The organism is Corynebacterium sp. 13CS0277, from assembly GCF_002994655.1.
Taxonomy (GTDB): Bacteria; Actinomycetota; Actinomycetes; order Mycobacteriales; family Mycobacteriaceae; genus Corynebacterium.
The window spans coordinates 1-57,671 of sequence record NZ_PPDL01000003.1 but is presented as its reverse complement, the minus strand read 5'-3'; the positions used below and the strand labels follow the sequence as shown (position 1 = coordinate 57,671).

The window sequence follows — 57,671 nt, the reverse complement described above, 5'->3', positions numbered from 1 at the left end:
CGCCGAAGCCATTGACGAATTCGGCTTGGATGCGCAGCACCCGCCAGGGGTCTTCGTGCAACCAGTCGGTGGAGTGCTGGGCGTCGAGCAGGCGCTGGTCGGCGGTGGATCCTTGGGTGCCGCCGTGGCGGTGCATGACGGGGCCGCGGAGCCACATTTTCATGGCGTTGGGCTGCGAGTTATCCATAAGCTTCCTCGTGTCTCCTCCTACCCGCACAGCCGTGCGGGCAGTTGTCGTGATGGGTGTCGGTAGGTGTTGTACTTCTAGCTGCTGAGGTAGGTCCGCAGGGTGGCGGCGACGTCCTCGATCATGGTCACCGGGCAGCGCTCGTCACGCTTGTGGCACAGGGCCGGGTCGCCGGGCCCGAAGTTGACCGCCGGGATCCCGAGCGCGCTGAAGCGGCTGACATCCGTCCAGCCGTACTTGGCGCGGAAATTCCCGCCGGTGGCGGCCACCAGTTCCGCGGCGGCCGGTTGCGCGAGCCCCGGCAGGGCCCCGCCGACGGCGTCGTCGACCTCCACGGAGAAGTCAGCGCCGTGGCGTTGCGTGTCCCCGAGGTCCAGGACCTCCAGCAGGTGGGCCATGGCGTCCTCCACGGACTTGTTGGGGGCGAAGCGATAGTTGACGAACAGCCACGCCTCGTCGGGGATGGTGTTGGTGGCGACGAAGGACTCGCACTTGACGATGTTGATGCCTTCCCGGTACTCGCAGCCATCGATGGTGATGCGCTGGGGCTCGTAGGCCGCAATGCGGGCAATGACCGGGGAGAGCACGTGCATGGCGTTGCGGCCCATCCAGGCCCGCGCCGAGTGGGCGCGCACCCCGTGGGCCGTGACTTTGAGCCGAATGGTGCCCTGGCAGCCGGCCTCGATGACGCCGCCAGAAGGTTCGCCGAGGATCGCCACGTCGCCGCGCAGCCACTCGGGGTGGTGTTCGCTGATGTGGCCGAGCCCGTTGTACTGGGAGGCCACCTCCTCCCCCTCGTACATGATGAGGGTGACGTCCCGCGTCAGCTGCCCGCGGTCGAGCAATTCGACGACCGTGGACAGGAACACCGCATCGCCGCTTTTCATGTCGACGGTGCCGCAGCCGTGCAGCACCCGCTGCCCGTCCTCCTCCATCCAGGTCGAGGGCACATTGTCGGCGATCGGCACCGTGTCGAGGTGGCCGGCGAGAATCACCCGCGAGTCCAGCCCCAGGGTGGTGCGGGCGAGAACGTTGTTGTTGAAGCGCAGCACCTCCAGCTGGGGTGCCTGCTGGCGCAGGGCGGCCTCCACGGCGTCGGCGATGGCGGCCTCGTGGTGGGAGGGGCTGGGGATGTCGACTAGCTGGCGGGTGAGTTCCACGGGCGTGGCCCGCAGGTCGAGGGCTACGTCCTGGGCGGCGGTGTCGTCGGTGCTCATAATGCCCCACAGCCTAGTGGAGTCCCCGGATCCCCGGGAGGGTGTGCCTGATGAGACGCGCGCAGGTGTCCACACTCCGCGCCCGCCAGGCAGAGTTGTCCACAGGTGCTCAGGTGGCTGCTCCCCCACGCCACCCACGCCCCGACGCAGTTCTGCCCCCGACGCAGCCGTCGCCGGGGCACAGATGCGGGTGCCACTGCGAGGGCACTGCTGCGCGCAGGCGCATGGCTGCCGCCGCACCGCGCCGGTGTGCGCGCAGACGTCTCCAGGGGCCTGGCCCACAGGGCCACATGGCCTGCGGCACACCGCAGCGCATCGCCCCAGCACAGCTGCGGCACGTGGCCTGCCGCGGTTCCCTGCCCGGCGGGGCGGCCTAATAGACTGAACAACCATGATGACTATGGGTGCGAGCGCTATCGGTATTGCCAACATTGCGATGGACGGGACGGTGCTGGACACCTGGTACCCGCAGCCCACCCTGTACCCCGAGGGGGAGATCACCACCACCGGCTCCACGCGGCTGGGTGCCCAGCACCTGGCGCCGAAGATGCTGTCGCTGGTGAAGCTGGACGAGGACCGCATGGTTGAGCAGGTGGCCGTCCGCACCGACATCGCCTCCCTGGCGCACCCGCCGGTGGATGCGCACGACGTGTACCTGCGCCTGCACTTGCTGTCGCATCGTTTGGTGCAGCCGTTGGAAATCAACATGCAGGGCGCCTTGGAGCTCCTGGAGACCGTGGTGTGGACCAACAAGGGTCCCTGCCTGCCGGATAACTTCGAATCCGTGCGCACGGCGCTGCGCTCCCGGGGGCTCATCCACGTCTACGCCGTCGACCGGCTGCCCCGCATGGTCGACTACGTGGTGCCGTCCGGGGTGCGCATCGCGGAGGCCGAACGCGTCCGCCTCGGGGCGTACCTGGCGCCCGGCACCCGGGTGCTGCGGGAAGGCTTCGTATCACTGAACTCCGGTTCGCTCGGGCCGGCGAAGATCGAAGGCCGGTTGTCTTTCGGCGTCGTCCTCGGGGAGGGCACCCAGGTCGGCCTGTCGGCAACGATCATGACGCGCGCCGATGAGGCGGGCGGCCGGCGGATGCTGCCCATTGGCCGCAACTGCCGCTTCGGGGTGTCCTCCGGGGTCATTGATTTGCCGCTGGGCGACAACTGCTCGGTCGACAACAACGTCATCGTCGACCCGACGTCCATGCTGTTCTTCCCCGACACGGTCACCCTGGCGCCGGCCCACACGATCGCAGGCCAAGACAACTGGCACCTGGCGGTCGAGCCCGGCCGCGCCGAGGTCGTCGCCCGCCGCGAGGCCCCCACGCTGTAGGTCTGCGTCTCCCCGCGCCCCGCACCGCCACCGGCTGCGGGGCGCGCTGCGTTGTCGGGAGGTGCCTGCCGGGGGCGCGCTGCAGCACAGGTGGGTGGGTAGCTGAGGGACTGCCTGCGCCCAGGACTCGGGCCCTCGGGTTCTCGGGCTCTCGAGCTGTTGTGTGCAGTTTCTTCACCCGCGCGCTGGGGTCTGCGCGCCGGGTGCCACCTCCACCGCACGCGCGTGGGGTGGGGGTGTCGCCGCAGCTGGGCAGCAGCGGATGAAGACATTCTTCAGGCACCCAAGTTTTTCTTACCCCCGTGGGGGTGGGCTGCGGCGAGTCGTTGACAGGAAAAATTCACGTCTCCCACAGCTACCGGCTAACCTGACCACATGACTGCAAGCAAGCAACACAACACCAAGTTGGGTTCGGGCCTGAAAACCCGCCACCTGACGATGATGGGCCTGGGCTCGGCGATCGGCGCCGGCCTGTTCCTCGGCACCGGTGTCGGCATCCAGATCGCCGGCCCCGCCGTCCTCCTGGCCTACATCTTCGCGGGCGCCATTGTCGTGTTCGTCATGCAGATGCTTGGCGAGATGGCTGCCGCCCGCCCCGCCCCGGGCTCGTTCTCCACGTACGGGCAGATGGCATTCGGCCACTGGGCCGGCTTCACCCTGGGCTGGCTGTACTGGTTCATGCTCACCATGGTGATGGGCGCGGAAATGACCGGCGCCTCGGCCATCATGGGCCACTGGTTCGGCGTCGAACCGTGGATCCCGGCCCTGGTGTGCGTGGTGTTCTTCTCCATCGTCAACCTGTCTGCGGTGCGCGGCTTCGGCGAATTCGAGTTCTGGTTCGCGTTCATCAAGATCGCCGTCATCGCCATCTTCCTCGTCGTCGGCGTCGCCCTCATCTTCGGCGTCCTGCCCGACACGGAACCCGTCGGCCTGTCGAACTTCATCGGTGACCACGGCTTCATGCCGAACGGCATCGCCGGCGTCGCCGGCGGCCTGCTGGCCGTCGCCTTCGCCTTCGGCGGCATCGAGCTGGTGACGATCGCGGCCGCGGAGTCCGATAAGCCGTCCGAGTCCATCAAGACCGCGGTGCGGTCCACCATCTGGCGTATCTCCCTGTTCTACCTGGGCGCGGTGCTGGTCATCTGCTTCCTGCTGCCCTACGACCAGATCGGTGGCGCCTCCGACGCCTCCGAGTCGCCGTTCACCCTCATCCTGGAGATGGCGCACATCCCCGGCGTCGTCGGCCTCATGGAGGGTGTCATCGTCCTGTCGCTGCTGTCGGCATTCAACGCCCAGTTCTACGGCACCTCCCGCTTCGTGTTCTCCCTGGCCAAGCGCGGCGACGCCCCGCAGTTCTTCGCCCGCACCACCAAGGATGGTGTGCCGCTCTACGCGGTCATGCTGTCGGTGTTCTTCGCGTTCGTGTCCGTGGCGCTGCAGTTCTCCGACCAGAAGACCCTCATCGGCCTGCTGTTCAACGCGGTCGGCGGCTGCCTCATCGTCATCTGGTTCATGACCTGCCTGTCGGAGATCAAGCTCCGCCCCGAGCTCGAAGCTGAGGCCGCGGCCGCGGGCCGCCCGATGAAGGTCCGCATGTGGGCGTACCCGGTGCTGCCGTGGATTACCGTCGCGATGCTCATCGCGCTCACCGTGCTCATGCTCTTCGATGCGGCCAGCCGCAGCCAGGTGATCGCCGTCGTCGTCCTCGCCGTGGTGCTCGCCGCCTTGAGCTTCCTCGCCCCGGGCCGCAACAACGACAAGTACACCCACGACGTCGTCGAGCTGGAGGACGCCACCGCCTAAACGGCGCACGGCCCACCTCCCGCCCTTAAAAGGGGAGCCGTCCCCGTGAGACGAGTCCTCCCCCACTGCCTCTCCCACCGCCGGCACACTCCGTGTCCCGTGTGCCCCGCACGCGCCGACACTGTGGATTGCCGGCGGTGGTTTTTTCATTCCCCACACCCGCCCCCTGGGCGCACGCCACGGGGCAGGCACAGCGTGGCTGACACGCTCCTGCGGCGGTGGCCGCGTCAGGCACCTGCCGGTGCTGGGCGGAGCATGCGCGGGCCTGCGGGGGCCTGCGAGAGCCTGCGAGGGCCCGCGGGTGGGTTGGTGCGCCGGCCGCACGCGGAGGCTGCGGGAGTGCTGCCGCGGGGGCGGATGGGTGGTGGGTTCCGGCCCGCCGGCCGTGCGGTAGAGTGTCGCGCATGACTACCGCACACGCATACGGCCTGGCCACCCTCACGGCCGACGATACTGTTCTCGACTGCTGGTTCCCCGCCCCCGAACTCGACAAGGGCCCCGGGGTCACCGGCACCGAATTCCTCGACTCCTTCCCCGCCGAGGCGCCTGCCGGGCTTGCGGCACTGGTCGGCGAGGACGCTGACCGCGGTACCCGCCGCGTGGCCATCCACACGAGCATCGCCTCCCTCGAGGACGCCCCCGTCGACGCGTGCGACGCCTACCTGCGCCTCCACCTGCTGTCCCACCGGCTGGTGCGCCCCCACGGCCAGAACCTCGACGGCGTGTTTGGGCTGTTGACGAACGTCGTGTGGACCAACTTCGGCCCCTGCGCCGTCGACGGATTTGAGCTCACCCGCGCCAAGCTCAGCGCCCGCGGCCCCGTCACCGTCTACTCCGTCGACAAGTTCCCCCGCATGGTCGACTACGTCATGCCCTCCGGGGTGCGCATTGGCGACGCCGACCGCGTCCGCCTCGGCGCCCACCTGGCCCCCGGCACCACCGTCATGCACGAAGGCTTCGTCAACTTCAACGCCGGCACTCTCGGCAACTCCATGGTCGAGGGCCGGATCTCCGCGGGCGTGGTCGTCGATGACGGCTCCGACATCGGCGGCGGCGCCTCCATCATGGGCACCCTGTCCGGCGGCGGCAAGCAGGTCATCTCCCTGGGCAAGCGCTGCCTGCTCGGCGCGAACTCCGGCTGCGGTATCTCCCTGGGCGACGACTGCGTCGTCGAAGCTGGCCTCTACGTCACCGCCGGCTCCAAGGTGATCGCCACCGGTGCCGTCGCCGAGGCCCTCGGCGTGGCCGCCGGCGACGCCGTCAAGGCCGCCGAACTCTCCGGCGCCTCCAACATCCTCTACCGCCGCAACTCCCTGAGCGGCGCGATTGAGGCCGTGCCGTGGAAGTCCGCCGCAGTCGAGCTCAACGAGGCCCTGCACGCCAACTAAGACGCGCCCCTGCGGCACGCGCGGCCGAACACACAAGGACGCGCAGAGACGACAACCTCCGCACAACCCCCTTCTCCCCTTGCTTCCCCCACCAGCCGTCCCTGTGCGGGCTGTGCGGGGATGAGGAGAAGGTGGGTGCGTGCGGAGGTTGTCGTGTGTGCGGCAGCGCCCAGCTACATCCCCAGCAGGCTCGCCACCGTCATGAGGAAGGTGAGCTCGAGGGGGATACAACTCAACACCGCCAGGGTGATCGTGACCCCCCGGTGGTCGCGGCAGACGGCCACGAACTCCCGCATCATCGCGCTCGGCCAGTAGTAGCGCGCCACCGGCGCGCCCACCGTATAGCCGGGGATGCCCATGCGCCGCATGAGCAGCGCCGCGCGGAACGCGTGGTAATTCGAGCTCACCACCGCGATCCCCCGGGGGCGGGTGCCGGGGACGGGTGCGTTCGCAGGATCGCTGGCGCGCCGGCGCGCGAGTTCCTCGTTGAGGACATCGGCGGTGAACCGCAGGTTTTCCTCCGTGGTCGTCGACCGGTCCTCGAGCAGGATCCGCTCCCGGGGGAAGCCGTGGTCTGCGGCCCAGTCCGCCATGGCGGCCGCCTCACTCGTCGGCTCGTCCGGCCCCTGCCCCCCGGAACACACCAACACCGCCTGGTGCTTATCGGCCACCGCCATGGCTGTGCGGATGCGGCTCGCGAGCAGCGGGCGCACCCCGTGGGCCACACCGGCGCCGAGGACCACCACGAACTCGGGAGATTTCGACATCCACGGCACAAGCCGGCCGTAGAGCCACGCCCACAGGATGTAGGCGACCAGGGAGAACGCGAAGCAATAGATCGGGAAGATCATCATGAGCAGCCACAGGGCGACCTGCAGGAAGCCTGCCCACACGGCGAGCATGCCCGCCACCAGGTAGCCGGCCAGCCCCACCCCCAGCCCCAAGGAGAGCACGTGCGCCGGGGCGAAGGATTCCCGCCGGATCATCATCACCCCATTAGCGATGAGAATCCCGATGAACACCACGATGATGAGCGCCCCGATAGCCAGCATCGCCAGCAGCCCCACCACGGAGACTGTCTCCGGGTCGTCGACGAAAGACTCCACCGCCTGCAGCGTCCACCCGGCGGTGCGCAGCAGCACCATCGGCACCAGCAGTGTCAGGCCGAACAGCAGCACAAAACCGATGCGCACCCGGCGCGGCTCCCGGAGGATCATCACGGCGACAAGCGCAAGCAGTAGCGCCTCGAAGAGGAAAACACCCATGGGGATTTACTCTAGGCCATCGCCCCTGCCGCCCACGCACCCCGCGGTGCCGCCCCACACGACCACACCCCATGACCCCCACCACCACACGCACCACCACAGACAGCACAGACAGCACCGCGACCCCACGCGCACAGGGCGTGGGGTCGCGGGTGACAGAAGTGGGCTGCGGTTAGCGGGGGTCGGACTCGACGACGATGACGGGGCCGGTGCCCTTGAACGTCCACAGGCGGTTGACGATGTAGTTCACCGGCATCGCCACCACAATGCTGATGAGTGTCGCCCAGTAGAACATCGTCCGCAGCCCCGTGGAATCATCCAGGATGTGCGCCGGCAGGTGCAGCGGGGACGTCGGGTTCATCAGCAGGGTGATGACCACCTGGCTGAGCAGGAAGCTACCAATGCCGGTGGCGAGGAAGGGGAAGAATTCCCGCAGCCAGCTCTTCCGGTTATCCGCCTTAAACGTCCACATGCGATTGAGCTGGTAGTTCCAGGTGTTTGCCGCGAGGAACGCGATGGTGACGATCACGTGGTACCAGCGGACGTGGAACTGGCTGCCCAGCAGGTTGAAGAAGGGGTCCTTCGGGCTGAGCGCCGCCGTCCACAGCAGAATCTTGGTGGCGATCACCGTGACAATCATGTTGACGATGACTCCGGATCCGCCAACCAACCCAAATTTGATGAATTGCACGACTCCCGCGCGGCGGGTGTGTGGGGTGGGAGCGGTCATGGGATACAGCCGATTTTCTGTGAAACGAGGGGGATGGACAGGGAACAACGCAGCGCGCGGCGGACACAGCGGTGTGCCACCACCGCGCAGCGGTCACGGCGCGCGTGCTGTGTTAGCGGGTGAGGCGCTCAGCCGCGGCGGCGATGCGCTCGTCGCTGGCCGTCAGCGCGATCCGCACGTGCTGGGTGCCCTTCGGGCCGTAGAAGTCACCCGGGGCAACCAGGATGCCGCGCTCGGCGAACCAGGCGACCGTGTCGCGGCAGTTCTCCCCACGGGTGGCCCACAGGTACAGGCCGGCGTCGGAGTAGTCCACCTGAAAACCTGCCTCCACCACGGCCCGCAGCAGCACCTCGCGGCGCCGCGCGTAGCGCAGCCGCTGCATGTCTTCCTGCATGTCGTCCTCCAGGGCGGCAACCGTCGCCGCCTGGATGGGGCCGGGCATCATCAGGCCCGTGTGCTTGCGCACCTCGAGCAGTTCGCGGATGAGCGCCTGGTCGCCGGCGAGGAATCCGGAGCGGTAGCTCGCCAGGTTCGACGTCTTCGACAGGGAGTGGATCGCAATGAGTCCCGTGTGGTCGCCGTCGCAGACCTCCGGGGCGAGGATCGAGTACGCCTTCTCCTCCGCCCAGTTCAGCCCGAGGTAGCACTCGTCGGACAGGATGATGGTGCCGCGCTGCCGGGCGAAGTCCACGACCTTCCGCAGGTGCTCCTTGCCGAGCACCTTGCCGGTCGGGTTCGACGGCGAGTTGATAAACATCAATGTCGGGGAGGCGGGCCCCAGCTGGGTGAGCGAATCAGCGCGCTGCGGGGTCGCTCCCGCCACCAGGGCCGCCACCTCGTAGGTGGGGTAGGCGACCTCCGGGATGACGACCGTGTGGCCGGGGCCCGCGCCGAGCAGGGTCGGCAGCCAGGCGATGGCTTCCTTCGTGCCGATGACCGGCAGGATGGAATCCACCGTCAACCCGGTCATGTTGTAGCGCCGCGCACAGGCCGCCACGATCGCCTCCCGCAGGGCGGGCGTGCCGATGGTTTGCGGGTAGCCGGGGGCGGCGGCCGCCTCCGACAGGGCCAGCTGGATGGAGGGGGCCACCTCGTCGACGGGGGTGCCGACGGACAGGTTCACGATCCCATCCGGGTGGGCGGCGGCGGTGGCGGTGGCCTCAGCCAAAGAATCCCACGGGAAGTCGGGGAGCCTCTCCCCCAACGGAATGCGGTTCGTCACGACAGTGCACACCCGGCTTTCTTCAACAACGTCTTCTTCAAGCTCTTTGTCAAGCTTCTTCTTGAACAACTTCGTGTGTCACACGAGGACCGCACACCCCCACGACGGATCCGGTGGTGACACCTGTGTCGCAGTGAAGGTGTGCGGCATGTGCTCTTCTCGAGTCTAGTCCGCCCGCCTGCCGGCACACGAGACGCTTCCGAGCGGTGTGCCGGGTGCGGGCACGCAAACACCCGCCGGGAAGAAGGATGTGCCCGGGGGCACACCAACCACGGCGGGTGTTGCCACCCCTTGTGTCGAGCAGGGGCGGGGGTTAGGCCTGCGGGGGAAGCTGGGCGACCAGCGGCGGGTCGAAGTCCTGCGGGCCCAGCTTCGCCGCACCGCCCGGGGAACCGAGCTCCTCGAAGAAGGCGGCGTTGGCGTCGTTGTAGTCGACCCACTCGTCCGGAACATCATCCTCGTAGAAGATCGCCTCCACGGGGCAGACCGGCTCACACGCACCACAGTCCACGCACTCATCGGGGTGGATGTAGAGGGAGCGCTTGCCTTCGTAGATGCAATCGACGGGGCATTCCTCGACGCATGCCTTGTCCATGACATCAACGCAGGGCTGTGCGATTGTGTACGTCATTTTTTAGTGTTTCGTCTCAGTCTGTTCGTGCTGTGGGGTGAAATCAATGATGGACGTCACCAGCGGCCAACCGCCGCCAGCGAGCCCGGCCAGAAGCAGCAGAATACTCCGCACATCGGCCGGAATTAAAATATCGCCTGTGACCGGCCGGAAGAAAGTAAGGGATAGATACCCTGCCAACCACACCCAGAGTGGAATTCCGGCCACCACGCGATTTTTCGTCCACAACAAGCCGGTGCGGGTGAGCACCATCGTGAAACCGAACGCGATGAGAATCGTCACCGGCGCCGGCACCCGGGTCCCACCCGGCAGGGTCCACCACATGCCGAGGTAGATCACTTCCAGCAGCACAGAGATGCTACTTCCCAGCCCCAGCCACACAAACGCGGTGATGAGCTCCCCGCGGGAGTACAACCCCGCCCCGGCAGCACTTCCCCGGTCCGGGTGGTGGGCGCGCTCCTGGGAGGCACCCTCGGCGCTGTCGGTGGATGCGGCGGTGGTGCTGGCTCCGGTTTCATCCGGTTGGCTGCCCACAGCCGCATGCTCGCTTCTGCCCTGGGCAATCGCCGCAGTGTCGCGCCGACGGCGGGCGCGTTTCGACGAAGACATGGTTACCGTCCCTCCCCACCGGGGGCAGCGCTGGCAGCGCTGACAGCGGCGGCAGACGTCTCAGCGGCAGTCACCGTCGGCACGACCTGGCCGCCGGCGACGAGCCCCGCGGCCACATCGACCGCGCCCTGTGGCAGCGGCAGCCCTGCGCCGACAGCGTAGTGCTCCACGGGGTAGGCGGGCTGCACCACCAGGTTCGACAACGCCCACACCACCGGCGGCTCCCCCAGGGCACTGTCCGTGGCGGCGGTGGTCCGCGCCCGCGCCACCCCCGCACCCAGCGGGTGCGGCCGACCGTCGGCCACCCACACCTGGGTGGCGTGCGCCCGCATCGCCTGCACCTTCGCATCACACGCCGCCGGCGACAGCGGATACGCGCAATCCCACTCGCGGGTACTGGCAATCTCCTCCGGGGTGTTCACCCAGGTCTTTGGCCAGGAGGTGATCTGCCGGCACCCGTCGACAATGGTGTCGGTGTCGGTGACCGCCCACAGGGTGCGCTGCGGGGTGAAGCTCGCCGCGGCGACCAGGTTGTGGGCCTGGATGTGATCCGGGTGACCGTAGCCGCCATCGGGACCGTAGGTGACGATGAGGTCGGGCTGGAGTTCTGCCAGCAGCTCATTGAGCGCATCGAGGGCCGCCACCCCGTTGTTGACGAAGGCGCGCATGTCGGCATGCGCCGGGGAGCCCACCATCCCGGAATCCCGGAAGCGGCCCGCCCCGCCAAGGTAGCGGTGCTCCACACTCAGGGTGCGGATCGCGGCCGCGAGCTCCGCCATGCGGTAGCCGCCCAACTGGTCGGCCTCCGCCTGCACCAGGTGCTCGAGCGCTGGGCCGATCGTTTCGCCCTCCTCCCCCAGCGTGCAGGTCACCACGGTGACGGTCGCGCCCCGGGCTGCCAAGTCGGCGAGCAGCCCGCCGGTCCAGATCGCTTCGTCATCAGGGTGGGCGTGCACCGCCACAACCCGCAGCCCCACGAGGGGCGGCAGCTGGGGATACCCGGCCACGGGGGCCGTGGTGGGATACGTCGAGGACGACACGCTCATCGAAAAAAACTCCACGTCACGGGCGCACCCCTCACAGGGCGCGACGGCTTGCAAGACAACCAAGACAACGACAACAACAGCACAGCACACACCCCCGCGCAGCGCTTCAGGCAGGTGCGACTCCACGGGCACGGGCACTGACCTCACGGGAACAAGGACCCAGGGGCTACCTGCGGCGACCATCCCCGGGGAGTGTCTCGGTGTACAGGCTACCCGCCGCAGCCGCATCCGCCCGCGCGTGGCCTCGCGGCGCACCTCGTGCGGGTACCTCCCCCACCACCAACGCCACCGGCGCCGGGGGAGGTTTAAGAACTCTGTGACGGCGTGGTCGACGCGGGTGCGGTCGACTCAGGTGCGGTGGTGGCAGGTGCCGCTGGCGTGACACCCCAGCTTGCAACACCCGCCAGGGGGCCGGCGGGCAGCAGCAAAGGCCACTCGTTGACGTCGGCCGGGGCGCCGGGGATCTCCCGGGAGGTCACCAGCAGGCGACGCTCCACAAACAACGGCACGGAGAGCACTTCCCTACCGGCCACCTCGCTGAGCTGTGCTTGGGCCTGCGGCAGGGTGACGTCCCCGGCAAGCAGATCCGCGACAACCTGGTCGACCTGGGGGTCGCAGAACCCACTCGGTGTCCGCCGCAGCGTACGCGCAGTCTCAGCGGTGTTGATGTCGGTGGCGACCGCCGATTCACTGGGGTCGATGGTGTCGTCCCCGGCCGCACCCTGCGGGTCGGTGAGCTCCCGGGCGGGGGTCGCCGCCGGCGCGCCCGCGCCGTCCACCCCCGCGCCACCCTCGGCGGTGTCGGCGCTGGCGTCCGTGCGCCCGGCCGCGCCGCGGGGCTCCGTGGGCAGGTCGGCGTGCATGCGGCGCGGGGTGAGCTGCTCACACTGGAATTCGCTCGCCAGCGCCAGCGGCGTGGGCGTGGTGCGATGCCACCCCACCACCGCGTCGACGGTGCCGTCCGCCAGGGCCCGCCGCAGGCTCGCCGGATCGCTGAAACTCGGGGCGGCCTGCACCCCGGCCGCGGCCAGCACATCCGCGATCGTTAATGCGGCGGCGACCGCCTGAGTATCGGCCGCATCGGCGGCGATGACGAGTTTGCGGTTCGTGGTGACCGCCCGCAGGTTCTCTACGGCGGTGGTGGGCTGCCCCGGGGTGGAATCCGCCTGGGCGGCGGCATCCACGTCCGGCACCCCGGTGGCGGTCACCAGGCCCGGCCAGGGGGCTGCGGGCTGAATATCGCGGGTGCGCCCCGCCGCCAGCCGCGCCACCAGGGGCACATCAATGAGGCTGGCGACGGCGGCCCGCAGATCCCGGGAGGACAACACATCACTCGTGGTGGAGAAGTCCACGTCCAGGCGGGCCTGCTGCTCGTAGCTGCGGACCTGGCTGCCGGGCACCAGGGCATACGATTCGGCGGAGGTTTCCTGGGGCCGAAGGTCCGCGGCCGCCAACTGCCCGCTGCGGAGCATCTCCGAGCCTTCGACGGTGGCGCGCACCGCCACAAAGTCCACTGTCTCAATGCCGGCAGTCGCCGCCCCCCAGAAGCGATCGTTGCGCGACAGCGTCACCCGCCCGCGCGCCCGGTCCACCGTGGTGACCTGGTAGAGGTTGCCGCTGGCGGGGATGGTCTCCGCGAGGACTTGATCAAAGGGGGCGTCGAGGACGCGCACCAGGTGGCTGGGCAGCAGGTTGGCAAACAGCCCCGTCCAGTCCTTCACCGGGGTGGAAAAATCCACCTCCACCGTCTTGCCACCCCGGGAGGTCCGGATCTCGGAGATCGCCCGATAGCCGGCCGCATCCACCACCCCCGGCTGCGTGGAGGCCTGGGTGGCCAGGTAGGCGAAGTCCGTGCCCGTGATCGGGGTGCCGTCCGACCACTGGGCCGTCGGCGCAATGACGTAGCGCACCGTCATCGCCGCCCCCGGGGCCGCCGGCACCACCGCCGCCCCCTTCAACAAATCCCGGTTGAGCACCCCGTCGTAGAAGGCGCTCGGCAACACCAGGCGGGCAACCGTGCGGGTCAAAGTATCGTCATCGGCCGCCAGGTGCGGATTAAACCCCCCATGCAGCTGGTCAATACCGACCACGATGTGGCGGCTGGGCGCGGGCACAGGCGTCGGCGTCGCCTCCGCCTCGGCGCGGGCGGGGCGGGTCATCTGCCCCGGGTCGACCACCGGGGCCGGTCCCGGGCGGGCGGCACACCCGGCCGCAAGCGACACACACAGCACCACTGCCGCCACGGGCAGGGCACGCCTGCGGGTGCTTCTGCGGCCGGTGGTCGCCCGATTCACAGCGCTGCTCATTGCTCTACTACTACCAAACCGGCAACGGCACCCCGCCGCACCACGCGCCACGCGGGTGCGCGCACAGCAACCCCACAGGATGCGCGCCCCACCACACCCCTTCACACCCCCTGACACACAGCACACGCGCCCACGATGCCAATGCACCGTCGTGCATGGACCGTGGACGCGTGTGTCGGGCAGATGTGCCAGCTAGAGGCCGCCACCTAAAGTGATGCCGAGGCCCGGCACCGAGTTGATGAGGTTCTCGGTGTACGGGTCCGCCGGGTGATCAAAGACCTGATCAATATCACCGGATTCCACCACCTTGCCCTGCTGCATGACGACCACCTGGTCGGCGGTCTGCCGCACGACCGCCAGGTCGTGGGTGATGAACAGGTAGCTCAACCCCAGCTGGTGCTGCAGGTCGGTGAGCAGGTGCAGGATCTGGTTCTGCACCAACACGTCCAGGGCACTGACCGCCTCGTCGAGGACGATGACCTCCGGGTTGAGTGCCAGCGCGCGGGCAATCGCGATGCGCTGCCGCTGGCCGCCAGACAGCTCGTTGGGGAACCGCCGCATCGCGCTGCGCGGCATGGCCACCATGTCGAGCAGCTCCGCGACGCGCGCTTCGCGCTGCTTGCGGTTGCCGACCTTGTGGACCGCCAAGGGTTCCTCAATGCAGCGGTAGATGGAGTACATCGGGTCCAGGGAGCCGTAGGGGTTCTGGAAGACGACCTGGAGTTTACGGCGCATCTCGAACAGCTCCTGCCGGCCGAGTGTCGACAGGTCGGTGCCGTGGAAGAACACCTTGCCGCTGGTGGGGTCCAGCAGGTTGAGCACCATGTTCGCCACGGTCGACTTGCCGGAACCGGACTCGCCGACGAGCGCCAGCGTCTGCCCAATGGGCAGGGAGAAGCTGACGTTGTCGACCGCGCGGAAGGTCTTCTTCCCCTTCTTCGCGCCGCGGATCTCAAAATCCTTGGTGAGGTTCTCCACGCGGATGACGACACCCTTGTCGCGCTCCGGGGCGGCCGCATCGGCGGCCGTGGCTGCTGCGGCCGCGCTGCGGCCATCGACGCGCGGCACGTCGCGGGCGTGGTCGACGAGCAGGTCGGCAGCCTCCAGGCCCTTAGCGTGGGCGGAACGGATCCGCGCCGACGCCAGCGAAGGCGCAGCCTCCACGAGGCGACGGGTGTACGGGTGCTGGGGGCTGCGCAGAATCTCCACCGAGGGCCCGGACTCGACGACGCGACCCCGGTGCATGACCACGAGGTGCTCGGCGCGCTCGGCGGCCAGACCCAAATCGTGGGTGATGAACAGCACCGCGGTGCCGAGTTCCTGGGTCAGCCCCTCCAGGTGGTCGAGGATCTGCCGCTGCACCGTCACGTCGAGCGCACTGGTCGGCTCGTCGGCGATGAGCAGCCGCGGGCGGGCCGCCAACCCCATCGCGATGAGCGCGCGCTGCCGCATGCCGCCGGAGAACTCGTGCGGGAACTGCTTCGCCCGGCGCGCCGGGTCCGGCAGGCCCGCTTCGGCGAGGAGCTCTGCGACGCGTTCGTCTGCGGTTTTGCCGCCCAGGTCGATGTTGTTGGCGCGCAGCGACTCCTTAATTTGGGTGCCGATGCGCCACACCGGGTTGAGGTTACTCATCGGGTCCTGCGGCACCAGGCCGATCTCCGCGCCACGGTAGGCGCGCATCTGCGCCTCCGGGATGTGGGTGATGTCGGTGCCGTCGTACAGCACCTGCCCGGAAGTAATTTTTCCCGTGCCGGGGAGCAGCCCGATGAGCGCCATGGCGGTCGTGGACTTACCGGAGCCGGATTCGCCGACGATGGCGACGGACTGGCCGGGGTAGATGGTGAGGTTGACTTCCCGCACGGCGTCGACGACGCCGGTGGAGGAGGTGAAGGAGACGCAGAGGTCTTTGAGCTCCACCAGGGGGCGGGGCACCGCCTGCGCGGCGGAGTCGGATGCGCCCGTGGTGTCAGGAGTATCTGGGGTGTTCGTCATGGGTTATCGCTTCCTGGACTTCGGGTCGAGGGCGTCGCGCACCACGTCACCCATCATGATGAAGCTCAGCACCGTCAACGCCAGCGCGAACGCCGGGTAGAACAGCACCATCGGCTGGGTGCGCAGGGACGCCTGCGCGTTGGAGATATCCCCACCCCAGCTCACCACCGTCGGCGGCAGGCCAATACCCAGGAAGCTCAAGGTGGCCTCCGTGACGATGAACGTGCCGAGGGTCACCGTCGCGTAGACGATGATCGGCGCGGACGCGTTCGGCAGGATGTGGCTGAGCAGCATGTGCCGGCGGGAGGCCCCGACCGCGCGGGCGGCGGTGACGTATTCTTCGTTTTTCACGCTCATCACGGCACCGCGGGTAATGCGGGCGATGTTCACCCAGCTGAAGGCCGCCAGGATGATGACGACGGTGAAGATGTTGCGGTGCTCTTTGAACATCTGCATGAGCACGATCGTGGCGAGCACGAACGGCACCGCGAAGAAGATGTCGGTGATGCGGGAGAGCACGGCGTCCAACACGCCGCCCACATAGCCGGCGAGCGCGCCGATCGCGCCGCCGAGGAGCACCACCAGGATGGTGGCGAGCACGCCGACCGCGACGGAGGCGCGCGCCCCGTAGACGGTGCGGGCGTAAATGTCGCAGCCCTGTCGGTCGAAGCCGAAGGGGTGGCCGGCTTCCGCGGGCGCGAGCGACTTACTCAGTTCGCAGAACCGCGGGTCGGTGTGGGTGAACAGCCCCGGGGCGATGGCCAGCAGCACCACGAGCAGAATCATGGCGGCCGACACCCAGAACAGGGGGCGGCGGCGAACATAGCGCCAGGCTTCCGCCCACTGGGAGGCGGGGGCGGAATCGTCGGCGACGGCGTCGACCGCGCCCAGGCCCTGTTCGTCGGTCTCGGCGACGAAGCGCTCCTGGCCCGGCAACACCCGCGGCGGGGTCTTCGGCGCTGTGCGCGGCGTGGGAGTGGCATCACTAGGCATAGCGGATCCTCGGGTCGAGTACGGCGTAGAGAAGGTCAACGAGCAGGTTGGCCACGATGTAGACCAACACGAGCACCGTCACGAAACTCACGACGGTCGTCGGTTCGCCCTTGATGATGGCGCGGAACATCTGCCCGCCCACCCCGTTGATGCCGAAGATGCCTTCGGTGACGATCGCGCCACCCATGAGCGCGCCGAGATCAGCACCCAGGAAGGTCACCACCGGGATGAGCGAATTGCGCAGCACGTGCCGCACCATCACCGTCGAGCCTTTGAGCCCCTTGGCCCGGGCGGTGCGCACGAAGTCGGCGGAGAGGTTTTCGCTCACCGACTGCCGGGTCAACCGGATGACGTAGGCGGTAGACACCGCCCCCAGCACGAGTGCGGGCATGAGCAGGGTGCGCACGCTCACCGTCGCGCCGACGGTGGGCGGCAGCCAGCCCAGCTTCACTCCGACGACGAACTGGAACACGAAGCCGATGACGAAGCTCGGGACGGCGATGACGAACAGGCTGACCAGCAGGATGGTGGAGTCGAAGAAGCCACCGCGCTTCCAGCCGGCGTACACGCCGAAGAGGATGCCGAAGAACGCCTCAAACAGCAGGGCCATGACACCCAGCTTGATGGTCACGGGGAAGGCGTGCGCCATGACCTCGAGGACGGGGCGCCCGGAGAAGGTGGTGCCAAAGTTCAGGGTGAGGATGCCCTTCAGGTACAGCAGGTACTGCACGATGAACGGCTTGTCGAGGTTGTATTCGGCGCGGATGCGGGCCTCGGCACCCGCGGTGAGCCCACGGTCGCCGCCCAGGGCTTGGACCGGGTCGCCAGGCATGAGGAACACCATGGCGTAGATGAGCAGCGTCGCGCCGAAGAAGACCGGGATCATCTGCAACAGGCGGCGGGCAATATAGCGAGCCATGAGGATCAAGGCCTCCTTTCTACACAGGGAAAATCAGAAACACGTCCACCCCCGCCCCCAGGCCACCCCCGGGGCCGGCGCGACAACGCCGCACGCGACAGTAAGGAGGGGGTGACGAGAGCGGGGAGGGAAAGGGGAAAGAAAAAGAGAAGCAGTCTATGGGGGAAAGAGGAGAAAAAAGAGATGAAGAGGAGAAGACACAACACAAGCCCCGCAGGCGCCCCACCACCGGTACCTCGCGCGGGCGGGGCCGGAGGAGGTGGTGTGGTGGTGGGGGTGCGCGGGGCGTGTGTGCCGGTGACCGGCGCCGCTTAAGGGGCGCAGGTTACTTCTTGACGATGTCGTGGTATTCGGGGGTGGACTTCCAGTTGAAGACCACGCCGTCGACGGTGTCAGCCCAGCCGCCGGTGACGTTGGAGTACCACAGCGGCACGGCCGGCAGGTCGGCGAAGAGGATCTCCTGGCTGGAGTTGTAGATCTCGTTGGACTTCTCCACCGAGTCGGCGGTGGCGGCGGCCTTCAGCTTCGCGTCGAACTCGGGGTTGGAGTACTGGCCATCGTTGGAGGAGGCGCCGGTGGCGTACAGCGGGGCGAGGAAGTTGCCCAGGCCCGGGTAGTCACCCTGCCAGCCGGTGCGGAAGGCGGTGGTGATGGTGTTGTTGGTGATGTCGTCGCGGAAGGACTTGAAGTCCGGGTAGGGCTTGCCTTCGGCCTCGATGCCGAGGGTGTTGCGGATGCTGTTGGTCACGGCATCGACCCAGCCCTGGTGGTCGCCGTCGGCGTTGTAGGCGATCTGGAAGGTGCCGCTCCAGGGCTTGATGGCGTCAGCCTTGGCCCACAGTTCCTTGGCCTTGTCCGGGTTGTAGGACAGCACCTCGTTGCCGGGGATCTTGCCGTCGAAGCCGGCAATCACCGGGGAGGTGAAGTCCTCGGCGGGGGTGCGGGTGCCGTCGAAGATCTTGGAGGTGATTTCCTCGCGGTTGATCGCCATCGACAGGGCCTGGCGGCGGAGGTTGCCTTCCTCGTCCATGGCGAAGTGCTCGAGGCGCTCCGGGATGGTGAAGGACTGGAACACGGCGGCCGGCTGGTTGACGGAGCGGCCGTCCAGGTCGGACTCGAAGGAGGCGAAGGAAGAGGCCGGGATGGCGTCGAGGACGTCCAACTGCCCGGAGAGCAGGTCCGCGTAGGCGGCGTCCATCTTCGGGTAGAAGACGAACTTCACGCCGTCGTTCTTTGCCTTGCGGGGGCCGTTGTACTCGGGGTTGGCGATGATGAGGGCGTCAGCGTCGTGGTTCCACTCGGCCAGGGTGTAGGGGCCGTTGGACACCGGGTTCTCGCCGAAGGCTTCCATGTCCTCGAAGGCGACATCCGGCAGCGGGAAGAACGCGGAGTAGCCGAGTCGCAGCGGGAAGTCCGCCTCCGGCTGCGCGAGCTCCACGGTGAAGGTGTAGTCGTCGACGATCTTCAGACCTTCCATCGACTCCACGCCTTCCTCGTAGCCCTTGATCGGCTCGAAGAAGTAGGCGGACATGAGGTCGTTGGCGACGGCGTAGTTCCAGGCCTTGACGAAGTTCTCGGCCTTGACCTCAGTGCCGTCGGAGAACTTCTGCCCCTTCTTGACGGTGATGGTGAAGGTCTGGTTGTCCTCGGTCTCGATCTTCTCGGCGAGGTCCTCGTGCTGCTTGCCGTCTGCGTCGTAGTACATCAGGCCGGCGAACAGTTCGTCGACGATGCGGCCGCCGCCGGTTTCGTTGATGTCAGCGGGCACCAGGGGGCGCTGCGGCTCGGAGCCGTTGACGAGCACGTAGTTGCTGCCGCCGGCGGCGCCATCGGCGCTGGAGGAGCCGGAGTCGTTGGAGCAGGCCACCACGCTCAGGGACAGTGCCGCGATGACGGCGGGGGCAAGAATCTTGGTCTTCGACATAAGGGTTCTTCTCGTGTCTTCCTAGGATAAAGACGTTCAAGTGAAAAATTGTGTGGCACTCCCCGGCCGGGGAGCACCCCGTGGGCCATGCCCGCCGAATGTGACGGCCGCGTGCCGCACCCTGCCGGAAACGGTGGCAGGGATGGGCGGAACGTATGAGCGCCGGGTGAGGCGGCGGGCCCCACTCTGGGGCCGCGCGGGAGGTGGGGCCACCCGCGCGGTGGAGTGACTCCACTATAGATGCGATGGCGGTCACGCATCTCAATTTTTATGAGGAGTGTTACCAAATCGTTACTTTTCGCATCACCCCCAGAGCGCACACCTCCCCCACCGCCAACTGCCCGCATCACTCCCACACAGCCTCCACTGCGGCCGGGCAGACATCAGACGAATGGAGCGGACGAATCCCGCACATGCGCAACATTTCTGCACGTCAACCACACCCCACCGGACGCCAGACAGCATGGTTCAGCACCCTGCGAGCCAGCCCACAACCAGGGGTGCGCACACGGCCATCCACTACCCCCGATTGGTCAGACAACGCGCGGGCGGGTACCCCTGATGAAGAATCTTAACGTGATATTTATCTATTCTTCATCGCGTATTTATGCGCGGCCGTGTACGCATCTCCCCCGCCGGACGTATCCCCGGCGATGCATAGAGACGTGGACCCCCCGCAGCCTCCTCCCCGGCGACAGCGCACTCCCCGGGGAGCTACACCGCCTGAAAATGCAAAAAACCACGGGCCGCACCCCCAGTCGTGTGACTGTTGAGAGGGTGCGGCCCGTGGTGGGCTGTGACGTCGGCCAGTGCGCGCGCCACAGATCCGGGACCCTGTGAGGCCCCGGTGCGGGGTTTACTTGTTGCGCTGCTTCTCGCGGGCGCGGGCGCGGCCACGCTCGGTGGCGTTGAGAATCACCTTGCGGACGCGGATGGTCTCCGGGGTGACCTCGACGCACTCGTCCTGGCCACAGAACTCCATAGCCTCCTCGAGGGAGAGGTTGCGGGCCTTCGCCAGGGTGACGGTGGCGTCCGCCGTCGCGGAACGCATGTTGGTCAGCTTCTTCTCACGCGTGATGTTGATGTCCATGTCTTCATCACGGTTGTTCGCGCCGACGACCATGCCCTCGTAGGCCTCGGTGCCGGGCTCCACGAAGAAGGAACCACGGTCGGCGAGCTGCTGGAGGGCGTAGGCGGTGATCTGGCCGGAGCGGTCGGCCACCAGGGAGCCGGTGGCGCGGTCCTTGATCTCGCCGGCCCAGGGCTCGTAGCCCTCGGAGTAGTGGTTGGCGATACCGGTGCCGCGGGTTTCCGTCATGAAGGTGGTGCGGAAGCCGATGAGGCCACGGGCCGGCACCTTGTACTCCATGCGCACCCAGTCGGAGCCAGTGTTGTCCATGTGGACCATCTGGCCCTTACGGGCGGCCATGAGCTGGGTGACGTTGCCCTGGTACTCGCTGGGCACGTCGATGACCATGTGCTCGTAGGGCTCGTAGAGCTTGCCGTCGATGGTCTTCGGCACGACCTGCGGCTTACCGACGGTCAGCTCGAAGCCTTCGCGGCGCATGGTCTCCACGAGGATGGACAGCGCCATCTCGCCACGACCCTGCACCTCCCAAGCGTCGGGACGCTCGGTGGGCAGCACCTTGATGGAGACGTTACCGATGAGCTCCTGATCGAGGCGGGACTTCACCACACGGGCGGTGAGCTTGTCGCCGCCGCCACGGCCGGCCAGCGGGGAGGTGTTCACACCGATGGTCATGGAGATCGCCGGCTCGTCGACGGTGATGCGTGGCAGGGCGACGGGGTTGTCGATGTCGGCGAGGGTGTCGCCGATCATGATCTCTTCGATGCCGGAGATCGCGGCGATATCACCAGCGATGACCTCGTCGGTGGGCACGCGGGTCACGCCGACGGTGCGGAGCAGCTCGGCGATCTTCGCGGTCTTGGTGTGCTGGTTACCCTCGGAGTCGTAGTGGATCCAGGCAACCTGCTGGCCCTTCTTCAAGGTGCCGGCGTGGACGCGCACCAGGCCGATGCGGCCGAGGAAGGAGGAGGAGTCCAGGTTGGTCACGTGCGCCTGCAGCGGGGCGTCCAGCTGGGCGGTCGGCTCCGGGAGGGTCTCGTAGAGCACGTCGAAGAGCTCCTGCAGGTCCTCCGCCTCGGGGACGTTGCCGTTGCCCGGGTTGGTGGTGGAGGCCTTGCCCTCACGGCCGGAGGCGTAGAGCACCGGCAGGTCCAGCAGACCCTCGGCAGCCTCGGCGGCTTCCGGGTCCTCCAGGGTGGAGGCCAGCTCGAGCAGCAGGTCGTGGGCTTCCTCCACGACCTCGTCGATGCGGGCGTCCGGGCGGTCGGTCTTGTTCACCACGATGATGACCGGCATCTTCGCGGCCAGCGCCTTGCCCAGCACGAAGCGGGTCTGCGGCAGCGGGCCCTCGGAGGCGTCGATGAGCAGCACCACGCCGTCCACCATGGACAGGGCGCGCTCGACCTCGCCGCCGAAGTCGGCGTGGCCGGGGGTGTCGATGACGTTGATGATGAGATCCTGGCCGTCCTTGCCGGCACCGTGACGACGAATCGCGGTGTTCTTCGCAAGGATGGTGATGCCCTTTTCCTTCTCCAGGTCGCCGGAGTCCATGACCCTATCGACGAGCTCGGCGTGCGCATCGAACGCGCCGGACTGACGCAGCATCGCGTCAACGAGGGTGGTTTTGCCATGGTCAACGTGCGCGACGATGGCGACGTTACGGAACTCGGTTTGGGTCACGGGGGTTTCAGTCTCCTGGAAAATTGTGGGCACGCCGCGCCCCGGTGTCACAGGCCTTCTTCTCCCCGCACGTGACGCGCGGCCGCAGCCACCCGCCAGGGTCTTACCGCGGCAGGCGGCCAGACCAACAGAGAGGAAAGACAGACAAGGGGTCAAGCGGGTGGCGCCACGTGCGCCAGGCCCGGAAAAGGTGAGGATAGGTACCTCAGCGCAGAAAACCCCACGCGTACGGCGCGCTCCCCGGGGCTGGGAAGCGGCCGCACGCCCCAGGAGTCAAGGAACCTTGACGTCCCTGGGGAGGTGGTCGGGTGCACTGAGGCGTGAAAAAGAGATCACGTGGGGGCGCCATCCGCGCCCCGCGCACTCCGCCGTGGGCGACGCGTCCTGCGCGCCCGGCGGGTGAACCGTCTAACCAGAGTACCCCTCCTGCGGCAACAACGCACGATGAGCGCCGCCGCCACCCCGACGCACCGTCCCCGCAGACACCTGCGGAGGCCCTGTCACAGCCCCAGCAGACATCCCGCCGCCCATGCGGCAAGGCGGCCCCGGCAGGCCCGCGCACAGCGGGCGCGGCTGGGGCAGCGCAGGGCCACTGCGATGGTGCGACACCGCCTCCTGTCCCCCACCCGACGCCCCGCTACCCCGCCGGGTGCCGGGCACCAATCCCGGGAAGGTCACGAAAATGTAACGAATTGTTCTGTCCGCACGACTTCCCCCACGACAGACCCCTCACTGCCAACGGGCAGGACCCGGTGGGGCTCCTGCGATGTTCGGGCGAAACCCTGGAGAATTCGCTGCAGAACTGTTGCCCGTGAGATAAAAAGCCACTACAGTGACTGAAGTTAATAGTATGACGACTGGGTTGTGGCGTGTGCGGCACCCCGGACGCCACCTGCCTTGTCCGCGCCGCAAAAGAAAAGCGAAACCTGCTGCCTGTGAACACTGCGACCACCACCGCGACCGCCTCCACGCCCGCGCGCCCTGCCCGCGGTGTCGCCCGCCGCGCCGGCGCGGCCGCCGCGGCCTGCCTCATCACCCTCGGGCTGGGCACCCCCAGCGCGCAGGCGGTGACCAGCTCCGACATCATCGACCCCCTGGGCCGCCCGGCGCCGCACATCCTCACCCAGGTGGAATCCTTCGCCCAGACCCAACCCCTGCCGCAGAAAGCCAAGGACGCGATCCTCGCCGCCGTCGGCTTCTTCCGCGGCGACGGCGAACCCGGCGTCGACCTGCCGCCCGCGGACACCGCACCCGTCATCGCCCAGTTCGGTTGGCCCACCGTGGCCCGCCAGTGCATCGGCGGTACCAGTGACGCCACCGGCACGGCCTTCGCCGTCGCCGGCCCCGCCGCCCTCCCCCTGCCCGGGGTGCCCGCAGAGCACGCCGCCTTCGTCTTCACCGCCCTCGGCACCGGCGCCGTCGCCGAGCAGCAGACCACCGCGATGCGCGTCCACTGGGTGAACATTTCGACCGGGCGGGCCGGCGTCACCCCGCTGACCTACACCGGCATGAACCCCGAGGGCCCGTCCACGGTGGCCGGCGTGGCCGCCACCGGCCGCGGCACCATCGTCGCCGTCCTCGAGGGCGGCATCACCACCGCCTTCGAGGGCGGGACCGCCACCTGTCATTTCCTTCCCACCAGCGGCATCGTGGAGGTGCGCTAACCATGGCTGATCTGCACCCCGTGAAGCAGGAAACCTTCACCATCGATGCGATGACCAACGTCGACCCGAAGGGCTTTGTCCGCGCGGTCGACACCTACCGGCTCACCGACTTCGGCCTCTACATGGGGCGCGGCGCCGACCACCCCGCCTTCGGCTACCTGGAGAGCTGGCTGCTGCCGGGCCTGAAGCTGCGGGCGAACAAGTTCCACTGCCGCCCCGGCGTGGAGCGCACCGAGGACTACTACTTCGACATCGCCGACATTGACGTCGCGGGCGACGTGTGGACGACCCGGGACCTCTACGTCGACTTGCTGTCGACCGCCGGCCGCCCCGTCGAGGTCGACGACATTGACGAGCTGGCTGCGGCAACCTCTGCGGGGTTGATTACCGCCGAGGAAGCAGAGCGCGCCATCGAGACGACCCTCGTGGCCGTCGACGGCATCACCCGCCACGGCGACGACCCCATGGCGTGGCTGGCGTCCCTGGGCTACGAGCTCACCTGGGCGACCGACATCACCCTCACCCCCGCCGCCGCACCGAAGAATTAGCCCGCACGCCCCGGGCCGTGCTGCTGCTGGTGGCAACCGGTGGTCGGCTGCGGGCCCCTTCTACCCTGCCGCCCGCCGCCCCCGCAGCGCGCACTCCACACCCAGGCACACCGGCGCCCGTGGGAAGCCTGGGAGTTGTGGACAACCCGCGACCGTTGGTGCGGCGCGCACCTGTCACTGTTGGATGTCTTTTAAGGTGGTAACTCACCATGAGCTTCACGATCCTGCACAACCCCCGCTGTTCGAAATCCCGGGCCGCACTCGCCGCCCTTGAGGACGCGGGGGAGACCGTCACCATCCGCGCTTACCTCAGCGATCCCCTCACCGAGGACGAACTCCGCGAGACGTTACGCCGCGGTGGGCTCACCCCGGCCGAGGTTGTCCGCGCCGAGGAACCCCTCGCGGCAGAGCTGGGACTGACCGCGGACAGCCCCGCAGAGGAGCTCCTCGCCGCGATGGCGGAGCACCCGCAGCTGCTCAACCGCCCGATTGTCATTCGCGACGCCGACGGCCGTGCCGTCCTCGGCCGGCCGCTCGACACCGTGTACGCACTGATGAAAGACCACAGCTAATGCGCTCCCCTCTCTTCTTCCCCCGCAGCTCCACTCCCACTGCCACCCGCGCGGGACGGGCGGGGTCCCTGCGTGCGGCCACGGCCGCCGCAGTCCTTGCGACCACAGCCGCGTTGGGGGCGACGGCAGCGCCCGCGGAAGCGCTCGTGTTTGCCGCGCCGGTCATCGGCGGCATCGCCGCCCAGGCGACGGCGGCCGTGCAGTTGGGGAACTCGACCTGCACCGCCACGCTCATCAGCCCGGAGTGGCTGCTCACCGCCCGGCACTGCGTCGGCGAGGGGAACTTCTCCGCCATCACTGTCGGCAACACTGCCGCCGGGGAGAAGCGCTTCGCCACCGACGTCATCATCAGCCCCCACGCCGATCTGGCGGTGGTGAAGATGAACGCCCCGGTGGCGGCCCAACCGGCCCGGCTGGCGACCTTCCACCCCACGACCGGCCAGCGGGGAGTCATCGCCGGCTGGGGGAAGTCGGCGCTCGTCGCCAAGGAAACCCAAGGCATTGTCGGCAGCCGCTTCCTCGCCACCGAGGACATGGTCACCACCCCGGGGTCGTCCTACCTTGAGGTCACCACCACCGGCGGCCGGCTCGTGCACGGTGATTCCGGCGGCCCGCTGTACATGGGCGATGAGGTCGTGGCGGTCGCCAGCATGGCCAACACCTCCGCGCCTGCCCCGCAGGCGGGGCTCACGGGCTGGTACGTGCCCGTCGCAGAGCACCTGGATTGGATTCACCGCCAGACGGGCATTCCGGTCGCCGCCCCCAGCAACGGACCCATTCCGCTCCGGCCGGTGCTCACCTACACCCCGGGCCAGTTCGGCTCCTCGTTCAGCAGCTAAGCGCAGGGGGCGGATCAACCCGGGCGTGTGGAGCCTCCCGCGGCCGCGCGAGGCGGGCAGCCCCTGGCTCGGCAAGTGGCCCGGGGGATTGTTATGCGCGCGGGGCGGGCGGCTGCCAGCCCTGCTCGTGCAGGGTGCGGAACACCAGCCGGCTGAGCGGGGCGATGATATCGGCCCCCTCGTCCTCTGCGGGGGCAGGTGCGGCGAGTTCCGCTGCTGTAAAGCTGCGGACTTCCGCGATTTCGGCGCGCGGGGTGGGGTGCTCCGCCAGGCGGTGCTGCAGCGCAAACACGTCACAACTGACAAAAGTATCGGCCTCATTGGCGGCCGCCGCGGAGAACGTCCCCACGTGGACGATCTCGTCCAGCGGGATGCGCACGTCCAGTTCTTCGTCGATTTCCCGTACGGCAGTCTCCGCGGGGGTTTCACCGGCTTCGCGTTTCCCGCCGGGCATGATGAAGCTCGTCGTGTCGTGTTTACGGACGTGGATGATGCGGCCCTCAGCGTCGACGAGGATGAGGGCGGAGAGCACAAGCAGAGGCACCCGCCCATCATTCCACTCCACATCCGCGCCCGGGAAACGACGCGTGACATGCTCGTGTTCTTGCTCGGCCCACAGCCGCCAATAAGGCTCGTAGCCCTCATCGCGGGCAAAGGCCCGCGCCTGCCGGAGCTCCTGCGGGGCGTCGATGTAGACGGTGAGGACCTCGCCGCCGCGGGCGTGCGCCGCGGCAACAGTGTCGTGGGTAATGCACCCGGAGCCCTCCACCACGAGCGGCACCCCGCCCGGAATCTCGACCCACTCGCCGGGCGCGTCGCACTCCCACCGCCACCGCCGGTAGCCGGGAGACTCCACGGCCAGCACATCCCGGGCCACAATCTCCGATCCGGCCGCCAGGCCCCGCCAGCCCGGGTAGAAGTCATCGAGGTGCACCAGCTGCCGCCCCAACACCTCGGCTAGAGCCGAAGCAAACGTAGTTTTCCCGGCGCCACTCGGCCCATCGATCAAGATGGTGTGTGCCCGCCGGGCGCGGGCGAACCAGGAGTCCTCTCCCACCGCGGCGGCCACCGGGCCCGGCGCATGGGTGTTGCTCTGCGTCTCCACGGCGGCCTTAGAGACCGAAGAGCCGGAATGCACCGACACTGATCGACAGGCCCACCGCGACAACCGGGATGAGGGCGCAGACGGCCAGCACGACGGCGTCGCGGCGGTGCAGGCGGCTGGGCCGCGCCCAGCTGCGCGGGGTGGGGCCGCCGAAACCGCGGGCCTCCATCGCGGTCGCCAGCTTCGTGCCCCGCCGCAGCGCCAGCACCAACAGCGCGAACGTTTGGCTACTCATGCGGCGCACCCGCCCACCGTCGCCAAGGCCACGGGCGCGGCGGGAGCGCTCCAACTGGGACCAGTCGCGCACAAACAGGCTGGTGAGCCGGGCACCGGCGATCGCACCAATGACGAAGCGGCTGGGCAGTTTGCAGATCTGCGACAACGCGTCGCCGAGCTCCGTGGGGTCGACTTTATTCACCATGACGATGACCGGGGAGACCAGCGCCACGATGCGGGCCATGATCGCGATCGCCAAAGAAATCGAGTTATCCGAGATGGTGATAAGCCAAAAGGAGAAGTACTCCTTCCCGCCCGGGGTGCCGTAGAGCAGCATGCTCAGCCCGGCCAGCGGTGCCGCAATCCACACCGGCCACAAGGAGGTCAGCAGGCGCCGCCAGCTCACCCCGCAGACCGGTGCAAGCGCCCACACGATGACGATGGCCACCACCGCCGACACCCAGTCGACGGTGAACAGCAGCGGCGTGCCCATGATCATCACGCCCGCCAGGCGGGTCACGGGGTTCACCCCCGCCAGCGCATCCCAGCGCGGCGTGCGCGTCGTCGCGCGCCGCACCCCCTGCGCGGCAGCAGGGTCCGCCTCCACGGCGGCGGCAGCGTCGGCACCATCCGCAGCGCCAGCAGGGGTGCTGCGGCTCGCGGCCGCGAGCCGGGTACTCACAGTACTCACAGTGCTCACAGTGCTGTCGGCGGTGTGAGTGGTGTCGGCAGCGTCAACTGTATTGGCAGTTTCAGTGGCGTCGAGTTGTCGGGTCACGGGGTCACCTCCAGGCGGTGGGTGGCAAGAGCCGTCACGAAGTGCGGGTCGTGGGTAATCGCGGCGATGGTGACGCCGGAGGAGTTGAGCTCACGCAGCAGGTCGGCGAGCTCGATGAACGTATTACGGTCCTGGCCGAAGGTCGGCTCGTCGAGGAGCACCACCTGCGGGGAGGCCACCAGGGCGGTGGCCACCGACAGGCGGCGTTTCTGCCCACCGGACAGGCTAAACGGGTTGGCGGCGCTTAAGTGCTCCAGGCGCAGCCGGGCCAGGAGTTCATCCACCCGGGCCTCGATCTGGGGGTCGCGGGGCGGGCGACGGCGGAACAGACCTGTCGTGCCGGCGAGCGCGTCCACTGTGGCGAGAAGTTCCTCCCGCACAGTGCGGGCCACGAACTGGGCTTCCGGGTCTTGGAACACGTAGGACATGCGGCGCGCCAAGTCCCGGGAACGCCACGCGTGCGGGGTGGGCGGCAGACCATCCGCGATGTCGGCGGCGACGCACACCTCCCCTGCCACGGGTGCGAGTAGCCCCGCCAGGGTGAGTGCCAGGGTGGTTTTGCCGGCCCCGTTGGGGCCCGTAATCGCGGTGGTCGCCCCGCGCGGCAGCGCCAGGGTCCGCGGCGGCCCGGTGGGTTCCTCCGGCGACCAGCCGCACTGAAGCCCCTCGGCCCACAGCACCGCGTCCGGCACCGCGCCCGCCAGCACGTCATCCGTGGTGGCGGTCCGCACGGGTCCCGCGGCGGCCTGCGGCGCAGCGAGGCGCTCCGGGAGGGCCACGCCCGGCACCCACACGCCGAAGCCGGTGAGTTCCTCCGCGCAGCGCTCCAGGGTGGCGGCGGTCGGCCCGTCGACGGCGACCCCGCCGTCGGCGCTGAGGACGATCACCCGGTCGATGTGCTCCGCCCAGAGTTCCAGGCGGTGCTCCACCACGATGAGTGTCGCCCCGGTGGCCTCCACGGCGGCCATGACGGAGCGCACCACCTCCTCCGCGCCGGCCGGGTCAAGGTTCGCTGTCGGCTCATCCAGCAGGATGAGCCCCGCCCCCATCGCGAGCACGCCCGCGAGCGCCAGGCGCTGCTTCTGTCCTCCGGACAGTGCCGCCGTCGGGTGCGACAGCGGCACCTCGAGGCCCACCATCTCCAGGGCGGCTTCCACGCGCGGCCAGATCTCCTCGCGCGGCATGCCGAGGTTTTCGCAGCCAAAGGCGACGTCGTCGCCAACGCGGGTGTAGATCGTCTGGGCTTCCGGGTCCTGAAGCACCATGCCGACCTCCCCGGGCCGGCCGGCGCGGAGTTCGCCGCTGTGCTCCCCGTCCTCGGGACTGGAGCCGAGTACCCCGCCCATGGCGGCGAGCAGGGTGGACTTGCCCGCGCCCGAGGGCCCGAGCAGCAGTACCCGCTCCCCGGGGGCGATGTCGAGGTCAATGTCGCGCAGGGCGGGCAGTTTGCGGCCCGCGTGGCGGAAGCCGTAGCCGCGGGCAGTCACCCCGAGCGGTGGCGTGTGTAATGAGGAATCGTTCATACAAAGAGAAGAAGGCAAAGCCCCCATCGGGGGGCCGGTGTTGTGCTGTGCAACCAGTGGATCTGCACCCGGGTCACCGTCACGCACATGACCCCAGCCACCGCTGGTGCGAGATATAAGGTGCAGCGCGCGTTCCGCGCAGGGTGACCGACCGCTGGGGCACAGCCCCCAGAGGTACGGCCGTCAAGGGTTGCGGCGCCCAGGAGTGCGACCGTGAAGGGGTGCGGCGCCCGATGGGGCGTCAGCTCGGTGGGGTCTCGCCCGATAGCAGCGGCGCAGTCCGCGCACGGGCTGCGCGGCGGCATGCGCGGGACTGTGGAGGGGAAAGGACAGACGAAAAAGAGGGGGATGACGACGCGCGCACCGCGGCGGAGCTTCACCGGTTATTCAGCGGGATGGGTGCTGTGGGCGAGGCATCGCCACATCATATGCAAAAACTCGCATCAATGCTGTGGGTGGGTCACCCCCGGCACCACGCCGGGGACTGTGACCTTTCCACACCATCGACACGAGACGATGCACTGCGCGAAGCTGTGGGCGCTAGACGAGCTGCCCGCGTTCGCGGCCCGCCGCGAAGCGATCCAACGCACCCGTCGCCGCGAGTGCCCTCACCACGAAGTACATGAGCACGCCGGCAATCAGCGCACCAGAGACAGCCATGGTGCTGCCATAGATGGCGACGTAGGTCGCACCCTTGGCGAAGGTGCCGAGGAAGCCCTCCAGGACCAGCGCACCGAGGCCAGCGCCGATGCCAGCCAGGGCGGCGACGAGGATGTTGAAGACCTTGTAGCCGAAGAGCAGGAACACGATCTCCGCGCCGAGACCCTGGGCGATGCCCGAGTAGACGGTGGAGATCGACCACTGGCTACCGCCAGCCATGGACGTGATGGAGGCCAACACCTCCACGTAGAGGGCCGCACCCGGCTTGCGGATGATCAGTCCGCCGAGGGTGCCGCCGATGAGCCAGCCGCCGGTGGCGATGCCACCCATGCCGGGGGTCAGCGCGTTGGCGGCCTCGTACCAGGCGTAGCCGACGGAGTTCCACACGAGGAACACGACGCCGACGGCGATGCCGAGGACGGAAGCAACGAGGATGTCGACCACGCGCCACTTTCGGGCAGTGGTGGCAGACGAAGACACAGTAAGGGTGCTCAAGATGAATCTCTCTCCCTAGCGCCGGTGTGATCCGGATCAGGTTCTAGCGGTCACCGGCACGAACACACGCACTCAACGCATGCCCTGGTAGAACTCCCCAAAGGCATGCTGGGGGTGTATCACCGGTCTCTCAGCCCAGTTGCGCCTGGACTCCCGCGGGGACGCCGCTCATGTTACACATCCCACGTCGCGAATGCGCCACATTGGGGAGTTTGTTGACCACCTTTTCTACCCCCGCCCCCCACACCATACATGCGCTAATTTGAATGAATTTGCCCACGTTAACGCAGTTCAATCCGACACAGCCAACCACGTGACTCCCGGGGCGAAAAATTACCCCCACCCACCCCACTCGGAGACGCATCCACACCCTCCTGCCCGAGCGGCAACGAAGTCCACATTGGGCAAACAACCACCCCAGACTGCCCACCATCGGACGAGGCGCCCCGAGCCACACCCTCACCGCCCGCCGACACACAGGCGCGCGCAAGGTACCCCGCACACGTGGCCATTCTTCATGCGCCCGTCACGCACATCAACGTCCCCACCCCGTCACACATGTGACAGATGTGATTAGAGTGAAAGTATGTTTGCCCCGCACCGCCCCCACACGACACCCACGCCGCGCACTCCGAGCACCGCCGCCCGGCTCAAGGCCACCGGCCTTGCCGTGTGCGGTGCCGGGCTCCTCCTTGTGAGCTGCAGCACCCCCGCCGAGCACACCACCGCCCACCCGGAGGTCGCGCCCGCCGTGGATGCAACCACCACGGCCAACCCGACACAGTCCCCCGCACAGCAGCCCGCGCAGGCGGCACAACTGCCACCACTGAAGGAATCGCAGCAGCGCGCCGCCTCCCCCGCCACCCGGGAGGCCTGCCAACCGGGCCAGCTTCAGGCCCGCCTCGACGGCCCGCAGGGCACCGCCGGCCACCAGCTCTACCGACTGCAGGTGACGAACACCGGACCCCACTGCACCCTACTGGGCTACCCGGGCGTCTCCCTCGTCAACGCGGCCGGCACCCAGCTGGGCCACGCGGCCACCCGCACTGGCGCCGAGTTCACGGCAGTCCGACTCGGCCCGCAGGCCAGCGCCACGGCGACGATCCGCATCACCTCCCCCGGCACCATGGACCCCAGCGTCTGCCAGCCGGCCCAGGCAGCGGCGGCCGTGGTGTTCCCGCCGAACTCTTTCGACTCCTTCCAGGTGCCCCTCCAGGCCGAGGTCTGCGCGGGTGACGTCGACGCGATGGACGTCAGCCCCTTCCAGGCGAACTAGCCCGGCCGATACGGACCGCGTCCACGCGCCCGCCCCGACGAGGCGCACACGCCAGCCACACACTCGGCGCACTCAGTCCACACACGACACACAGCGCACACAGCGCACACAGCACACACAGCACACCGCGCGGCCAGTCGTGTTCATGACTGGCCGCGCGGTGCTGTGCGAGTGACGCTCCGTGCCGGGCGCTCTATGCCCGGGTACAGCGATGCGAGAAGGCGGGGTGTTTATTCGTGTTTATTCACCGGCGCTGCGGGCCCAGGTGTAGGCCAGCCCCTCCGAGGCGCCGAAGCGCAGCAGGTGGCGGTCAATGACCCCCTCAAAGCGGTCGAGGAGCTCTTCCGGGGCCTCCAACTGCATGGCCAGGCGCCCCTCCTCCGCGCGCATCGTCACCACGCAGGTGCCGTCGAAGGCGCGGCGGGGATCCTCACTCTCCTTGCCGGCGCCCACAAAGATGATGGTGCCAGTCTCCCCATCCCAGGAGGTCTCCATCTTGTGGGAGAAGTGAGCCGCCATCTGCTTGGCGTAGCGGGCGGGACGTTCGGTTTCAACAAGCGCGTGCGAATACGACATGCAACCACTCTATACTTTAAGGGTTGGCTTTGCTATTACTGCGCCTTTGCAGTCCGACAACTACTGTTAAACAAAGAACGCCCCTACCCTTTACTGACCCAACCACCCCAAGGACGACTTACATGGCCGGCGGATTGGCAGCCCTCCTCGACGACGTCGCACTCATCGCCAAGACAGCGGCGTCGAGTGTCGACGACGTCGCCGCAGCGACCGCGAAAACCAGCGCGAAAGCAGCTGGCGTCATCATCGACGACACCGCAGTCACCCCCCAATACTTGACGGGGGTGACACCTGCGCGCGAGATCCCCATCATTTGGCGCATCGCCCAAGGGTCCCTGTTTAACAAGATCGCGATCATTTTGCCGCTCGCGATGCTGCTGAACTGGATCTTCCCCCAGGCACTCACCCCGCTACTCATGCTGGGTGGTTTCTACCTCTGCTACGAGGGGGCGGAGAAGATCTACCACCGCTTCTCCGGGCACCGCTCCACCACCCCGGTGGCGGCGAAGGGCGCGCCCGCCGAAGACCAGTTGGTCCGGGGCGCAATCCGCACAGACCTGGTGCTCTCCGCGGAGATCATGCTCATCGCCTTCGACAATGTCCGCACCCAGGACATCGCCACCCAGGCAACCGTGCTCATCCTCGTGGGTTTCGTCATCACGGTCGCCGTCTACGGTGTGGTGGGCGTGCTGGTGAAGATGGACGACGTCGGCCTGCACATCCTGTCGCGCCGCCCCGAATCGAAACTCGGCAAGGCGCTAGTCAAGGGCATGCCCGTGATTTTGGCGATTCTGTCTTACGTGGGCACGTTCGCGATGCTGTGGGTGGGTGGCCACATTGTGCTGCAGGGCATGAGCGAGTTGGGGCTCGTCGGCCCGCTGGGCGTGGTGCACAACCTGGAGCACTCCTTCAGCCCGCGCACCTGGACCGGGCGCACCATGTCGTGGATTGTGGCCACCACCCTGTACACCATCGTCGGCATGGTCCTCGGTGCGATCCTCGTCGGCATTGCTGCGGTGCTGCCCTTCGGCAAGTCCGCCAAGGAGTCTGAGGCTGACGCCGAGACGGACACCGAGGCCGAGGACGCCGAAGCTGTCTTCGCCGCCACCCCGGCCGCTGCGAGCGCACACGTCGCGGGCGCGGATTCTTTCGACGCCCCCTACGAGCACTCCCAGGCCCAGCAGGCGGAACTTGCCGCCGCCGAGGGCGATGCGGGCATCGACGTGCCGTCCGCCCTGGTGGGCGACGAGGTCGCCGCCCTGCAGGAAACCGAGTTCGCTGCCGCCGTCGCCTCCCACGCGGAAGAAACCCGCGACCTCACCTTCTCCGGCACGGAGGCCACCGATGCGGCCCTCGACGTCGAGGCCGCCGAGGCGTCCGCCGTCTTCGCCGCTGGCGGTACCACCGCCGACGAAGCGTTCCCCGACTACCAGGAGGATGCGCTCGGCGAGGACGAGCCCAACGAGACTGCCCCTGCCGCCGAGGAGCAGCCCGCCGCGGACGAGACGAGCGCCGCCGAGCAGCAGGCCGCAGAAAAGCCCGCCAAGCGCGGCCTGTTTGGGCTGTTCGGCCGCAAGAAGAAGGCGGCCGCCGCGGCTGCCGCAGCCACCGCCGCCACCGCCGCCGAGGCCGGTGCTCCTGAGGCCAGTGCCGCAGAGGCTCCTGAGGCCGCAGAGCTGGCAGAGCAGTACGACGAAGTGGAGACCACCGCCGAAGGTGCTTACGACGAAGCCTTCGAGGAGACCTACGACGAGTTCGCCGACTACGCCCCCGCCGAGGCGGTGGGCGACAGCGCGGCCGACTACACCGACGGCGAGTTCACCGAGGGTGCCTTCGTCGAGTACGCCGAGGGGCAGTACGCGGAAACCACCGACGGCGAGTACGCCGAGGGCCAGTTCGCCGCCGCGTACTCCGAGGGCGCGTACACCGACGACGCCGAGGGTGTGGAGTACACCGACTATGCCGAGTACACGGACGAGCAGGCAATGACCGGCGAGTTCGCTGAAGGCGACTTCGCCGCGGCCGAGTTCGCCGCCGAGGACGTCACCGCTGCAGCGGAGTCCGCTGAGGCCCCGTACAGCGACGCGTCCTTCGCCTCCGCGGAGGAGACCGCCCAGTTCGGCGTCATCCCCGCCGTCACGGACGCCGACGATACGGGCGTGCTGCCCACCGTCGACGATGACGCCACCGGCGAGGAACTCAGCGACTACGACGCCCGCGTCAACAAGCTCGCCGCCGCACTCGCCGCCGACGAGGAGCGTCCCCTCGACGCACCCGCACTCGATGCGGCTGCCGACGAGACCGACACCGAGACCACCGCCACCGAGGAGGCTCCCGCCAAGCGCGGCCTGTTCGGTATCTTTGGTCGACGCAAGAAGAAGGCCGCCGCCGCTGCTGCGGCCGCCGCGGCCCAGGCCGCAGAGTCCGCGGATGCCGCCGCCGAGGCTGCAGCGGACGCAGACGCCACCGACGCGGCTGCTGCTGACGCGGCCGCCGTCGAGGCCACCTACACCGAGTTCGACGCTGCGGATGCTGCTGTGCTCGCCCAGGACGGCGAGTACGCGGAATACGCAGAGTACGCCGAATACGCCGAGTACACGGACGCTGTCGATGCGGTCGATGGGGTCGATGCTGTCGATGCGGCTGTGGTGGAGGACGCCTACGATCAGGCGATCGACGGCGGCTTCGAGCCGCTGCCCGACCAGGCGGAAGTCCTCGAGCAGGACTTTGGCCCTGCCTCCCCGATCGCCCCGGCACCGGAGTCCATGCCCGTGGACTCCGAGTACCTGCCCGAGGGCCCCTACATCCCCGCCGAGAGTGTCGCCGAGGAGCCTTCGCACGGCGCGCATGAGCTCGACGAGGATGATGTCGCAGGCGATGCCGCGGCCTTCTCGGGCGATCCTTTCACCTACTCGGATGCGGACGTGGCGGAAGCTGCCGCCGACGACTTCTTCGCCGATGACCCGGCTGCCGGCCAGGTGCTGGAGGATGTCGACGACATTGACGATGTGGTCGATTCCGTGCCGGTGCACATCGGTGGCCCGGCAGTCCTCGAGCCCGAGGCTGCCGAGGTGTTCACCTACGACGAGGCCTCCTCCCCGCAGGACGCAGCCGCCGACGCAGCCGCTGGCTCCGAGGCGCTGCCGGATGCGTTCAACCCGCAGGCCCCGGTCGACGAGCGCGCCCAGGCCGCTGTCGGCTCCTTCCCCGTCTTCGAGGACATGCCGGCCGTCATGGCTTTCGACGCCGTCCTCGACGGCACTGAGGCCGCCGCGCAGCAGGACCCGGAGGCCCTGTTCGCCGCCGAGCAGGCCGCGGCAGCCCAGGCGCCCGCCGAGGAGGCCGCAGCACCCGCGGATGCGTTCCGTTTCGACGCAGACAAGGACACCCCGGCCGCAGACGAGGAGCTCTACTCCCCCACCGCCGAGGACGTCCCGGCCGCCGACGCCGCGGCCGATGCTGCCCCGAGCACCGTCGAGTCCATCTTCGCCGCCGGCCTGGCCACCAGTGGTGGCTTCGCCGCCACGGCCGCCGCCGTGGAGGCCGCCCGCCGCCAGGCTGAGGCCGAGGCCCGCCGCCTGGCGAAGCAGGAAGCCGAAGCCCGTGCCCGCGCCGAGGAAGAAGCTCGCCGCCGTGCGGAGGAGGAAGCCCGCGCCGCCGCCGAGGCTGAGGCCCGCGCGAAGGCCGAAGAAGAGGCCCGTCGCGCCGCCGAGGAGGAAGCTCGTCGTGCCGCCGAGGCTGAGGCCAAGGCACGTGCTGAAGAGGAAGCCCGCCGCGCCGCCGAAGAGGCTGCCCGCCGGAAGGCCGAGGAAGAGGCCCGCCGGGCCGCCGAGGAGGAGCGCCGCCGCCTCGAGGAGATTGCGCGCGCCACCGCCGAAGAGGAAGCCCGCACCAAGGCCGCCGCCGAAGCCCGCCGCCTCGCCGAGGAGGAGGCGCGCCGCGCCGCCGAGGAAGCTGCCCGCCTGCGGCAGGAGGCCGAGGCCCGCGCCCGCGCCGAAGAGGAAGCCCGCCGGAAGGCAGAGGAAGAAGCCGCACGCCTGGCCGAGGAGGCCCGCCGCGCCGCCGAAGCCGAGGCCCGCGCCCGCGCCGAGGAAGAAGCCCGCATCAAGGCAGAAGCCGACGCCCGCGCCAAGGCCCTGGAGGAGCGCCGCCGCCTCGAAGCCATCGCCCGCGCGAAGGCCGAAGAGGAAGCCCGCGCCAAGGCCGCAGCGGAAGCCCGCCGCCTCGCCGAGGAGGCCGCCCGCCTCCAGGCCGAGGAGGAGCGCCGCCGCGCAGAAGCCGAAGCTCGCCGCAAGGCCCAGGCCGAAGCCCGCGCCAAGGCCGCCGCCGAGGCGAAGGCCCGCGCCGAGGAAGCTGCCCGCCAGCAGGCGGAGGAAGCTGCGGCGAAGGCCGCCGAAGAGGCCGCCCGCCAGCAGGCCGAGGAAGCACGTCGTGCCGCCGAAGAAGCCCGCCGCGAAGCCGAGGCCGAAGCGCACCGCAAGGCAGAAGCCGAAGCCCGCGCCCGCGCCGAAGCGGAAGCCCGCGCCCGTGTCGAGGCCGAGGCTCGTGCCCGCGCTGAGGAAGAAGCCCGGAAGAAGGCGGAAGCTGAGCTGCACCGCCTCGAGGAAGAAGCCCGCCGCACCGCCGAAGCCGAAGCGCGCGCCCGCGCCGAAGCCGAAGCCCGCGCGAAGGCCGAGGAGGAGGCCCGCCGCGCCGCCGAGGAGGAACTCCGCCGCCTCGAGGAGCAGGCCCGCCGTCGCGCCGAAGCCGAGGCCGCCGCCGTCGCTGCCCGCGCCGAAGCGGAAGCCCGGGCCCGCGCCGAAGCCGAGGCCCGCATCAAGGTCGAGGCGGAAGCCCGCGCCCGCGCCGAAGAGGAGGCACGCCGCGCCGCGGCCGCCGCCGCGAAGGCCGCCGAGGAAACCCGTCGCCGGGTGGCCGAGGAGGAGCGTCGCCGCGCCGCCGAGGAGGCTGCGCGCGCCGAGGCCGAAGCCCACCGCGTCGAGCTGGCCCGCGCCCAGGCTGCCGCCGAGGAGGCTGCACGTGCCCAGGCCGCCGCACAGGCTGCCGCGGAGGAAGCTGCGGCGAAGGCCGCCGAGCAGGCCCGCGCCCGCGCCGCCGAGGAAGCTGCCGCGAAGGCGGCCGCCCAGGAAGCTGCCCGCAAGCAGGCCGAGGAAACCCGCCGCCAGCAGGCCATCGCCGCCGCCCGCGCCAAGGCCGCCGAGCAGGCGCGCCGCGACGCCCAGGAGCAGGCCCGCGCCCGCGCCGCAGCAGAAGCCCGCCGCGCCGCCGAGCAGGCCCGCGCCGCCCAGCAGGCCGCCCGCCCGACCGCAGCCGCCGCCCGCCCGGCAGCGGTTGCCCGCCCGACCGCCGCGGATTCCGCCGCTCGCGCCAAGGCCGCCGAGCTCGCCGCCCGCAAGGCAGCAGAGCAGGCCCGCATCGCCGCCGAGCAGGATCGCCTCCGCCGCGAGGCTGAGGCCCGTGCGAAGGCTGCCGCCCGCGCCAAGGCCGTGGCTGCCGCCACTGCTAGCCGCGCCACCGGTGCTGCCGCGCACAACCCGGCGGCCGCTGCCGCGGAAGCCATCCGGGCGACCAAGGCCGCCAGCCCCGCCAAGGGCAAGGGTGGCAAGGCCGGCAAGAAGAACAAGGGCAAGAAGAAGAACAAGTAGTTCCCCACCAGGTCTCAGACCGGTTGCCCTTCACCCCAAGCACCACCGCCGAGGATGCATTCCCCGGCGGTGGTGCTTTTTCTCTGTCGTCTGTTGCCCAAGGGAGATGCGCGGCACGCCTGTGGGCCCACTGCGGCTTCCCTCGGCTTCGCTCAGCCCATCCCCGCCCACTCCGCCCCCGTGGGGGCAGGGCCGCACCTGCCTCACGTGGCCGGGTGTGCTGTGCTGGAAGGATCCCTCACCCGATGATCGTGGCTGGGCAATCATTCCCCCACGATTCTTCGCAGGCTTCTTCTGTGTGAAAGGACACTGCTCCCCCATGGTTTCCGCCCTCTCCCCCGCGGGTGTTTCCCCCTCCCGCAGCTGCTTCTCCGCTGGGCGCTTGCTGGCGGCCGTCGCCCTGACTGCTGTGGCTCTTGCGGGCTGCAGTAACAGTGAGCGCGACAGCACCCGCACCACGGTCACTGTCACCGCCCCCGCCCCAACACACAGTGCCGTCAGCGCCGTCAGCAGCACCCCGATGACGAGTACCCCGCCGATCTCCAGTGCCGCGCCGTCGGCGGTGCCCACCACCCCCGCACCCGCGCCCCAGCAGTCCCCCACGGCACCGGCGCCCGCCCCGCCGACGGTCGTGTACTGCTACCCCGGTACCCCGGGACCTGCCCTGTGGTCGGATGGCTCCACCGGCTTCGCCGAGTCCTGCCTGGACGCCTACGAGAACTCCCTGCCGGAGGATTCACCGTTCACGGCACCGGGGCGGGGCTACCAGTGCCCGGGCACGGATGCCTTCGTCAGCGATCCCTCCCAGTGCGTCCCGGACAACCTTGGGCGTGAACCCTTCGCCGGGGATGCCGCCTATGCCGGCAACCTGGGGGCAACGGAGGAATAGCTGCCTACAGCCGGCCCGCCAGGGCGCGGGTGGTGTCCGCCACCCAGCGGGCGGGGTCCTGCTGGGCAGCATGGGCGCTGCCCGCCCGGAGGCTGACACTTTCCGCCGCCGCGAACGCGGCGGTGGGTGCATCCTCCCGAATGATGCCGGCCACGAGGGCGCACGGGGTGGCGGCCGCGGTACACAGCTCGAGTACTGCCGCCGGGACTTTGCCCTGCAGGCTCGTGGCATCGAAGGCCCCTTCGCCGGTGACGACGTAGTCGGCGCGGCGAATCTTCTCCGCCAAACAGAGGGCCGTCGCCATGTGGGCCGCCCCCGGCAGCAGCTCCGCGCCGAGGCTTAAGCAGGCGAACCCGACCCCGCCGGCGGCACCCGCACCGGGTGCCGTGACCTCCGCGTGCACGGGTGCCGTCTCCTGCAGCAGCCGGGCAAACCGCAGCACCGCCTCGTCGGCAGCATTCATGTCGGCGGCAGCCAGCCCCTTCTGCGGACCGAAAGCCTGGGCGGCCCCCTGTGGGCCCACCAGCGGGGCCCGCACGTCAGTAATCACCTGGAGATCCACCCGCGCCAGCGCCTCTAGGACGTCTGCGGCGCTGCGGAAGTCTACGCCTCGGGCTGTGGCCACGCCCGCCAGCCCCGGGGCGATGGGTGCGCCCGCGGCATCAGTGATCGACACGCCTAAGCCTTGCAGCATGCCTGCCCCGCAGTCCGTGGAGGCACTCGACCCGATCCCGAGGTACACCACCGGCCGCATCCCCCGGTGCTCGTCGCGGTCGCGCGTGGTCGCCGCGACCCGCAGCAGTTCCTCGCGGAGGCGCTCCCCCAATGGACGAGTTCCCGCACCCCACGGGTCCAGGGTGCTGAAGCGCTCAATCCCGCAGAGTTCCGCCAGTTCCACCACGGTGGCCTCCGGGCGGGCGTGCTGAAATGCCCGGCGGGTGCCCTCCCCGCCGTCGGCCATGGGCACGAGCTCACAGGTGTCGGCATCCCCTGGGCGGGCCGCCACCCACCCGCGCCGCATGGCTTCGGCGACGCTCGCCGCATCGAGGGTGCCTTTGAAACTGTCGGGGCAGAACACCACCCGCAACGGGTGCGCACCCGCCGCCCCACCCACGCCACCCTGTGGGACGCGCTGTGGGGAATCTGCGCGGCCTGCGCGGCCTGCGGGCTGCTCGAGGTGGAGATTGGGTGTCGTCGGCTGCGGGCTCATAGCCCCCACGCTACCGACAGCTAAGCGCACTGGGCATGGGGGTGATGGGCTGCCGCGCTGTCTGTGGGGCACCCCGCCGTCGCGGCAGCCATCGTGGCGTCGTCGGTCTGCATGCTGGGGTTCCACGGGTGCGCGGAAAATTCGTGCGCGAAAACCGCCCCGCGTTGACCTCCGGTTGCGTACCATCAACAGCTAGAGATTCGTCCGTGGAGACTCACCCCTCCACGCGGGTCGCTTTCTTGTTTTTTCACCCCTTTTTTTCTTTCCTTCACATTCACCCTTATTCAGCCCATGAGCAGCCGTAACCGCTACACTCCCCGCCCGCGTACGAAGCCTGTGTCCACCCCCGGCGACCAGTCGGATGCGCCCACCCCGCCCGTGCAGCGCGCCCCCAACCAGCCGGACACCATCAACCAGGGCAACGTGGTCGACCTGGCCGACACGGCGGCAAGCATCTACGCCGACGAGTTCGTGGAGTCTGCCCCGACGCGGGAGCTAGCCATCGATCTTGTCATTACGGCGGGCCAGTTGATTCGCCGGGTGGCCCGAGAGGCCCTGTCCGGCGATCGGGCCGCGACCTGGCGGGCACTGTCCATCATTGAGCAGTACCCGGGGCTGCGGGTCGGCAAGTTCGCGAAGGCGTATGCCTGTTCCCAGCCGGTGGCGACCCGCCATGTCCACAACCTGGTCAACAGTGGACTGGTGGAGCGGGTCATCGGCGACGATGCGCGGGTAACGAACCTGTACCTGACGGATGCGGGTCGGGAGCATCTGCAGGCGCATCGGGAGTTGGTGGCGAACTATCTCGCGCCGACGTTTAACTTCCTCAGCGATGGTGATCAGCGGGCGGTGCGCCGCACCATCGCCATTATCGAAACCGCGCTGCGCGACCCGGACGCCCCCGACTCCGTCATGTACTAGGTGGCGTCTTCGGGGCCGGTGCCTCGTGGGCGTGGCCTCAGATGGGCTCTGCCCCGGGGTGGGCTCTACTCCGGGGCCGACCTTGCACCTGGGGTTTTTCTCCCCCACCACGGGTCAAGGTCTAAGAAGCTTAAGCCACCTCATACCAGCGGGAGCGCAGTTCCCTCTCCGCGCCATAGATCGCCGACTCGGAGACGCCACAAGGACGCACCGTCGCCCGCAGGTCGATCATGCGGGCCGCGGCCAGCGCCCGGCGCAGCAGGACCCATGCCTGTGACTGCTCAAGCCCCACCTGCTGGGCGAGGGAAAGCAGGTGCCGTTGGCGGATGTTTTTCCGGCGGCCGCCGATGGAGAGCGCCATCGTCATGTCCCCGTAGATGGCGGTGCACACCACGTCATACAGGGGTGCGACCTGAAACCCGGGAGCACCGGGCGGGGCGTAGCAGCCCACGTTCTTCGCATGCAGGTCACCGCCGCCGCACAGCCAGGAGTACGCCACCTGGGTAAACAGGTTCGCGGCAGCCTCCCCCGGGTCCACGCACACCTCGCTGAGCGCGCTGATGAGGGTCTCCGTCGGCACCTCGTACTTGTCGGCGGAGTCAATCCCCAGCACCGCCGCGCCGTCGTAGTGTGGCAGCGCCACCACCGTGCCGTCGAGGTGCTGCCGGTCGAAGCGCGGCAGATACAGTCCCGGAGTGCCGGCCACGTCGTGCAGGACGATGCAGTCCGCCACTGGAATGTGTAATTCGGTGCGTGCCACCGCGAGATGGCGGGCCTCGTTGGCGACGAGCCCCGGCAGGTCCGGGTCGCCGACTTTGAGGATGCCGGGCACCCCGGTATCGACGGGGTGCTCCTCTACAGCGGCTTGGTCGTCGTTCCCCGCGAGGACAGCGGAGCACTTGCGCTGCACCCCGGGGATGGCCTGGGGGTCGTAAGCCCGGCCGACATCGGTGAAGTCGGCGTGCGCGCCGATGCGCAGCGCCACCGGCGAACCCGCACCAGAGGCGTCGTTGTCTGCGCCCGGGGCCTCGTTCGCTGCGCCCCAGGGCACCACGCGGAGGTCACCCAGCAAGTCCGCACCCGCACCCAACAGCAGGGCGAGATCATCGTCCACGGCGCAGCCGAGTGCGGCGGCAAGAACCTCGCGGCGCGGTCCCTCGGGCAGCAGCCCGGTGAGCGCCTCCAGGGCCAGGGGAATCCGCCCGCCCGGGGTCGTGTCCCCGCGGCCGGCGTCGCCGAAGGGGTGGTACTCCAGGTGGGTATCTCCCCGCAGTACTCGCCCCACGGGCATCCCACGCTGAAGCACCTGGGCGGCTGGTGCGGCAGCCCTCCTGCGGGCGTCCGCCAAGGCCTGCGCGTCATGGTCTGGCTGCGTCGTGTGTGTCATCGTGTGTTCCTCCCCGTCGTGTGGTGGGTAGCAGGTGCGCCCCGCACCGCCACCCGTCATCTGTGCCGCAGCAGCGCCCCACGGCCCTCGAGGCGTACGAGGACCTCGCGGTTGAGGCCTGGTCTGCGAGGGACGCGTATCGTCGTCGCTGCGTGCGGCCGCGTGACTGTCAGCATAACGGCGACCCCGAATCGGGCCGTGACCTGCACACATCGACCACTTCATCCACTACGTGCTGCCGCCTGCGGGAGGTGTCGACGACCGTGCACAGTCGCCGTGAGGATCCGCTCCCGCGGAACCAACGCCGCGCAGAAAAGAAAAAAGAAACCGCCTGCCGGGGATGCAACCCCAGCAGGCGGACACTGCGTGCGCAGTATTTAGACGTTGAACTTGAACTCGACCACGTCGCCGTCGACCATGACGTAGTCCTTGCCCTCCTGGCGGACCTTGCCCTGCGCCTTGGCTTCCACCATGGAGCCAGCGGCGACGAGATCGTCGAAGGAGACGATTTCCGCCTTGATGAAGCCGCGCTCGAAGTCAGTGTGGATAACGCCTGCGGCCTGGGGCGCGGTATCGCCCTGGTGGATGGTCCAGGCGCGGGCTTCCTTCGGGCCGGCAGTCAGGTAGGTCTGCAGACCGAGGGTGGCGAAGCCGGCCTTGGCCAGGGAGTGCAGGCCGGGCTCGTGCTGGCCGACGGATTCGAGCAGTTCGCGGGCTTCCTCCTCGTCCAGTTCGAGCAGTTCCGTCTCGGTCTTGGCGTCGAGGAAGACGCAGTCGGCGGGGGCGACGAGGGCGCGGAGTTCGTCCTTCTTCGCCTCGTCGGTGAGCACCCCTTCGTCAGAGTTGAACACGTAGAGGAAGGGCTTCGCGGTGAGCAGGTGCAGCTCCCGCAGGTCGGCCAGGTCGATCTCGTCCTGGGCTGCGAAGAGGGTGCGGTCGTCTTCGAGGATCGCCTGGGCCTTCTTCACGGCCTCCACCTCAGCGGCCTTGGACTTGTCCTTCTTGGCTTCCTTCTCGAGGCGGGGCAGGGCTTTTTCGATGGTCTGCAGGTCCGCGAGGATGAGCTCAGTCTCGATGACGGAGATGTCGCTGCGGGGGTCGACGCGGCCGTCGACGTGGATGACGTCGTCGTCGGCGAAGGCGCGGACGACCTGGCAGATGGCGTCGGCTTCGCGGATGTTGGCGAGGAACTTATTGCCCAGGCCTTCGCCCTCGGAGGCGCCCTTGACGATGCCGGCGATGTCGACGAAGGAGACGGTGGCGGGCAGGATGCGCTCAGAGCCGAAGATCTCGGCGAGCTTCACCAGCCGCTCGTCGGGGAGCTCCACGAGGCCCACGTTGGGCTCGATGGTGGCGAAGGGGTAGTTCGCCGCCAGGACGTCGTTACGGGTCAGGGCGTTAAAAAGAGTGGACTTGCCCACGTTGGGCAGGCCGACGATTCCAAGAGTAAGGCTCACGGTGGGCAATCCTATCAAGTCGCCGCCTGCCCGCCCGCGCCGCGCACCCCCACAGGCGGGCCGGGGTGGGGTTCGGGGGCGTGCACTCCGGCCGCGTCACTGCGGGTGCACGCACCGGGTGTGCGCGATGTGCTCTGCGACGTGCTCGCGCACGCGGGTCGCGCGCGTGGCCCCCTGTTCGGATGATGCGCATGCTCGTTGAACTGGCGTTTTGTGGCTGCGGGGGTGAACTTTTCCCACAAACTATTCCATAGAGTGGAACGGCTTTGCTATTGTGATTTCACTAGCTGGGAAACTGCTGGCATTGGCCTGAGTGACCTCCACAGAAACGCAGGCCACCCGCACCGCCCCCGCCTAGCGCCCCTCGCCACACCCACCCCGTGGGCGTGCAGCGAGGAGAGCACACCGACGAACTTTCCCTTATCACTTTTTCGAGAAAGGCTGGCCACGCATGTCGTCTTCGACCGCCACCGCGTCACCACGCCGCGAAGTGTTTTCCTCCCGTCTGGCCTTCCTGCTGGCCGCCATCGGTTCCGCCGTGGGTCTGGGTAACATTTGGCGTTTCCCGTACGTCGCCTACGACAACGGCGGCGGCGCCTTCCTGGTGCCCTACATCATCGCCCTGCTCACCGCGGGCATCCCGCTGCTGTTCCTCGACTACGCCCTGGGCCACCGCTACCGCGGCTCCGCGCCCCTGGCGTTCCGCCGCATCAAGAGCTGGGCGGAACCTGTCGGCTGGATCCAGGTCGGCATCTGCTTCTTCATCACCATCTACTACGCGGCGATCATCGCGTGGGCGGGCCTGTACACCGTGAAGTCCTTCACGAAGGCCTGGGGTGAGGACCCGAACACCTACTTCTTCTCCGACTTCCTCAAGCTGGAAAGCGACCAGGTGTTCTCCACCTCCATCGTCGCGCAGATCGCCATCGTCCTGGCCCTGGTGTGGGCCGTCGCGATCGCGGTGCTGGCGATGGGCGTCGACGAGGGCATCGGCAAGATGGCGAAGATCTTCATGCCGATCCTCGTGGTGCTGTTCATCATCGTGGTGCTGCAGGCCGTGTTCCTGCCGGGCTCCGGGCGCGGCCTGGACGCCCTGTTCACCCCCGACTGGTCCGCGCTGCGGAAGCCGGGCGTGTGGGTTGCCGCCTACGGCCAGATCTTCTTCTCCCTGTCGGTGGCGTTCGGCATCATGCTGACCTACTCCTCCTACCTGAAGCCGCGCACCAACCTCACCGGCACCGGCCTGGTCACCGGTTTCGCGAACTCCTCCTTCGAGGTGCTCGCCGGCATTGGCGTGTTTTCCGCCCTGGGCTTCATGTCCACCCAGCAGAACGTCCCCGTCGACGAGGTCGTGTCCTCCGGCATCGGCCTGGCGTTCATCGCCTTCCCGACGATCATCAACAACATGCCGTTGGGCGCCATCTTCGGCACCCTGTTCTTCGGCTCCCTCACGGTGGCCGGCTTCACCTCCATGTTCTCCCTCCTGGAGGTCGTGGTCTCCGCGATTAAGGACAAGCTGAACCTGCCGCGCAAGACCGCCGCCGTGGGCGTCGGTGTCGTCATGGCCCTGGTGTCCCTGGCCCTGTTCTCCACCACCTCGGCGCTGGCGACCTTGGACATCATGGACAAGTTCACCAACAACGTTGGCATCGTCGCCGTCGCGCTCATCTCGATCATCATCATCGACTGGATCCTGCGCCGCATCGGCGAGTTCGCCCTCCACCTCAACGCCGTGTCCTCCTTCCAGGTCGGCACCGTGTGGCGCATCTGCATCGTCAACGTCACCACCATCGTCCTGGGCTACACCCTCCTGCAGGAGCTCGGCACCCTCATCTCCGAGGGCTACGGTGGCGGCGACTACTCCACCACCCAGGTCGTCACTTGGGGCTGGTGCGTGCTTGGCATCGTGGTGCTCGGCTCGCTCATCATGACCGTGGTGCCCTGGCGCGGCGACGTCTCCCTCGTCGGCCCGCCCGGCTCCGACTTCGGTGTCGACCCCGACCTGCAGCGCACCATCGACATCCCGCAGAAGTACACCCCGACCGAAACCCGCGCCGCAGGCTTCGCGATTGAACAGAAGGGAGAGAACTAACATGTCCGGAATCGCCATCATGATGATGGTCCTGTTCATGGTCATCATCTGGGGCGGCCTCGCCGCCAGCATCGTGGCGCTGCGCCGCCACCCAGACGAGTCCTCCGGTGTGCTGGGCGCCTCCCAGTACGCCACGGATGACGTGCTCATCGCACACGAAGAGCACTAAACCCACCCCACCCCCCTGCAAGGACTGTGAAGTCCCCCTCGAGCACCCCGGCATCTGCCCCGGGGTGCTCGTCTTTTTGCCTGCGCAGCCCCTGCGCCCACCAGTTGACCGCCCCGGGACGGCGCCCACCGGGCCACCCCAGCACTCACCCGGCCACCCCATGGCAGGAACCCTGAAAAAGCTCACACACGCACCGGGCGCCGCGCGGGGGCAGGGCGGGCGCGGGCCGCGCGGGGGTTGGGGGCCGCCAAGGGGGCGTGGGCGTGGTGTGCGCCACTGCCCGGCGGGTGCGGCGTGCCACAATAGGTGGCGTGACTACCCCACCCTCCCCGCACGACGACACCAGCGGTCCCACTGTCGTGCCTGTGGCTGATGAAGCGCCCGGCACGGTGGACCGCACCGACGTCATCGCTGCCGCCGTGAAAGAACTCGCGTGGTGGTGCGTGCGCCTGCTCGTCATCGGCATCACCGCCTTCGCGGCATGGTGGGGGCTCGGGCTCATGGGGCAGGCGCTGCTGCCGTTGGCGCTGGCGCTCATCATCTCCACGGTGCTCATCACGCCCACCGCGTGGCTGCGGCGCGCAGGTGTGCCCGCAGGGCTGGCGTCCATGGTCGTCATCTTGACGAGTTTCTCCATCGCGGGTTCCGTGGTGTTCTTCGTCGCCCCGGACGTGGTGCGCCAAAGCCACACCCTCTACTACCAGGCAGTGCAGGGCATCCAGCAGCTGGAGCTGTGGCTGCAGGGCCCACCGCTCAACGCCCGCGCCGAGGACCTCGAGCGCTGGTTCAGCGACGGGGCGGCCTGGTTGCAGCAACGCATGGGGCTGATCGCCGGGCAGGTGTTCGCCGGCCTCGGGATGGCGGGCAGCGTCATCGTCAACCTTATGGTCATCACGGTGCTCACGTTCTTCTTCCTCAAAGACGGCAGTCGCTTCTTGCCGTGGCTCACCCACGTCACCGGCCACAAGGCGGGCCGCCACCTCGCAGAGGTCCTCACCCGCTGCTGGAACACCTTGAGCGGCTTCATCCGCGCCCAAGCCCTCGTCAGCCTCGTCGACGCCGTATTCATCGGCGCCGGCCTGGTCATGCTCGGCATCCCCATGGCGCTCGCGCTGGCCACGCTCACATTCATCGCGGGCTTCGTGCCGATCGTCGGCGCAGTCGTCGCCGGCCTCGTCGCCGTCCTCGTGGCGTTCGTCTCCCACGGGATGACCCACGCCATCATCGTCACCGTCCTCGTCATCGTCGTCCAGCAGCTCGAAGGCAACGTGCTCTCCCCGCTGCTGCAGTCCCGGGCGATGAACCTCCACCCGGTCATCGTGCTGCTGTCGGTGACGGTGGGCGGCGCCCAGTTCGGGATCCCCGGCGCGTTTTTCGCCGTCCCCGTCGCCGCCATGATCGCCGTCATCATCCGCTACCTCGGCGAGCTCATCGACTGGAAGACCGGGGAGATCAACGCAGAAGACCTCTACCGCGCCACCCACCCCGACGACATCCACCCGAAGACCGGCGGCACGGCCCCCACCACGCCCACCACGCCCCCGGGCACCCACCACCCCGCAGCCAAGCCCACGCAGGCCCCCGAGGTGCCGACGCAGCCGCGCGACTGAGCCTTCAGGGCTGAGCCGGGCGACTGCCCACAGCTCCACCGGAGACTCGCCCCAGAGCCACTACACAGCCAGGCGGACAGCCAGCCGGACAGCCAGCCGGACGGCCAGGCGCCCACAGCACTCTCGGGCACCCAGAGGGGCCCGCGCGACGCGGCTCACGGCGCGGGCGGCAATCCACAGGAAACCCCCAGAAACACCGCACACGTCGGCGCGCACCCTGCCACACGGTGCACAAGCGCCCCGCACAGCACCCCACACGCCCTCCACATCCTGGTCGGCGAAGGCCAGGACACCGTGGAAAGCAGCGCATCCAATACCGCCCCGATGACACAACATCGTCTAACATTACGGCCGTGACTGCACAGACTTCCTCCCGCGCCACTGGGGCTTCCGCGCGCCGGGCGCCCGCCCAGCGCCGCTGGGGACTACCCACGTGGTCTGTGACCAGCATTCAGGCCGCCGCCCTCGTCACCGGACTCGTGTTATCGGTCGTGGCGAAAGACTTGGGCGCGGCGTATCTCGTGGCGTTCGCCCTCGGCGCGTTCGCCACCACCCTCCTCGTCGAGGCCCGGGGCTTGTTCCTCACCGTCGCCCAGGTGCCGATTCTTTTTGCCATCGTCACCCCTGTCGCGGGCTGGCTGGTGCAGAACTCCACCCAGCCCGAAGGGAAGGCCGCCGATTTTTCCACCACCGGGCTGCTCACCGCGGTGTTCCCGGTGGCCACGTTCTTCCCCGTCCTCCTGGCGGTCACCCTCGGGTGCGTGCTGCTGGGAACCTTGCGCTACATCACGGCCCGGCGTCGCGATGATCAGGCCTACGCCACCGCGGTGGCGGCGCGGAAGCGGATGAATGATTCCGACCGGGAGAACGTGGAAACCACCTCCCGGGTCCGTGCCCGCACCCGCCGGGCGTTGGAGGACCCGTCCCGTCAGGTCACTGTCGACGAGCTGTTGAAGAAGCGCAGCACCCAGCCGACCTCGCGGCGCCTGCACCGCCGCAGCCAGGAGCAGCGCGCCGAGGCGCACGCGGAGGACACCCGCGCGGCCGACAGCACCGGCGCATTCCATCGCTCCGAGGCCCGCAGCGCCGACACGCCCCACGCGGAGGCGACCCGCCCCCGCCGCACCGCGGAGCGTTCCCCCTCCCCCAGCCCCGCGCCCCGCGCGGAGCACACCCCCCAGTACCCCACGGCGTCGGCTGCGGGTACGGCCGGGCAGCCCGGCAGTAGTGCTGGCAGCTCCGCGCAGCGCAGCGCCCGCGCAGCCGACCGCCACGAAGGGCAGCAGCTGCGGCGCACCTACATTCCGCGCAGCGACAGCCCCAGTGCCCCGACTCCTGGTGCCGGCGGCGGCTCCTACCGCCGGCCGCAGCAGGATACGACCCGCCGCGTGGTGCGCCCGCCGCAGCCGCGGGAAGCCCGCCCCGCTGATCGGCTGGCGGCCCGCCCGCAGGTGCGCCGCACGGAAATCCCCCGGGATACCTCCCGCACCGGGCGTGAGGCGACCGGTCCCCGCCGCGTGCAGCAGCCCCCGCAGCCGCAGCGCCGCAACCCGTTCCTCGACGACGACCTCTTCGACGCCTAAGCACCGGCCGGCCCAGACAGACGTCGCAACGCACACGGCACCACCGTTTTCTCGCGGTGGTGCCGTGTGCGTTGTGTTGTCTTCTCCCCGCGTGCACGCCACGTGAGGCCCACGCGAGGGCGCGGCGGCTGCCGGGGGTCACGCCCCCGTGGGTCTCCACAGCAACGCACCCGCCGACACGGCCGACCACGGCGGTGGTGCGGACGAGCGGCGGGTGCGGGGTTGTAGCGCGCCTGCGCGAGACGTGCTGGGTTTAACGCTTCGAGCGGTCCTCCGGGCGGAGTTCCCGCGGCAGGGAGAACACGAGCTTTTCTGCGGCGGTGGTGACTTCCTCCACGGTGTTGAAGCCGTGAGAGTCCAGCAATTCAAGCACGTCGCGGACGAGGATTTCCGGCACCGACGCACCCGAGGTCACGCCGACGGTGGTGACACCGTCCAGCCACTCGGGCTGCACCTGGCTGGCATAGTCCACCAGGTAGGAGGCGTCCGCGCCGGCCTGGAGGGCGACCTCCACGAGGCGCTTCGAGTTCGAGGAGTTCTGGGAGCCCACCACGATGACGAGCTGGCACTTCTCCGCGATCGCTTTGACAGCCACCTGGCGGTTCTGGGTGGCGTAGCAAATGTCATCCGACGGCGGGTCCTGCAGGTGCGGGAACTTCTGCTTGAGCAGCGCCACAATCGTCATCGTCTCGTCGACGGACAGGGTGGTCTGCGACAGCCAGATGAGCTTGTCATCGTCGGCGAAGTCGAGCTTCTCCACGCCCTCCACGCCGTCAACAAGGTGCACCACGTCCGGCGCCTCACCGGCAGTGCCTTCGACTTCCTCGTGGCCCTCGTGGCCGATCAGCAGAATCTGGTAGCCGGCCTTGGCGAAGCGCTTGACCTCGTTGTGGACCTTCGTCACCAGCGGGCAGGTCGCATCCAGGGTGTGCAGGTCGAGTTCGCGGGCCTCGGCGTGGACGGCCGGGGAGACTCCGTGCGCGGAGAACACCAGGTGGGCGCCCTGGGGTACCTCGGTGGTTTCGTCCACGAAGATCGCGCCGCGTTCCGCGAGCGTATCGACCACATAGCGGTTGTGCACGATTTCTTTGCGCACGTAGACGGGCGCACCATACTTGGCGAGCGCACGCTCGACGGTTTCGACGGCGCGGTCCACGCCCGCGCAGTAGCCGCGCGGCGCGGCCAACAGAACAGTCTTGACGGCTTCCGCCTGGGGTTGAGTCATGGCACACACTCTAACGCATCCCCCCGACAGCGCCGAGACAAGCAAGGCTCGCCGACGGCACCGCGCACACAGCACCCGGGACCACGGGCCCACTGGCCCCCTGCGGCACCCACAGCACGGGCCGTGGGCCACGGGGCTATCCACAGGCGTGCGCTGGGTGTGCTCGCGCGGGGCTCGGCTCGCCCCGTAGGCTAGTGCACGCACGCCTGCCTCCCCGCAGTGCTCCACCGGGTCATGCTGCGCCCTGAAGTGCCGTGTGGTTCCGTACCGCGCCGTGTAGTGGGAGGCCGAGTGCGCACCGCACCTCATACAGCACATACAGCGAGCAAGTGTCCCCCGGCATTTGTCCCCCGCCCTCTTTTTTTACGTCTCTTGTCAAGGATGTCCGGCATCGTGGTCCCTCCTCCTGCTTCCCCCGCCCCGCAGCCCAGCGCCGACGCGCCGTGGCCGGTGCGGGAAGTCAACGCCAAGGTCAAAGCGTGGATTGAGCGCCTCGGCCACATTTGGGTCGAGGGCCAAGTCACCCAGGTCAACGCGAAACCCTCCTGGCGGCTGAGCTACTTGACGCTGCGCGACCCGGAGGAGGAAGCCTCCGTGCAGGTCACCTGCTCCACGAGCGTGCTCACCGGCATGGCCACCCCGGTCAAAGACGGCGACCGGGTGGTCGTCTACGGCAAGCCGGCGTTCTACGCCGGGCGGGGCAGCTTCAGCCTGTGGGTGACCGATATCCGCCACGTCGGCGTCGGCGAACTCCTCGCCCGCATCGAGCGGATCCGCACCCAGATGTACGCAGAGGGCCTGGCGGATCCGGGGCGGAAACGGCCCCTGCCGTTCCTGCCGCGCCGGGTGGGTCTCATCACCGGCCGTGGCTCCGCCGCGGAGCGGGACGTGCTGGCCGTGGCCCGCAACCGCTGGCCGGCCGTCGACTTCGCCATCATCAACACTGCCGTGCAGGGCGCCCAGGCAGTCCCGGAAGTCATCCACGCCCTGCACACCCTGCAGAACACCCCCGGGGTGGACGTCATCATCATTGCCCGCGGCGGTGGCTCCGTCGAGGACCTGCTGCCCTTCTCCGAGGAGGCCCTGGCCCGGGCGGTGGCGGACTGCCCCATCCCGGTGGTGTCCGCCATCGGCCACGAGCCCGACCACCCGGTGCTCGACGACGTGGCCGACGTCCGTGCCGCCACGCCGACGGATGCGGCGAAGAAAGTCGTCCCGGACGTCCAGCTCGAGCTGCAGCAACTGGCCGCCGCCCGGGAGCGCAGCGCCCAGGCCTTACGCGGGTGGGTCGCCACCGAGCAGCGCCACCTGCAGGCGCTGCGCTCCCGGCCGGTGCTCGCCGACCCGACGACACTCATCCGGCGCGGCCAGGAGGACCTCGCCCGCTCCACGGAGCAAATGCGGCGCATCATCCGCCACCTGATCGACCGCCACACCCATGACGTTGCGAGCCTGCGGGCCCGCGTCGCCGCCCTGGGGCCGGCCGCCACCCTGCAGCGCGGCTACGCCATCGTCCAAGCACAACCCCACGGCGGGGCCGCGCCCTTCGTCGTCACCTCCTACAGTGAGGTGCCGAAAGCCACCCGCCTGCGGGTGCGGCTCGCCGACGGCTCCCTCGAAGCCGTCACCACCGACAGCACCCCGGCAGACTAGCCCGAGGCGGCGGCACCCCCGCCACCGACGAGCGACACCCCCACCCCTATCCCCTCTGACGACAAGGACCTCCATCATGACGCAGCCCACCTCCTTCGGCACCGGCACCCCCGGCGAACTCGCCGACCCGCAGACGCTGACCTACGAGCAGGCCCGCGAGGAGCTCGTGGAAACCGTGAAAATCCTGGAGCTCGGCCAGATGACCCTCGATGAGGCACTGGCATACTGGGAGCGCGGCGAGGCGCTCGCCCGCCGCTGCGAGGAGCAGCTGGGGGCCGCACAGCAGCGCATCAGCCAGGTGCTGGGCGACGCACAGCACGACGCCGCCGAATAACCCCACCGCTCACGGCTGAGCGGCCGCCCCGCGCGCGGCCGGTGCGCAGCACCACGCGCGGTGATTCCCCGCGCAGGAGCCCTCCTCCGCAGGGCCCTCCCCCGCATCAGCCTGTGCCCCGTTAGCGGGGCGCAGGGTTGTTAGCGCGCTGCGGACGCGTCGTCGTGCGGCAAGGGTGCCGCGTCCACGAAGCGTCCGGCGATCTCAAAGAACGTGGCGTTATCCGCCACCCCGCTGACCGCGAGTCGTGCCTCCCCCAGGTCGCCCACCCACAGGTCATCCCCGTCCTCAGTGGGCGGGAAATGGAGGAACTCCACCCCATCGATGGTCATCGACCCATCCTGGGTGCGGGGCTGGTCGAAATAGTCTTTCGCGACGACATCAACCGGCTGGTTCGTTTGCAGCACCTGGGCATAGCCCTTGTCGTCGGTCAGGTAGCCCACCACCACCGCAGGAGTGTTATTCAGCATGGTGCGGCGCGCATTAATCGTCGACCACCCCTCGGGGGTGGCGGGGAACCGCACGGGGAAATCCATGGCGCGGGCCTCCAGGGACAGCACCTTCTCCGCGTCGACGGTCTGCACCGGGGCGAATTCTTTATCGGTGCGCGAGAAGCTACACATTCCTGTAAACCCCACGGCCAGCACCATGACAATGAGGATGACGAACAGCGACATGCCGATGTCGCGGGCATCTTGAAACAGGCGGGGTTTGGATTCACTCACCCGGCTAGTATGGCACAAGCCCCACCCCACCCAGCTCGGCCACCAACACCCGCCCGCAGCGCCCGCGGCCCGCAGGGCTCGGCGGCGTGCTGCCCTTCGATTCGCCCAGCGCTGCCCCAGGGCTGCGCCTGAACTGTCAGTGGCCTGAACTGTCAGTGGACTGCCTTACCACCAGCTGGCGTGCTTTTGAGGTGTGCGCGCACGCCGGGGCCGGCTGCGGGGCATGACCGAGACACCTGCCGGCACACCGCGCCCGGGAATCGGCGACTGCGACTGCGCCGGGCGACAGCCGCTGCCCCCACTGCTCCCCCACCGTCGGCGCACCACTACCCCCGAATGGGGTGGGTGGGGGCGCTGCGACCTGGGGGCACCAGGTGAAAAGATCGCCAGGTGGGCGAAACCTCTGCCGCAGGCGTGGGAAAAGTGCCACAATGAGTAACGGCTGTTCGACACGGCCCCACCCGGGACACATGCCCACGGCATGGCGTGATCGGTGAGGGTCCGCGCACAACCGCCACCCCCGTGTTATTTCAGCCCCGCCACAGCAGCACCCCCGCGTCCCTTTGTCTTGCTGGCCCCGAACTTCGTGCGGCCACAGCGGGCGCGGCGCGCAGTGGTGTCGGCCGCTGCACCGCCAGTTGAGGAGATGTTTTCGCGAATGACCGCTTCGCACCCCACTGCCCCTGATCGCAACCTCGCCATGGAACTGGTCCGCGTGACCGAGGCCGCCGCCTTGGCCTCCGGGCGCTGGGTTGGCCGCGGCATGAAGAACGAAGGCGACGGCGCCGCCGTGGACGCCATGCGCCAGCTCATCAACTCCGTCGACATGAACGGCGTCGTCGTCATCGGCGAGGGCGAAAAGGACGAAGCTCCGATGCTGTTCAACGGCGAACGCGTCGGCACCGGCGTCGGTGCCGAGGTCGACATCGCCGTTGACCCGGTCGACGGCACCACCCTCATGGCAGAAGGCCGCCCCAACGCGATCTCCGTCCTCGCGGCCGCTGAGCGGAACTCCATGTACGACCCCAGCGCAGTGTTCTACATGAAGAAGATTGCCGTCGGCCCGGAGGCCGCCGGCGTCATCGACATCACCGCACCGGTGGAGTACAACATCAACGCCGTGGCGAAGGCCAAGGGCATTGAGCCCTCCAACGTCACTGTGGTGGTTCTCGACCGTCCCCGCCACGAAGAACTCATCGCCGACATTCGCCGCGCCGGCGCCAAGGTCCGCATGATTCGCGATGGCGATGTGGCCGGCGCCGTCGCCGCCGCCAAGGACGACAACGCCATCGACATCATGATGGGCATCGGCGGCACCCCGGAAGGCATCATCACGGCCTGCGCGATGAAGTGCATGGGTGGCGAAATCCAGGGCATCCTCCACCCCACCAGCGACGAGGAAATCGAGCGCGTCAAAGCTACCGGCTACGAACTCGGCACCGTGCTCACCACCAACGACCTGGTCACCAGTGACGACTGCTACTTCGTCGCCACCGGCGTCACCAACGGCGACATGCTGCGCGGCGTGTCCTACCGCAAGAACGGCGCCACCACCCGCTCCCTGGTGATGCGCTCCCGCTCCGGCACGGTGCGCTACATCGAATCCGTGCACAAGCTGGCAAAGCTGCAGGAATACTCGGTCGTCGACTACACCTAATCCCCGGCCTGCCGCGCAGCCCCAGGTATCGCGGCGTCCACAAGACTCCTGGGTGGTGCGCCTCCTGCACCACGGGCGCGCCACCCAGGCCACCGCACACACCAGGCAGTGCATGAGCACCGCCACCAGTGCCCCACCCCGTGGGCCGTCACCTCGACGGCCCACGGGGTTTGTCGTTTAACCCAAATTCCCCTCTGCGCGCCGATGCCGGCCTCCACCCTCGCCGCGCCGCCACAACCATCGCCACAGACGATACGCCGGCGAGGGACTGCTCTCGCCAAAAAACGAGGACTCGGCGGCGGGTGGCGGCCCGCCGTCGCCCGAGATGAGCCGCCGTAGCCACCACACCAGGTAATCGACGCTAAGAATCACGGCGCAGACGAGGATCGCGAACACCAAAAAGACAAAGGTCAGCTGCATCCGCAGCGGTACCCACATGTGCACAACCAGGCTCACAGGCAGCAGCACACCGCCATAGGTGCACGTCACCAAGGCGCTCATCGCGAGCACATTCAACCGACCATGACGACGAGCCAGTGACCACACAACCGCCACCACAGCGGCAAACAACGCCCCGCTGGGCACAAAATCCCAGACAGTCAGCGGCGTATCAACCAGGGTGCGAACCACCTCTGAATAGCCACTCAACCGAGTAAAGAACACGTCCATCAACCTTCCCGTCTTAACCCAACCCCGTGCACGCCACTGACGCCCACTCAGAGGGCACAAGGGTCACAAAGGACACTGGGACGTGTCGCCACCAGCGCCGGCCAGCACCGTACCGACGATCGATCATGACACAGCTCCTTTCCGCCGCCGCGCACTCTTCTTGCGGACCCAAAGCACATACACCCACCCCGGAACCGCCGCACTCGAAAAAGCAAACGCCCCGAACACAACCAGGAAATAATAATGCTGCTGACCCACGTAGTAAAACACCATATACGAGAGGTAGGAGAAGTAGGCGAACATGATGAGCACACACAGCAACCACGCTCGACGCCAGCCAAGAAGGAGCAAGAATATACCAAAGAGTGGCAAGAGGTATCCGACAGAGGTAAAAGACAGAAAGGCTACCGAGTGCCCTGGATCAACATTAAACATCCTCGTGATCCAGATCATAAATGTGACCGCAAATTCATCCCATGGTGAAATCGACACATTCTCGGCTACAGAAGCAGAAACTAGAAGCAACACAAATCAGCCTTCTTCAAGATATTGGGCCTGACATTCGATAACAAAACATCCCCAAAACGGGAATCCTCAAATAATAAAGCAAACGACAATGGGGGAAATCTACGTTCATTATTGCCGTTTACCCACACCTTCAACGAATACTGACAGTTCAGACAACCCGCCTCATATCTACGTGAACCACGGATAAACACACTCAACCTCGAACACGCTAGCCCGAGCGAATTAAACCATCAAGCTAACCTTCCCCATCTCGATTCATCACGATTTCCTGCAAAGCGCTTGCCCCATCTCGCCGAGGCAGGTCATCTTCAGGAGTGGGCTCGATGGAGGCTGCATCAGAATCTGCCCTAGTGTCAGCGCTTGACTCATCAATAGCCAGGGTAGGCTGTTCAGCACTCGCAGGAGTAGCGATGGGACGAAGAGGAGTTTTTGTAACAGAGGGTGTCACAGCACGCGAAGCAGACGGTCCAGCCGCATCCCCAGGCCCGGACCCCTTGATCTGGTCCCACAGCCCTTCAGGATCCTCTTTAAGAAGCTTTTGAAATTCTTCGACAGTAAACAAAGGAGTATTCGAATCCAGGCGATTCATATCCTCCACACTACGCTTACCCCTCAGGCTGAAGTTGTCGCTAGCGAGATACGTTCGCGGAACGCGTTCGACCCTTCGGTTCAACTCAGCAGCAAAACTTGCCCAAATGGCCCAGGTAAACGGTTTATTCGCAGCAGGCAAACTACTCGCCCCCGATGCGGGCCCCCAGGCGCTAACAGTGAGCACAATCGCGTCAGGATTATCACTGTTCCCCCGCTCGATCTGAAACGTAATATTCCGATCTTTGCCTTCAAAATGGCCATCGAGCGATAAGAATGCAAATCCGTGATCTGAAATAGAGGTCACCTTAACCGGGTTCTTCCCAATTCCAATAAATGACAGCTCACACCTTGCACCTTCGCGCAATTCCGGACCGCACCCATCAAAGGTAAAGTGCTTATCAAAGTGAGTCACGAGCTCTCTAGCGATAGCGCGTGGCGACCACATTCCACTCTGACGATTAGCAACAATAAGAGAATATCTATATGACGCCTCCGAATGGGGATCATACTTCGGCAGCGCCCGATCAGTAGGAGTCAGCTTTTGAATAGTTCGACGCTCAAAGTCTTGCTGGACAGCAAAATAGTTGATTCGACGCTCTTCAGTCGTGGGGTAACCATACAGACTCCGCTCCCACCCCTGACGCTTCCAGTACTCCCGAATGTTCCCCGCAACGATGTGCGCACCCGTAGACGGCGTCCAATAGATGGAGCCGTTCTCAAAGTGATTGAACCGGCCCACACCATC

Annotated in this window: 45 protein-coding genes, 1 pseudogene and 1 riboswitch (1 of these 47 running past the window's edge); of the genes and pseudogenes, 18 read left to right on the top strand and 28 right to left on the bottom strand. The window is 68.2% G+C overall.

Annotation, left to right across the window (positions count from 1 at the left end):
- Nucleotides 1-187 carry the 5' portion of a TIGR00730 family Rossman fold protein gene (locus tag C1Y63_RS01645; protein WP_106014725.1) on the bottom strand. 587 nt of this gene lie to the left of the window's left edge, so only the first 187 of its 774 coding nucleotides appear in the window; the start codon lies at nt 185-187; its stop codon lies off the left edge, out of view.
- Nucleotides 188-264: 77 nt separating this feature from the next.
- Entirely contained in the window at nt 265-1,404 is a 1,140-nt protein-coding gene (gene dapE / locus C1Y63_RS01640; RefSeq protein ID WP_106014724.1) for a succinyl-diaminopimelate desuccinylase, read from the bottom strand.
- Between the two features lie 391 nt (nt 1,405-1,795).
- Between dapE and C1Y63_RS01635 the strand changes: the two genes are divergently transcribed.
- The 3 genes from C1Y63_RS01635 (at nt 1,796) to dapD (ending at nt 5,925) form a co-directional block, all read left to right on the top strand.
- The gene (locus tag C1Y63_RS01635; protein ID WP_106014723.1) at nt 1,796-2,734 is read left to right on the top strand and encodes a DapH/DapD/GlmU-related protein; all 939 of its coding nucleotides are present in this window, start codon (nt 1,796-1,798) and stop codon (nt 2,732-2,734) included.
- Nucleotides 2,735-3,109: 375 nt separating this feature from the next.
- Nucleotides 3,110-4,537: an amino acid permease gene (locus C1Y63_RS01630; protein WP_106014722.1), complete on the top strand. Its 1,428-nt coding sequence runs from the start codon at nt 3,110-3,112 to the stop codon at nt 4,535-4,537.
- A 404-nt stretch (nt 4,538-4,941) separates the two neighbouring features.
- Complete coding sequence (gene dapD, locus C1Y63_RS01625) at nt 4,942-5,925, top strand: 2,3,4,5-tetrahydropyridine-2,6-dicarboxylate N-succinyltransferase (protein ID WP_106014721.1); 984 nt, start codon at nt 4,942-4,944, stop codon at nt 5,923-5,925.
- Nucleotides 5,926-6,098: 173 nt separating this feature from the next.
- Here the strand turns inward: dapD and C1Y63_RS01620 are convergent, their stop codons facing one another.
- From C1Y63_RS01620 to typA, 12 genes are all read right to left on the bottom strand, one after another.
- Entirely contained in the window at nt 6,099-7,190 is a 1,092-nt protein-coding gene (locus C1Y63_RS01620) for a YdcF family protein (protein ID WP_106014720.1), read from the bottom strand.
- A 172-nt stretch (nt 7,191-7,362) separates the two neighbouring features.
- Nucleotides 7,363-7,920 (bottom strand): GtrA family protein, encoded by a 558-nt coding sequence (locus C1Y63_RS01615; RefSeq protein ID WP_106014719.1) that lies wholly within the window; start codon nt 7,918-7,920, stop codon nt 7,363-7,365.
- A gap of 112 nt (nt 7,921-8,032) precedes the next feature.
- Nucleotides 8,033-9,124: a succinyldiaminopimelate transaminase gene (gene dapC, locus C1Y63_RS01610; RefSeq protein ID WP_106014796.1), complete on the bottom strand. Its 1,092-nt coding sequence runs from the start codon at nt 9,122-9,124 to the stop codon at nt 8,033-8,035.
- A 331-nt stretch (nt 9,125-9,455) separates the two neighbouring features.
- Nucleotides 9,456-9,773, bottom strand: a complete 318-nt coding sequence (fdxA, locus tag C1Y63_RS01605) for a ferredoxin (RefSeq protein ID WP_106014718.1) — start codon at nt 9,771-9,773, stop codon at nt 9,456-9,458.
- Nucleotides 9,774-9,776: 3 nt separating this feature from the next.
- Nucleotides 9,777-10,382, bottom strand: coding sequence for a hypothetical protein (locus tag C1Y63_RS01600; protein WP_369831005.1), 606 nt, complete (start codon nt 10,380-10,382; stop codon nt 9,777-9,779).
- Nucleotides 10,383-10,384: 2 nt separating this feature from the next.
- Nucleotides 10,385-11,371 (bottom strand): N-acetyl-1-D-myo-inositol-2-amino-2-deoxy-alpha-D-glucopyranoside deacetylase, encoded by a 987-nt coding sequence (gene mshB / locus C1Y63_RS01595; protein ID WP_233195528.1) that lies wholly within the window; start codon nt 11,369-11,371, stop codon nt 10,385-10,387.
- 362 nt (nt 11,372-11,733) lie between these two features.
- Nucleotides 11,734-13,734 (bottom strand): ABC transporter substrate-binding protein, encoded by a 2,001-nt coding sequence (locus C1Y63_RS01590; RefSeq protein WP_106014716.1) that lies wholly within the window; start codon nt 13,732-13,734, stop codon nt 11,734-11,736.
- Nucleotides 13,735-13,926: 192 nt separating this feature from the next.
- Complete coding sequence (locus C1Y63_RS01585; RefSeq protein WP_106014715.1) at nt 13,927-15,726, bottom strand: ABC transporter ATP-binding protein; 1,800 nt, start codon at nt 15,724-15,726, stop codon at nt 13,927-13,929.
- A gap of 3 nt (nt 15,727-15,729) precedes the next feature.
- A complete protein-coding gene (locus C1Y63_RS01580) occupies nt 15,730-16,719 on the bottom strand; it encodes an ABC transporter permease (protein WP_106014714.1) in 990 nt (329 codons plus the stop codon).
- Nucleotides 16,712-17,638: an ABC transporter permease gene (locus C1Y63_RS01575; RefSeq protein WP_106014713.1), complete on the bottom strand. Its 927-nt coding sequence runs from the start codon at nt 17,636-17,638 to the stop codon at nt 16,712-16,714. Before C1Y63_RS01575 ends, C1Y63_RS01580 begins: the two co-directional genes overlap by 8 nt.
- Before the next feature lie 325 nt (nt 17,639-17,963).
- Nucleotides 17,964-19,562, bottom strand: coding sequence for an ABC transporter substrate-binding protein (locus C1Y63_RS01570; protein ID WP_106014712.1), 1,599 nt, complete (start codon nt 19,560-19,562; stop codon nt 17,964-17,966).
- Nucleotides 19,563-20,418: 856 nt separating this feature from the next.
- On the bottom strand, nt 20,419-22,329 hold the full coding sequence (gene typA / locus C1Y63_RS01565) for a translational GTPase TypA (RefSeq protein WP_106014794.1): 1,911 nt from the start codon (nt 22,327-22,329) through the stop codon (nt 20,419-20,421).
- A 935-nt stretch (nt 22,330-23,264) separates the two neighbouring features.
- On the opposite strand from typA, the gene C1Y63_RS01555 reads away from it, so the two are divergent.
- From C1Y63_RS01555 to C1Y63_RS01540, 4 genes are all read left to right on the top strand, one after another.
- Nucleotides 23,265-23,993, top strand: coding sequence for a hypothetical protein (locus tag C1Y63_RS01555; protein ID WP_233195519.1), 729 nt, complete (start codon nt 23,265-23,267; stop codon nt 23,991-23,993).
- A gap of 2 nt (nt 23,994-23,995) precedes the next feature.
- Complete coding sequence (locus C1Y63_RS01550) at nt 23,996-24,541, top strand: DUF402 domain-containing protein (protein WP_106014711.1); 546 nt, start codon at nt 23,996-23,998, stop codon at nt 24,539-24,541.
- A gap of 209 nt (nt 24,542-24,750) precedes the next feature.
- Nucleotides 24,751-25,113: an arsenate reductase family protein gene (locus C1Y63_RS01545; RefSeq protein ID WP_106014710.1), complete on the top strand. Its 363-nt coding sequence runs from the start codon at nt 24,751-24,753 to the stop codon at nt 25,111-25,113.
- A complete protein-coding gene (locus tag C1Y63_RS01540; protein ID WP_106014709.1) occupies nt 25,113-25,952 on the top strand; it encodes a trypsin-like serine protease in 840 nt (279 codons plus the stop codon). The genes C1Y63_RS01545 and C1Y63_RS01540 overlap by 1 nt, the downstream gene beginning before the upstream one ends.
- 91 nt (nt 25,953-26,043) lie before the next feature.
- Here C1Y63_RS01540 and C1Y63_RS13265 read toward each other — a convergent pair whose 3' ends face one another.
- The 4 genes from C1Y63_RS13265 to C1Y63_RS01520 form a co-directional block, all read right to left on the bottom strand.
- Nucleotides 26,044-27,057 carry an NUDIX domain-containing protein gene (locus C1Y63_RS13265; protein ID WP_158256055.1) on the bottom strand — a complete coding sequence of 338 codons (1,014 nt, stop codon included), beginning with the start codon at nt 27,055-27,057 and terminating at the stop codon, nt 26,044-26,046.
- Between the two features lie 7 nt (nt 27,058-27,064).
- Complete coding sequence (locus C1Y63_RS01530) at nt 27,065-27,811, bottom strand: energy-coupling factor transporter transmembrane protein EcfT (RefSeq protein ID WP_255414022.1); 747 nt, start codon at nt 27,809-27,811, stop codon at nt 27,065-27,067.
- 236 nt (nt 27,812-28,047) lie between these two features.
- The gene (locus C1Y63_RS01525; RefSeq protein ID WP_106014708.1) at nt 28,048-29,574 is read right to left on the bottom strand and encodes an ABC transporter ATP-binding protein; all 1,527 of its coding nucleotides are present in this window, start codon (nt 29,572-29,574) and stop codon (nt 28,048-28,050) included.
- 540 nt (nt 29,575-30,114) lie between these two features.
- Nucleotides 30,115-30,729, bottom strand: a complete 615-nt coding sequence (locus C1Y63_RS01520; RefSeq protein WP_106014707.1) for an ECF transporter S component — start codon at nt 30,727-30,729, stop codon at nt 30,115-30,117.
- Nucleotides 30,725-30,896, bottom strand: a riboswitch (TPP riboswitch). (Overlaps the previous gene by 5 nt.)
- 419 nt (nt 30,897-31,315) lie before the next feature.
- Here C1Y63_RS01520 and C1Y63_RS01515 point away from each other — a divergent pair.
- On the top strand, nt 31,316-32,005 hold the full coding sequence (locus C1Y63_RS01515) for a DUF4232 domain-containing protein (RefSeq protein ID WP_106014706.1): 690 nt from the start codon (nt 31,316-31,318) through the stop codon (nt 32,003-32,005).
- A gap of 240 nt (nt 32,006-32,245) precedes the next feature.
- On the opposite strand, the gene C1Y63_RS01510 is transcribed toward C1Y63_RS01515, so the two are convergent.
- Nucleotides 32,246-32,581 (bottom strand): DUF2218 domain-containing protein, encoded by a 336-nt coding sequence (locus C1Y63_RS01510; RefSeq protein ID WP_106014705.1) that lies wholly within the window; start codon nt 32,579-32,581, stop codon nt 32,246-32,248.
- 122 nt (nt 32,582-32,703) lie between these two features.
- On the opposite strand from C1Y63_RS01510, the gene C1Y63_RS13260 reads away from it, so the two are divergent.
- Complete coding sequence (locus tag C1Y63_RS13260) at nt 32,704-38,226, top strand: DUF808 domain-containing protein (protein ID WP_369831004.1); 5,523 nt, start codon at nt 32,704-32,706, stop codon at nt 38,224-38,226.
- 319 nt (nt 38,227-38,545) lie between these two features.
- Complete coding sequence (locus tag C1Y63_RS01500; protein ID WP_106014704.1) at nt 38,546-39,115, top strand: hypothetical protein; 570 nt, start codon at nt 38,546-38,548, stop codon at nt 39,113-39,115.
- 4 nt (nt 39,116-39,119) lie between these two features.
- Here the strand turns inward: C1Y63_RS01500 and C1Y63_RS01495 are convergent, their stop codons facing one another.
- On the bottom strand, nt 39,120-40,325 hold the full coding sequence (locus C1Y63_RS01495; RefSeq protein WP_106014703.1) for a glycerate kinase: 1,206 nt from the start codon (nt 40,323-40,325) through the stop codon (nt 39,120-39,122).
- Nucleotides 40,326-40,616: 291 nt separating this feature from the next.
- On the opposite strand from C1Y63_RS01495, the gene C1Y63_RS01490 reads away from it, so the two are divergent.
- Nucleotides 40,617-41,246: a MarR family winged helix-turn-helix transcriptional regulator gene (locus C1Y63_RS01490; protein WP_106014702.1), complete on the top strand. Its 630-nt coding sequence runs from the start codon at nt 40,617-40,619 to the stop codon at nt 41,244-41,246.
- A gap of 130 nt (nt 41,247-41,376) precedes the next feature.
- Here C1Y63_RS01490 and C1Y63_RS01485 read toward each other — a convergent pair whose 3' ends face one another.
- Together C1Y63_RS01485 and ychF are read right to left on the bottom strand one after the other, a co-directional pair.
- A complete protein-coding gene (locus C1Y63_RS01485; RefSeq protein ID WP_158256054.1) occupies nt 41,377-42,633 on the bottom strand; it encodes a type II toxin-antitoxin system HipA family toxin in 1,257 nt (418 codons plus the stop codon).
- A 377-nt stretch (nt 42,634-43,010) separates the two neighbouring features.
- Nucleotides 43,011-44,090: a redox-regulated ATPase YchF gene (gene ychF, locus C1Y63_RS01480; RefSeq protein ID WP_106014700.1), complete on the bottom strand. Its 1,080-nt coding sequence runs from the start codon at nt 44,088-44,090 to the stop codon at nt 43,011-43,013.
- A gap of 451 nt (nt 44,091-44,541) precedes the next feature.
- Between ychF and C1Y63_RS01475 the strand changes: the two genes are divergently transcribed.
- From C1Y63_RS01475 to C1Y63_RS01460, 4 genes are all read left to right on the top strand, one after another.
- Nucleotides 44,542-46,182: a sodium-dependent transporter gene (locus C1Y63_RS01475; RefSeq protein ID WP_106014699.1), complete on the top strand. Its 1,641-nt coding sequence runs from the start codon at nt 44,542-44,544 to the stop codon at nt 46,180-46,182.
- 1 nt (nt 46,183) lies between these two features.
- The gene (gene metS / locus C1Y63_RS01470) at nt 46,184-46,351 is read left to right on the top strand and encodes a methionine/alanine import NSS transporter subunit MetS (RefSeq protein ID WP_106014698.1); all 168 of its coding nucleotides are present in this window, start codon (nt 46,184-46,186) and stop codon (nt 46,349-46,351) included.
- Nucleotides 46,352-46,662: 311 nt separating this feature from the next.
- Nucleotides 46,663-47,961, top strand: coding sequence for an AI-2E family transporter (locus C1Y63_RS01465; protein WP_233195518.1), 1,299 nt, complete (start codon nt 46,663-46,665; stop codon nt 47,959-47,961).
- Nucleotides 47,962-48,188: 227 nt separating this feature from the next.
- The gene (locus tag C1Y63_RS01460) at nt 48,189-49,544 is read left to right on the top strand and encodes a DUF6542 domain-containing protein (protein ID WP_369831003.1); all 1,356 of its coding nucleotides are present in this window, start codon (nt 48,189-48,191) and stop codon (nt 49,542-49,544) included.
- Nucleotides 49,545-49,797: 253 nt separating this feature from the next.
- On the opposite strand, the gene C1Y63_RS01455 is transcribed toward C1Y63_RS01460, so the two are convergent.
- Complete coding sequence (locus C1Y63_RS01455) at nt 49,798-50,769, bottom strand: 4-hydroxy-3-methylbut-2-enyl diphosphate reductase (RefSeq protein ID WP_106014695.1); 972 nt, start codon at nt 50,767-50,769, stop codon at nt 49,798-49,800.
- Between the two features lie 393 nt (nt 50,770-51,162).
- Here C1Y63_RS01455 and xseA point away from each other — a divergent pair, with 393 nt between their 5' ends.
- A complete protein-coding gene (gene xseA, locus C1Y63_RS01450; protein ID WP_233195517.1) occupies nt 51,163-52,422 on the top strand; it encodes an exodeoxyribonuclease VII large subunit in 1,260 nt (419 codons plus the stop codon).
- Nucleotides 52,423-52,498: 76 nt separating this feature from the next.
- Nucleotides 52,499-52,756 (top strand): exodeoxyribonuclease VII small subunit, encoded by a 258-nt coding sequence (locus tag C1Y63_RS01445; RefSeq protein WP_106014693.1) that lies wholly within the window; start codon nt 52,499-52,501, stop codon nt 52,754-52,756.
- Nucleotides 52,757-52,896: 140 nt separating this feature from the next.
- Here C1Y63_RS01445 and C1Y63_RS01440 read toward each other — a convergent pair whose 3' ends face one another.
- The gene (locus C1Y63_RS01440; RefSeq protein ID WP_106014692.1) at nt 52,897-53,481 is read right to left on the bottom strand and encodes a DUF4245 domain-containing protein; all 585 of its coding nucleotides are present in this window, start codon (nt 53,479-53,481) and stop codon (nt 52,897-52,899) included.
- Nucleotides 53,482-54,139: 658 nt separating this feature from the next.
- Between C1Y63_RS01440 and glpX the strand changes: the two genes are divergently transcribed.
- Entirely contained in the window at nt 54,140-55,138 is a 999-nt protein-coding gene (gene glpX, locus C1Y63_RS01435) for a class II fructose-bisphosphatase (RefSeq protein ID WP_106014691.1), read from the top strand.
- A gap of 177 nt (nt 55,139-55,315) precedes the next feature.
- Here glpX and C1Y63_RS01430 read toward each other — a convergent pair whose 3' ends face one another.
- The 4 genes and pseudogenes from C1Y63_RS01430 to C1Y63_RS13145 all read right to left on the bottom strand — a co-directional run.
- Nucleotides 55,316-55,807 (bottom strand): hypothetical protein, encoded by a 492-nt coding sequence (locus C1Y63_RS01430; RefSeq protein ID WP_106014690.1) that lies wholly within the window; start codon nt 55,805-55,807, stop codon nt 55,316-55,318.
- Nucleotides 55,808-55,930: 123 nt separating this feature from the next.
- Nucleotides 55,931-56,335: a hypothetical protein gene (locus C1Y63_RS01425; protein ID WP_146128827.1), complete on the bottom strand. Its 405-nt coding sequence runs from the start codon at nt 56,333-56,335 to the stop codon at nt 55,931-55,933.
- Nucleotides 56,336-56,570: 235 nt separating this feature from the next.
- Nucleotides 56,571-57,338: a hypothetical protein gene (locus C1Y63_RS01420; RefSeq protein ID WP_233195534.1), complete on the bottom strand. Its 768-nt coding sequence runs from the start codon at nt 57,336-57,338 to the stop codon at nt 56,571-56,573.
- Nucleotides 57,339-57,563: 225 nt separating this feature from the next.
- Nucleotides 57,564-57,665: pseudogene (locus C1Y63_RS13145) on the bottom strand (hypothetical protein); the annotation flags it as partial.
- Nucleotides 57,666-57,671 lie beyond the last annotated feature (6 nt).

What these genes read in the sequence shown, in the direction of transcription:
- C1Y63_RS01545 (WP_106014710.1), top strand. Translation starts at nt 24,751, where the DNA reads ATGAGCTTCACGATCCTGCACAACCCCCGCTGTTCGAAATCCCGGGCC.
- C1Y63_RS01575 (WP_106014713.1), bottom strand. Translation starts at nt 17,638, where the DNA reads ATGGCTCGCTATATTGCCCGCCGCCTGTTGCAGATGATCCCGGTCTTC.
- C1Y63_RS01490 (WP_106014702.1), top strand. Translation starts at nt 40,617, where the DNA reads ATGAGCAGCCGTAACCGCTACACTCCCCGCCCGCGTACGAAGCCTGTG.
- dapE (WP_106014724.1), bottom strand. Translation starts at nt 1,404, where the DNA reads ATGAGCACCGACGACACCGCCGCCCAGGACGTAGCCCTCGACCTGCGG.
- C1Y63_RS01590 (WP_106014716.1), bottom strand. Translation starts at nt 13,734, where the DNA reads ATGAGCAGCGCTGTGAATCGGGCGACCACCGGCCGCAGAAGCACCCGC.
- glpX (WP_106014691.1), top strand. Translation starts at nt 54,140, where the DNA reads ATGACCGCTTCGCACCCCACTGCCCCTGATCGCAACCTCGCCATGGAA.
- C1Y63_RS01455 (WP_106014695.1), bottom strand. Translation starts at nt 50,769, where the DNA reads ATGACTCAACCCCAGGCGGAAGCCGTCAAGACTGTTCTGTTGGCCGCG.
- C1Y63_RS01635 (WP_106014723.1), top strand. Translation starts at nt 1,796, where the DNA reads ATGATGACTATGGGTGCGAGCGCTATCGGTATTGCCAACATTGCGATG.
- C1Y63_RS01600 (WP_369831005.1), bottom strand. Translation starts at nt 10,382, where the DNA reads ATGTCTTCGTCGAAACGCGCCCGCCGTCGGCGCGACACTGCGGCGATT.
- C1Y63_RS01500 (WP_106014704.1), top strand. Translation starts at nt 38,546, where the DNA reads ATGGTTTCCGCCCTCTCCCCCGCGGGTGTTTCCCCCTCCCGCAGCTGC.
- C1Y63_RS01580 (WP_106014714.1), bottom strand. Translation starts at nt 16,719, where the DNA reads ATGCCTAGTGATGCCACTCCCACGCCGCGCACAGCGCCGAAGACCCCG.
- C1Y63_RS01540 (WP_106014709.1), top strand. Translation starts at nt 25,113, where the DNA reads ATGCGCTCCCCTCTCTTCTTCCCCCGCAGCTCCACTCCCACTGCCACC.
- C1Y63_RS01510 (WP_106014705.1), bottom strand. Translation starts at nt 32,581, where the DNA reads ATGTCGTATTCGCACGCGCTTGTTGAAACCGAACGTCCCGCCCGCTAC.
- C1Y63_RS01620 (WP_106014720.1), bottom strand. Translation starts at nt 7,190, where the DNA reads ATGGGTGTTTTCCTCTTCGAGGCGCTACTGCTTGCGCTTGTCGCCGTG.
- C1Y63_RS01570 (WP_106014712.1), bottom strand. Translation starts at nt 19,562, where the DNA reads ATGTCGAAGACCAAGATTCTTGCCCCCGCCGTCATCGCGGCACTGTCC.
- C1Y63_RS01615 (WP_106014719.1), bottom strand. Translation starts at nt 7,920, where the DNA reads ATGACCGCTCCCACCCCACACACCCGCCGCGCGGGAGTCGTGCAATTC.
- C1Y63_RS01445 (WP_106014693.1), top strand. Translation starts at nt 52,499, where the DNA reads ATGACGCAGCCCACCTCCTTCGGCACCGGCACCCCCGGCGAACTCGCC.
- dapD (WP_106014721.1), top strand. Translation starts at nt 4,942, where the DNA reads ATGACTACCGCACACGCATACGGCCTGGCCACCCTCACGGCCGACGAT.
- C1Y63_RS01525 (WP_106014708.1), bottom strand. Translation starts at nt 29,574, where the DNA reads ATGAACGATTCCTCATTACACACGCCACCGCTCGGGGTGACTGCCCGC.
- C1Y63_RS01495 (WP_106014703.1), bottom strand. Translation starts at nt 40,325, where the DNA reads ATGAGCCCGCAGCCGACGACACCCAATCTCCACCTCGAGCAGCCCGCA.
- fdxA (WP_106014718.1), bottom strand. Translation starts at nt 9,773, where the DNA reads ATGACGTACACAATCGCACAGCCCTGCGTTGATGTCATGGACAAGGCA.
- C1Y63_RS01585 (WP_106014715.1), bottom strand. Translation starts at nt 15,726, where the DNA reads ATGACGAACACCCCAGATACTCCTGACACCACGGGCGCATCCGACTCC.
- C1Y63_RS01550 (WP_106014711.1), top strand. Translation starts at nt 23,996, where the DNA reads ATGGCTGATCTGCACCCCGTGAAGCAGGAAACCTTCACCATCGATGCG.
- C1Y63_RS13260 (WP_369831004.1), top strand. Translation starts at nt 32,704, where the DNA reads ATGGCCGGCGGATTGGCAGCCCTCCTCGACGACGTCGCACTCATCGCC.
- C1Y63_RS01515 (WP_106014706.1), top strand. Translation starts at nt 31,316, where the DNA reads ATGTTTGCCCCGCACCGCCCCCACACGACACCCACGCCGCGCACTCCG.
- C1Y63_RS01630 (WP_106014722.1), top strand. Translation starts at nt 3,110, where the DNA reads ATGACTGCAAGCAAGCAACACAACACCAAGTTGGGTTCGGGCCTGAAA.
- C1Y63_RS01485 (WP_158256054.1), bottom strand. Translation starts at nt 42,633, where the DNA reads ATGACACACACGACGCAGCCAGACCATGACGCGCAGGCCTTGGCGGAC.
- metS (WP_106014698.1), top strand. Translation starts at nt 46,184, where the DNA reads ATGTCCGGAATCGCCATCATGATGATGGTCCTGTTCATGGTCATCATC.
- C1Y63_RS01475 (WP_106014699.1), top strand. Translation starts at nt 44,542, where the DNA reads ATGTCGTCTTCGACCGCCACCGCGTCACCACGCCGCGAAGTGTTTTCC.
- C1Y63_RS01430 (WP_106014690.1), bottom strand. Translation starts at nt 55,807, where the DNA reads ATGGACGTGTTCTTTACTCGGTTGAGTGGCTATTCAGAGGTGGTTCGC.